We start from the raw sequence: 48,333 nt of genomic DNA, 5'->3' as shown, positions 1-48,333 counted from the left end.
ACCGTTTATGCCGATCGCAAGGTCGAAGCGCAGGCCAGTGATCACCTGACGGTGGGTGTGAATCAGCACGTGAAAATCGGCACCGGGCAGTTCATCGACGCCGGTCAGGAAATCCACCTCAGCAGCGGCATGAAAGTGGTGATGGAAGCCGGCGCAGAGCTGACGCTGATCGGCGGGGGGAGCTTCATCAAGATCGACAGCGGCGGCGTGACCATGAGCGGGCCGGTGATCAACATCAACTCTGGGGGTGGACCGGGAAGCGGCACGGGCGCGGCACCGTTGTTGCCGGGGCCGTTGAAGCAGGCGGATGCGGATAAGGCTGGGCAGGTGTTGGTGCCGGCGCAGCGGCAGGCGTTGATGCGAGGAACTCCGCGTTGTGAAATTTGTGAAAAAGCCGCCGCTGAAGCTGCGAAGGAAGCCGCAAAGTGAGTAATGCATCCAACGCCAACTTCCTGTTGATCGACGGCGTATTGCGTCCCAACGCAATCGCCAGTCTGTATCAGCTCGGCGAACCGTTAGAAATTGAACCGTTGTACGTGGGAACTCGCTGGACTGAACTGAACGATTTAGGGCCCATCTTGGTCAAGCCACAATGTGGCTCCTCAATTCTCCAAGACTGGCAGCAAAACCATCTGTCTCATTTGGACTCCTGCTCATTGTTCAGTCGAGCCTCACTCAGTGACGTCGCAGATCATCTTCGACACTTTATCTGCCCACCAGATGTGAACGGCAACAGCGGCCTGCTACGTTTTGCAGACCCTATAGTCACGTACCACTGGCTCTCCAGCTACGGGTCCGAACATCTCAGTCACATATTGGGGCCGATCGAAACGATATGGGTGAAGACGCCGATCCATACTTGGCAGCCTGAGAGCGCCTCACCAATTGAATCGTTCGCATGCCCACTGTCAAAAGAAACTCGTGACAAAAATTTTGCCCTGCTTGGAGAACAACAACTCACAGCACTTGAACTTGCATATAGGTGGCAGTTCAAAGAGCGCCTATATGCGTGGTTGGAGACCCGGAATCGCGCAACCTTTTCCCTGTTGAACAGCAATCAAACGGAATGGTGGCTTGAGCATGTTTTAGAAAGTGGCACTGCCTGGGGACTGGTCAGTGAGCGAGGATTGGTAACATGGGCAGAAACCTGCGTTGATTGGGGACGAGACTTCGCCGAACGCCTTGATAGCCCGTACCAGGAATGGTTGACCCAGAACCCCGAAAATGGGCGCCTCGCACCCGAATTACGTATCGAAGCACTGGATGATTATCGCCACCAAAGGCTGGAAGCAAAGGACACTGCAAATGGCTGACAAAAACGGAACACTCCAACAACAGCGCAATGCGTCCTTCCCGACGACTCCGGCCAAAGCCACCGGCGGCTGCCCTCTGAACGGTCCCGATGTAGCAATCGTTCCGATGCGTTATGCGTTGGATCGCTCCCGGTACGATGAGAACCCAGCAAAGCTTAAGCCATTAATGAAGTCTGGCAAGTGGGCTGTACTACCTGCACTGAAAACACGTAACTACACTTTGCGCCAGCTATACGACGGTTATGTCTACGTTTACGACGAAACCGCGAAAACCTTTCACGAATACGAGTTATCCGCCAGTCGCGGTGTATTAACTCGGGTACAACTGAGTGACGCTGACACCGGTAACGACGAGCGTAAAGCCTCCGGAGAAAGCAAAAGCCATCTGATATATCCGCGTAAGAGCAAGCTGCATATTGCCTACTCTCCGGTTCAGTGGACCTGGCGTGTATGCGAGCATATGAGATCAAATCCTGGCAGCCGTAAACAGTGGATGAAAGCCCTCGACCTGTCGAGCTATTGCATCAGCATGTCAGCGGCTGAAACCTTACCTCTGGTGTCGATTGCTGACGCAGTTGCCGATGTTGATAAGGGAGCAGTAATTTCCGATAAACGACTTGCTGACTCAGCCATTCCACCCTACGCGACCGAAGGCAAATCAAACGGCAAACCGATTTTCAGCACATTGGCAGCTGACACTTATTGGACAGGTAGTGTACCTGACAAAGAAAGTGCTCTTGCCATTGTTCTTGATGACCCAATAGCCATTTTGAATGACATCGGCATGCAATTAGCTGCCGATCAAGCCGCTTATGAGGGCTGGAAGCAAAAACACGAACATAAAATACAGATTGCTCAAACAGTGGAGGCGTTGTGCGGTGCAAGCATCGCCTCGGACAAACTGCCAGCAACTATCCGTGGGAACGCGTCGAAAACACGGGAGTTCCAGCGGGATTTGGATGCTTATTATGCTCAAAGAGAGCATGAGAATACTCAATCCGTTCTTAGCGCAATGGGTGGCACTAACACGGCAATCACATTGCCGGGAAGCTTCAAGTCCATTGAAATGGCGGATGCAATCAAATCAAAATATGGTCAGTCCCCAACGGAATCCGACTATCAGGTTTGGTCTGATCGAAGTAAATGGCGCCGCGAAATTGATCTTGATGGAGCCCATGCTTATATCCAGACCTATCAAGGCGATGGTGAAGTTCTGCTTAAAAACATTCATAACACCCAGAATGATTTTCAAGCCTTGGCCAAATACGTAGGCACTGACCCTCTAAGATTGTTTATCGATACTACGAACACGAAACAGCTTTTATACCTCCAGGAGACAGTGGCTAACCTCCTCTCAATATACTGTCAAGACGCAAACTCGAGTATTTGGCTTGCCAAAGAAGACGCTAATGCAGAAAGTCTCTTCGGCACTGTTCGGTATGGTTTCTCACCTGCTCTGAAAGACGCTTTGGATACTCAAGCCAATCTTTTGCTTAATGGCATGGGTGACATGACCACACTTGCAACGAGAGTTGGTGAATTTAACAGTGTACTGAATCAGGAGGGGTTCGCTGAAAAGCCCTGGATGCAGGCATTGAAAAAGCCTGTTCAAGACACGTTCAAAGCTTTGCGTGAACTAGCGAGCAAAGAAGGTAAAGCAACTGCAGAATCCATTCTGATAGCACTGATCCCATCGGATAGTCGAATGGCCTTGGGGAAAAACCAGAACATCAGCGCTCTCATTAGAAACCTATTGATCGGCCAAGTTTTAATTAACTCGCCAGATCGCCCAGCGATTGATGTAAAAGTTTCTGAAAAGCTCAAGACCTGGAAAAACGAATGGGTCTTGCTGAACAAAAAAATTGCTGACACCCGTAAACAGTGGATCTATCCGGACCGACCTGGAAAACGAAAGAATCTCGCTCGCGTACTGCAGCAGCAGGAAGCAAAGCTGCAAATGCATGAATTGAACATGCCAGGAATACTCGACTACCAAAACAACAAGTACGCGGAACTGCTAAGAGAAGAAATCAAGAAATTTGCCTCATCCCGAGCAGACGTCGTGAAAAACTGGCAAGCAAAAGCCAAAGCCTGGAGCGAAAAATGGGGATTGAATGCAGGAGCAATAGTTTGGGGCGTAGTGATGCTGAATTTTATAAATACCGCCCTCACTTACCGCGACCTTACAAAAGACGGCCAGTTCAGTAAAAAAGATGTCGCCAAAATAAGCTATGGATTGGGATACAGCTTCAACTTGTTGATGGCGGTTTTCGTCGAAACTCCTTGGAAAACGATAAAAAATGCAGCCCCGGTTTTAATTGACGAAGTGGAAGTCGGAATATTAAGCAGATCAGCAGCGTTCTGGACGGCAGAAGGCAAGACCGCGTGGGCAGCGACTGTCCGAGCTTTCAGCCGAAGAATGGTCGCAATGGGGGCATTTGCGGTCATTTCCACAATTCTTGAGATATGGGATATCCAAGACGATTATGGAAACGCGAGAAGTTCCGAGGAAAAGGCCGCAATGTGGGTGAAAGGCTTGGCCGTATTTGGAATGGGAATCGCAGGCATTGCACAGTTACTTACAGGAGTAACACTTGCAGGCGACATGGTTGTATTAATCATGAATCCTTGGTTTGCAGTTGCGATGCTGGTACTCGGCGCTGTCTATTTGGCAGCGACGCTGGCACTTAATTATTTCAAATCGGACGGTGTGGGCTGGTGGTTGCGAAAATGTTGTTGGTCGCACTCAAAAGAGTTGCAGTACCAGTCTACTCTTGAAGGCCAAGCGGAGGAAAAGCGTGCTCTACTGGAAATTCAACTAAGCCCACAGATTTACGTTAAGAGCACTTTCGATACCAAGCGCGTATTCAGAGGAAGATTTGGTTATCAAAACGAAGAAATACTGAATGGAGCTTGGGTACATCTTCGATTGCCAAGTGCAGTACGCGGTCAACTAATCCAATTTAATGTGATCGATAGCAAACGTATTCTACCCCTGCTACCTGTTAGAAAAATGGATGATCCTGTACAAGATCCGTTTCTGGACAAAGGGCAATTTACGAGCACCAGTGCGTTTGGCACAGACACAAACTCACCATACACTGCGGATGTACGCGCTGCGCGCTTTCCGCCAATGCCTGCCTCCGGCCAAGACATCGTCTGGCGGACATGGATCCCGGTTGACAAAAGTGCTGACTTTATTGAATTGCAAATTTGGTATCCTACAAACGTTTTAGCAGCTGGCGTTGAAGACCAAGGTTACCTCTACCAATTAGAGCTTGACAAAGCAGGAAACACATCCGTCGACGGACTGAGCATTACAGAACTTCAAGTAAAATCTGTTAGTCGCACAGGCGCGATGATCCTGGCCGTAGCGGAATAATACGAACATGACAAAACCCAGTGACAACTCATTCAACCAGATTTCATGCAGAGCCTTTGAAGAAGAATCAAGTGCACATGAACGCGTCCTTATGGAATGGTCGACAAAAACAATAAAATCTCCACCTAAGGAAATCATGAAAGCACAGCTCTGGCTCTTTGCTGGCGCGACGCTAATGAACACTTTTGTAACGGCCATCACTTGGAGTAACCTGCCACAATATACGCTTGGACTTTTGTCGGCGTATATATTTTCGTACGCACTGACCATCTATTTCATATTTATATTACGCCAAAAAACAGTATTCAATTACTCAATCACCGAGAACCATGGAAAAGTCGAACATTATCGGCACTACCCAGAATCTTCCGGAACCATTTTCAAAAGCCTCGCTATTTTTATAATATTATTTTTCTCAGGCGTTGCGATTTATACAGGTTCCTTGGCCTTTATGATCGGCCCGGCAGCTATGGCTCTTGGAGCGGCAAAATCCCTTCTCGGCTGGAAAAACAAAATAACCAATTCGCGCAGCTCCCCTTGGGCGGAATATAATTTTGTAACTATAGATCGGTCTAGACTCATGATAATCACCCATAGAACCAACCAATCGGTGGGATTCGAAGTACGCTTTCAAGAAACGGCTACATTCGATCGTTACTTGAGCACTTTAAAAGCAGTACTACCAAGCAGCGCCATATACACAGAAAAGAATTGGCAATGGTAATTATTGAAAAATTTATAATCACACCGACTACTTATCTAAATATAAAACAATAAAGGTGACGGATTTATTTTCATTCATAACTTTTTTCTGCAGACAAATAGATCCGTCCCCTTTGCTTTGATTTTATCGGTGGTGAACGTGGCGTTGCATTTACTCTGAGCGACAACTCCGGTGTGATTGCCTTACGGGACGATACAACAACAGAACTGGATCGTGTGCCAAGCTATCCGCTCGCTGAGGGCAAGCCCGGCGCAATTTACTTGCAACCGAAGGACAAAGCATGAGTACACCACCAGCAGGCACCACGAAAAAACGGATATTTTCGCAAAACGATTACTTATCACCACTACCGATTCCCACGGGGGAGAAACCCCAAGACGTACTCAATACAATCTGGCGCAAGAACGAAAGTTTTCTCGACATCGGCAACTATAGCGTTGGATCGGCGGTAATGGCCATGTGGCCAGCACTCATCTTGTTTTTGTCTTTGGCTTTCGTATTTAGAAATATATCACCCGACCTCAGTGTTTTTATTCTGATTGGCGGAGGCATCATCATTGGAATTCCTTCCATATTTGTAGTTCAAGGTTTATTGCGCGATGTGCCTTTACCGATTCGCTTCAACCGCCAGCGCCGTGAGGTGTGCGTCCCGCGAGAGGGCGGCGAATACTGGATCGTCCCGTGGGAAAGCGTAACCGCAGCGGCAACGCAACAATCCTCAGTAAGCCAGGCAGGCAAAGCCACCATGGGTTTGCTGATCATTGGTTTTGAGAACCCTGATCCGCAGGCAAAAGAAGAAAACAAACATTTTTCGCTCGGTTTCAACTGTGGCGGCGGTACGACGGCTATGGCGTTGTGGGAGTGCACCCGCAGCTATATGGAAATCGGGCCGGACGCTGTGCCTGATAGCCGAGTGGGCATTGCACCCTATGAAGAAACACAGATCGGTTCAATCATTACCGATTTGCGCAAGGGAGATCTTCTGAGTGCTTTATGGGGAATATTCTGCATCACGATTCTGGGAACCTATCTCGCAGAGAAACTGCAGGATTTGAAGCTGTCGCATCCGCCCGAACTCACCTACCCCGCCATCGTCGAATGGTCCAAACCATTGCCGCCCGAGCAGTGGGCCAAGCGCTCACCAGAGTTGGAGGCGGCCATCGCCAAACGAGACGCGGAGCTGGAGCGCAACGAACAAGCCGCATAACTGCTCAGCAGCAAGCAAGCAAGTTGACTGGATGAAGGTCTGTAACGGCGTACAACCGATGCATGGAATTCGGTTATTTGAAAACAATGGACAACGCATGAGCACGCCACCGGCAGGCACCACAAATAAATGGATATTTTCGCGAAATGACTACTTAGCACCACTGCCAATTCCCACCGGGGAAAAGCCCTCTGACGTGCTCAATACCATTTGGCGCAAAAATGACGCATTTCTAGATATAGGTAGCTACAGCATCGGTTCAGCAGTGATGGTGATCTGGCCGATGGTGCTGTTATTTGCACTGTTAAGTTACATCACGCCCGATCCTCTCATATGGGGTGGAGGGCTAATCTTTGTGGGAATCCCTATCTTGCTAGTGATTCAAGGACTGTTCCTTGACGTGCCCTTGCCAATTCGCTTCAACCGCCAGCGCCGTGAGGTATGTATCCCGCAAGAAGGCGGAAAATACTGGATAGTCCCGTGGGAAAGCGTAACAGCAGCGGCAACCCAGCACTCGTCGGTGAGCCAAGCCGGTAAAGCCACCATGGGCCTGTTGGTTATTGGTTTTGAGAACCCTGATCCGCAGGAAAGCGAGGACAACAGACATTTTTCACTCAGTTTCAATTGTGGCGGTGGCACCACTGCCATGGCGTTGTGGGAGTGCATTCGTAGCTATATGGAGATCGGACCGGACGCTGTGCCTGATAGCCGAGTGGGCATTGCACCCTATGAAGAAACACAGATCGGTTCCATCATTACCGATTTGCGCAAGGGAGATATTTTGACTGCTTTATGGGGGATATTCTGCATCACGATTCTGGGAACCTATCTCGCAGAGAAACTGCAGGATTTGAAGCTGTCGCATCCGCCCGAACTCACCTACCCAGCCATCGTCGAATGGTCCAAACCGTTGCCCCCCGAGCAGTGGGCCAAACGCTCACCAGAGTTGGAGGCAGCAATCGCCAAACGAGAAGCGGAACTGAAGACCAGCGCACAAGCAGCATGACTGATGGAGGCGTCCAAACCACCGACGCCCCCGCCACCCCACAAGTTTTTAGGTCAACGCCTGCCGCACCTGCTTCTCCAGCTCTGCTTTCAACCCCGGCTCGAGCTTCAACTGCCGCGCCAGTTCATCCAGATAGCTCTTCTCCATGAAGTTCTCTTCATCCACCAGCATCACGCTCGCCACGTACATCTCGGCCGCCATTTCCGGCGTACTCGCTGCACGGGCGACGTCGGTTGGGTCGAGGGGTTTGTTGAGTTCTGCGTGCAGCCAGTTCTTGAGTTCTGCGTCGTTGTCGAGTTTGGTGAATTCGCCTTCGATCAGTTGACGTTCGCGGTCGTCGATGTGGCCGTCGGCTTTGGCGGCGGCGACCAGTGCCTTGAGGATGGCCTGGCTGTGTTGTTCGACTTGCGCGGGTGGCAAGCGGTCGAGGGTCTGTGGTTCTGACTGCGGGGTCTTGCCCTGTTGGGCGTTCCAGTTGCCGTAGGCTTTGTAGGCGATGACGCCCAGCGCGGCGAGGCCGCCGTAGATCGCGACTTTGCCGCCGACCTTGCGTACTTTCTTGTTGCCGAGCAGCAGGCCCATGGCTCCGGCTGCCAATGCGCCGCCACCGGCGCCGGAGAGCAGGCCACCCAAGCCGCCGCTGCCGGCAGACCCGCCAAGCAAGCCGCCGAGCCCACCGGCAGAGGATTTGTTCTGAGAGCCGCCAGTCTTGTTCTGCAACATGTCCTGGCCGGACTTGAGCAGTTGATCGAGCAATCCACGGGTGTTCATGTTCCGCCTCCAAACAGGGGTAATCCGGATCAATAAGGCCGTCAGACTAGTTCGAAAGTGCCGCACACCTCAGGGCGAGTGTGCTTCCAGATGTTGCTAGAGCTGCACTTACTCGCACAACCGCAAATCGATCACTGGCGGCTGTGATGCTCAAGCACTGATGCTCGCGGGAGGGGGTGGTCAATTTGATTTCGACGTGCTTTTCGGCCAGATTACCCGTCGCGTCGAAAGGCACCGAATTCAAACTTTCAAGGAAGTCACACATGCAGATCAGCCAGGGCCAACGGTTGCCGTTATCAAAGATCCTTCAGGGACGCGCACTGACGCTCTCGATCAGGATCGACGCCGCGCAAGTGATCGACTTCGTCTGCTTCGGCGTCGATGCGCAAGGCAAGCTCTCGGATGACCGCTACATGGTCTTTTTCAATCAGCCGAGCACGCCTTGCGCCAGTATCAGAATCGCCGATGGCGGTCGGTTCGTGATCAACCTGGATTCGCTTCCAGCGTCTATCGACCGTTTGGTGTTTACCGCCTCGATCGATGGCGCTGGCGCCATGAAAGACATTCGCGCCAGCAGCTTCGAAGTCATCAGCCCGACCGGCGAGTCGGTTGCCAGTTGCGCATTCTCGGGTGCTGACTTTACCGGCGAAAAAGCGATCATGGTCGCCGATCTTTATCGCAAGGACGGTGAGTGGCGCCTCGCGGCCAACCTTCAGGGCTATGCCGAGGGACTGGATGCGCTGGTCAAGCACTTCGGCGGCGAGGTTGCCGAGGAAGCGTCACCCATACCGGCGAAAGTCTCTCTGGAGAAACGTGTTGGCGACGCCGCGCCGAAATTGGTCAGCCTGGCGAAGAAAGCTCAAGTCAGCCTCGAAAAAGCCAATCTCACTGAAACCAAGGCCCGCGTGGTGCTGGTGCTCGACGCAACCGGTTCCATGAACGGCCAGTATTCCCGTGGCCGGGTACAGGAAGTGCTCGACCGGGTGATCCCGCTTGCCGTTTCGTTCGATGAAGATGGCGAACTGGATTGCTGGGCATTCGCCGAGAAACCACTGCAACTCTCCCCCGTCACACTCCGCAACTATGAGCGCTTCATCGACACCGACAGCCAGGGCTGGAAAAAGTGGAATGTCGGCGGTCGCTTCAACGATGAACCGCGAGTCATTGAAAAGGTGTTGGCGTCGTTCCAGCAGTCCAATGACCAGACGCCGATGTTTGTGATCTTCATCAGTGACGGCGGCGTATCGAAAAACCGCGAGATCACCAAGCTGATGGTGGACGCGGCCAACCTGGGGATTTTCTGGCAGTTCGTCGGCATTGGCGGCTCCAACTACGGCGTCCTGGAAAAGCTCGACACCCTGACCGGACGCGTGGTCGACAACTGTGGCTTCTTCGCGCTGGATGACTTGCACGACATCAGCGAAGAACAGCTCTACGACAAGTTGATGGCTGAGTTCCCGTCCTGGCTCAAGGAAGCCAAGTCGAAAAACATCATTCGCTGACCCGCGAAACGCTCGAAGCACATCGCGAACGCGGTGTGCTGCACTTTATCCATGGAATAGGGATCTCAATTGAATCAGTCACTCAAGCCCGGCGAAAACACCACCCTGAACAGCGCGCAGGGGCGTGTCGTGGTCACTCACGCGGCAGGCGCCAATCTGGATGTCAACCTGACCGCGTTTCTGCTGACTGACACTGGCAGGGTGCTGGACGACAGCGGCATGGTGTTCTTCAACGTTCCTGAACATCCGTCCGGCGCGGCTACGTTTACCGCGCCGGTCGTTCAGGGCAGCGTGATCAGTCACAGCATCAGTTTCGATCTGGCGCGCCTGCCCGCCAACATCACCAAAGTCGCCATCACCCTGACGCAGGACGGCAGTGCTGGCGGGTTCGAGGTGGTCAAGGAGCTGCGAGCCACAGTGATTGCCGGTGCTCAGGTGCTGGAATTGGCACCCGAGCCGTTCTCCAAAGAGACCGGGATCATCGTGCTCGATCTGTACGTGCGCAATGACCAGTTCAAAGCGCGCTCGGTATGGCAAGGTTTCGCTTCGGGCTTGGCTGGTCTGTGTGGGTTGTACGGAGTTGAAGTCGAAGAACAAGCGCCACCTCCGCCACCAGCCAAACCCGTCAGCATGCAGAAGTCGCTGATCACCCTCGACAAGGTCGGCAGCAGCCACAAGGTCTCGCTGGAAAAAGGCCCGTCTGCGCCGAAAGTCATTCGTGTCAGCGCCACTTGGGTGGATAACGGTGACGACTGCGACAACGACGACCTCGATTTGCGCATCGGCATCCTGCGCCCGGACGGGCGGATGTCGATCATCCAGGCACCGGACAAGCGCGGCGAGTTTGACCTCGACCCTTACGTGTTCCATACCGGCGATGTGGTCAGCGCCAGTGCCAACGAACCGGCGGTGGAAACCGTCGACATCAATCCGGCGATCTCGCAACTGATGGGCGGCAAAGTGGCGCTGGTGTGCAGCGTGTACTCAGCGGTCGACAACGGTGCGGTTTCAGTGGCTTCCCTGAAACCGAAAATGCGCATGGAGTACGGCAACCAGATCGTCGAGTGCGCATTCGAGTTTCCCCTGGGTCGTGATGATGACGATGATGACTTCAGCGACATGATCTACACCTACGTCATCGGTCTGATTGAAATCGACCAGGATCACATCGTACTCAGCCCGTCCGGCGCCACCTCCGAATCTTGCAGCGAAGCCACGCCGTGGCTGTCCCGCAATGGCGACAAACTCAAGCTGACGATGGACGGCCCGGAAGTGTTCAAAGGCGAGCCACTGCAAAACAGCGGTTCGAAACGCTACGTCTGATCGTTGTCGCCGATCAGTTATCTGCAAGCAAAAAAAAGCCCCCGGCAAACGCAGGGGGCTCTCGCAACCCTTGCGGGTTAGCCGATGTTCACGCCGTGTTCTTTAGCCAATGGCGCCAAGCCGCCAGCGAAGCCCTGGGCGATCGCTTTGAACTTGAACTCCTCACCGTTGCGATACAGCTCGCCGAAGATCATCGCGGTTTCGGTCGAAGCGTCTTCGCTCAGGTCGAAGCGTGCCAGCTCTTTGCCGTCAGCTTTGTTCAGGACGCGGATGTAGGCATTTTGCACCTGACCGAAGCTCTGCTTGCGTGATTCAGCCTCGTGGATGGTCACAGCGAACACCAGCGCCTTCACTGCTGGCGCCAGGCCGGTCAGTTTGACGGTGACTTGTTCGTCGTCGCCTTCGCCTGCGCCCGACTTGTTGTCGCCCATGTGCTCGACCGAGCCATCAGCAGACTTCTTGTTGTTGTAAAAAATGAAGCTGTTGTCGTCGAGCACTTTGCGGTTTTCCCCAACGACGAAAACCGAAGCGTCGAGGTCGAATTCGGCACCGTCGGTGACGCGTGCGTCCCAGCCCAGGCCAACGATGACTTCAGTCAGGCCTGGAGCTTCTTTGGACAGGCTGACATTGCCACCCTTGCTCAGTGATACCGCCATGTTCAGATTCCTCTTGGTTGTGTGAGTCAGGCCCTGAATCCAGGGCCTTGCAAATCAATTGGCAAAATGCCGGATCTTAGAAGTTCAGACCGAAAGAATTAGCGACAGCCTTCAGGCCGCCAGCATAACCCTGGCCCACAGCGCGGAATTTCCACTCGCCGTTGTTGCGATACAGCTCGGCAAACATCATAGCTGTTTCGGTGGAAGCGTCTTCAGCCAGGTCATAGCGTACGACTTCAGCACCAGATTTTTCGTTCACGACACGAATGAACGATCCGCCGACCTGGCCAAAGCTCTGCTTGCGGGCTTCGGCGTCATGGATGGTCACGACAAACACGACTTTTTCGACGTCGGCCGGGACACGGCTCAGGTCAACCTTCAGTACTTCGTCGTCGCCGTCGCCAGCGCCGGTACGGTTGTCACCGGTGTGCTCAACCGAACCGTCGGCGCTCTTCAACTGGTTGTAGAAGATGAAGTCTGCGTCGCTGCGAACCTTGCCGCTTGCGCCTACCAGAAACGCGCTGGCGTCCAGGTCAAACTCGGCACCGTCGGTAGCGCGCGGGTCCCAGCCCAGGCCAACCAGAATTTTGGTCAGGCTAGGGTCGGTTTTGCTCAGAGACAGGTTGCCACCTTTTTGAAGTGTCAAAGCCATCGGTACATCTCCTTGTGGTTGATGCTGCTACTCAATTGTTTTCGGTTTGGGTTTCTTCCTGACCCGGGAAGATCAGGCTCGCCACTACGCCGATTGCCAGGACAACCATAACAATCAACAGGCTGGTGTTGGCGTCAATGGTGTAGCCGTGGTGGAACATGTGGTCGGTGGCGTTCAGGCCAAGTTTGACTGCGATGAAGAACAACAGCGCAATGACCGATTTTTCCAGATGCACCAGGTAGCGTTTCAGCGCTTCGAGCACGAAGTACATGGTCCGCAGGCCAAGAATCGCGAACAGCATGGCCGAGTAAACGATCAGCGGTTCACGGCTGACCGCGATCACTGCCGGCACCGAGTCGAACGCGAAGAGGATATCCGACACTTCCGCGACCACCAGGCACAGGAACAGCGGCGTGGCGAACAACGTGCCTTTGGCCGCCAGGGTCATGCCCTGGTTTTCCGGTTTCTGCAGCTCACCTTCGAGCACCTTGCGGGTCACGAAGAAGTTATGGCCGTGCAGTTTTGGCCACACCGGGAACAGCTTCTGTGCGAAGCGATACGCCATGTGCTTGGAGTAGTCTTCTTCCTCGTCATCGTCCCCACCGGCGCGCAACATCATCACGGCCGTCCAGGCAACGATCACCGCGAAGACAATTTCCACCCACGGACCGAAAGCCAGCAGGCCGGTGCCGATCGCCACGAACACGCCACGGAATACGATGGCGCCGATGATGCCCCAGTACAGAACGCGGTGACGCAGGCCATCCGGCACTTTGAACCAGGCAAAGATCGCCATGAAGACAAACAGGTTGTCGACACTCAGGACTTTTTCCAGCGCATAACCGGTGACGAACAGGCTGGCCACTTCAGCGCCGTGCTGCACGTACAGGAAACCTGCGAACGCCAGCGAAATCGCGATCCAGAAGATCGACCAGATCGAGGCCTTCATCAGCGAAATGGGCTTGTCTCCACGGTGCGTGACCATGTCCAGCAGCAGGGCGCCAACCGCCAGCCCTACAAACACCGCCATGGTCAGCGGGGGAAATCCGATTTGCGTTTCCACAGGTACCGCTCCTTAAAGATCGAAGTCAGCCGGGTTCAGACCCAGCTCGGCGCAGATCAAACGGCACGCCGCTTTTTCTTTGTCATCGAATGAGCCGTCCGATGCGCCAATGGAGCAGGCAACGCGAACCAGCAGGCGCGCAGCACCCGGGTCGTTCTTGATCTTGCCGATGACTTTCAGTGCTTCGGCCTGACCGATCTGGAAGTCGAACTCGAACTTCTCGCAATGCGTAGAGAAGGACTTGATCACATCAGCCGTATTGAACACTTTCAATTCAGGCGAGATGTTGATGAAGCCGATCATCTTCTGCTTTTCAGCCGAAGAAATATCGCCGTCCGCCGCAGCGACGATGGCGCAACTGGCCGTCATCGCTTCCATGAACTTCTGGTTCTTGAATTTACCCACTTCAGTTGTCAGTTTGTCGCGAGCCGCTGCCGCGTTTTCTTTAAGCCATGCAAGCATTTGCAAATCTCCTCAAGGGGCGGGGCCGAAAAGCCCCGCCATCCGTATTATTTCGAACCGGCGCGCCAGTTCATGCCCCAGCCGTAAGCCTTGTCGACTGCCGCATGCCCACGATGGAAGTCGACGCGGCGTGAAACCTTCACCGCACCGTCAACGTTCTCGAGCATGGCAATCGCACACATGCCTTCGCGGCCACCTTCTTCATTGAGGCGTACCTCGATGTCCGGCTGGCCGGGAATGTAGATGGTCACAATGCCGTCAGTCTCTTTCCAGTTCGGCGCGCCTTCGTAGATGAAGGCGAAGATCAGGATGCGTTTGACCTCGCCCCACTTCGCGCCGTTGATGTGCATCCATTCCCCGCCGGCCACCGAGCCGGTGCGGTCATCGCCCTTGAGCTGGATGTAAGGCCGGCCGCTGAGGCTGCCAAAGCAGTTGCCCAAGGCTTGCACCACACCTTTGTCGCCGTCTTGCAGTTCGAACAGGCAGCCAACGTCCAGGTCAACGGATTTGTTGCGGCTGAAGAAGCCGCCACCGCTGCCCTTGTTCCAGTTCAGGTTGACCTTGATCTCGCCGAAACCGCCGGCGGTTTTCTCCAGGCTGATCGACGAGCGAGTCTTGTCGAGCGTGATCTTGCTCAGACTGATCGTCGATTTCGCTGCCGGAGGTGCCGGTGCAGGTGTTGGCGCTGCCTGAACTGGCGCAGGCGTCGGCGCAGTGGCCGGAGCCGCTACTTCAACACCGAAATGCTTGGCCAAGGGTTCCAGACCACCGTTGAAACCTTGCGCAACGCAGCGGAATTTCCACTCACCCTGGCGACGATAAAACTCGCCAAGAATCAACGCGGTTTCCTTCATGCCGGTAGTCGGTAATTGGGCTTCGATGCCGCCCGAGACAGCCACGGACAATTGCGAGACGCGCTCGAAACTGGCCTTGTTCTCGTGGATCGTCGCCGACAGCGCAACCTTTTCGACCGCAGCTTCAAGCCGGCTCAGATCGACGGTGAACACCGCGCGCCCGGCTGCCGCCTCGGTCATCTGCAACACGCCACCGAGCACGCTGGTCTGGCCGTAGAAGCACATGTCGCCATCGCCACGGACTTTGCCCGAAGCGTTCAGAACGAACGCCGACACATCAATGTCGACGCCCGGAATCGGCGTGTAGTTGATATCAACGCGAAGCTGGCCGCTGGCAACCGGCGCATTACCACCAGGCACGAGAGTGGCCATCAGCGCAGCGCCTGTACGGCCAGATTGACCAGGTCGTCAGCGGTGCGCCCGCGGGTGGTTTCGCCGATGGCTTTGAAGTCCCAATCGGAACCTTTGCGCGACAGGCTCGCCATCACGATGCCGGTGTGACCGCCCTTCTCGGACAGGTTGAAACGGGCCAATTCCGATTTTTTGTCGGCGTTGACGACGCGGCAGTAGGCTTTTTCGACTTTTTCGAAGGTCTGCCCGGTGAAGCTGTTCACGGTGAAAATCAGATGCTCGACGCTGGCTGGCAGACGCGACAGATCAACGTGGATGGTTTCGTCATCGCCATCGCCTTCACCGGTACGGTTGTCGCCGGAGTGCTGGATCGAGCCGTCCTGCGACTTCAACTGACGGAACCAGACCAGGTCGATTACTTGCAGGCTGCTATCGAGCAGGATGCACGAAGCGTCGAGGTCGACTTCCCCGCCGCCGCCCATCAATTTGCCGAGAAAGCCTGCTTTCACCGGGTCCCAACCGAGGCCAAGGCTGATGCGGGTCAACGCGCTGCCGGCCGTTTTTTCCAGAGAAATACTTTGCTGTTTGCTCAGGGTAAGTGCCATCGTTACGCTCCTTGTTGATCGTCAGTGTTCACGTCGCGATCAGGTTTGACCGCGCTTTTTGCTGTCCGCAGACGTCCACGACGCCATGCAGGATGAAAGTGTCGCCAGTGCGCGTCTTGCGCCGCAGCAAGCAATTCGTGATCGCCACGGGTGTCGCCCCAGGCTTTGAGCCGGTATTCGGTCAGCGGCCCGTAGACCTCCTCCAACCGCAGAACCTTGTTCTCGCAACGGCAGTTGTTGCCGGAGATACGTCCGGTCAACTTGCCGTCGATCACTTCGAGTTCGGTACCAATCAGCTTGATCCCCAGGCGATCGGCGAAGGGTTGCAGCACCAGTGCCGGCGAGGCCGAGCACAAGGTGACTTGCGAACCTGCGGCGATCTCGCTGGCAATCGCCATCAAGCCTGTCGGGCGCATCAGCTTGGTCCAGAATGCCTCGCAGTACTTCGCCGCTCGCTGGCTCACCCACTCCGGGTCAACGCCGCTGAGAAAACGGCTGATCAACTGCGCCTTGAGTTCGTCGCGGCTCATGCGGCGCGCGAGGAATCGAATGCTCGGCAGCGCAAGCGTCAGCACCCGTCGGGCGAACTCGCGTTTGCCGAATGCAAACTTCAGGAACGGTACGAAGCTGTCATGGCGGGTCAGGGTGCCGTCGAAGTCAAAGACGCAGAGCACTTTTTTCCCCGGCCGGTCAGGCCCGGTATTTGGCTGGGTCATCGAATGGCCTCGGCTAGTCGGATGGGTGTTTCACCGTGGGCAGCATCGGGTTGGCGCACGCCATGCCACTCGGCGCGTTCGAGGATTTTCATCGCCCACTGGTAATGGGTCGCCGGCTCGCACATCACATCGTTATGTTTGAACACGGCCGGGGCCACGTCGCTGACGATCAACTTTGCACTGTTGAGGTCTTCGAGGCTGACGCGCAGCGCATCCTGAATGATGCTGATCTGGCTCGGGTGAATCGCGGTCTTGCCCACCAGGCCGTGGGCGATGTCCAGTTCGAGCTCTTCACCCAGCAAATTCGGCATGGCGAGTTGTTCGAACACCGGCGCGGTCAGCGCAAAACCTTGCGAGCCCATGACCCCGGCCAACATCGGAATCACGTAGCCCATCGGCGTGCTGTACAGCGTGGTGGCCGGATTGCGCCGCAGACCGAGGCTGCCCATCAGATCGTTGCCGCCGATACGCAGAGCAATGATCCGGTGATTGAGATTGGCCTTGAGCGCCTGGCCCAGTTCGACCATCGCCACCGGATTGAACACGTCGACGGTTTCCAGGGTCGGCATCAGAAACAGCTCGGGACTGGTCACCGCCTGCTCCCAGGCGTCGAGGTTGCGCAGCGTCAGCTTCGGCACCACAAAGCCGTCGACGTGTTTCATCAACGGCCAGTCATTGAGCACCGCCGCCATTGCCGAATCGCGCGGACGCACAAATAGCACCGGGCCTTCGGCAGGCCGCCCGCCGCGCTCGTCGATTGTCGATAACAGGCGATGCAGGTTGCTCAGTGCGGTGCTGACATCGATGTCGGCAACCGCATCTTCGAGGCATACCACCAGGGAGCGCAGTTCCGGCAGTTTGGTGGCGAACACCACATCCAGCAGATCGGCGCGCGTGGCCGGCATATACAGCGTGGCGCCCAGGGCATACGGAGAAAGCTTCTTCATCAGCTCGCACTCCGGATGATGGTCACGGCTCGGTACGGGCCGAGTGCGGCGCCGACTTCTTCAACGCAGACGCCAGCGCCTTCGGTGAGGTGCAAAAGCAATTGCACGTCGCTGTCATTGCGATCCCGCACCAGCACATGATCCGGCACCCGGCGCAGTACCGCGCGAGTCGCCTCGGCGATGCCCGGTTTGACCCGGTTCAGATTGCTGATATCGAAACGTGCGGCGAGCGACTCCACGACTTGCGTGGCGGCGGCTTGCAGTTCGCTGCGCTCGGTGGCCGTCCACGGCTTGGCTGGATGCACCGGGCCAAGCGCTTCGCGCTGCTGGTCGATGTGTTCGATGAAGTCACGGGTCACATCGTGCTCGGTCAGGTGGTCATAGACCACGCAGCCATGCAGTCCGCCATTCGCCGGCCAGATCGAGCGGGAAACCAGTCCCGAGACGGTGGCGCCCAAGATGCCCGACGGGATGACCCAGTCTTCTGCCGAGGCCGACAGCCAGGCGCGGCCGCACGGGTCGGCCAGCACCACCAGCCGCGGTTCTTGAGGGAATCGCGCGTCACCCTTGAGGCTGTGCTGGATTTCACCGGAGATCGCGCCTTTGCCGGTCCAGCCGTCAACGAACACGATGTTGTCTGCGCCGTGGGCCTGAATGATTGCTTCCAGCGCCACGATGTCGATGCCGCGATCACGCACAATGCTGATCCCGTAATGATGAGCCTCGCGGCCCATGTCGATCAGCGCCCGGCGCAGCAGCACGCCCAGCGGCAGGCCGGCGCGAACGAAGGACACCAGAACAATCGAGGGACCGGTGCAAGCCTCATTCAATGCCAGCGCCAGCGCCTGAACGTCGCTGGCCATGCGCACGCCGTTTTGCGCGAGCGCGCGCTGGTACAGCGCCTTGTGCACATCCGTCGGCGCGCTCTCGAAGCTGATCATCTCCGAATAGTGCTTCTGCTTCGTCTGAATCAGCCGCTCTTTCTCTGCGACGTCGGTGACTTCCATCTGCACCGGCTGGAGCAGAAAGTGCACGTCGTCCTGCAAATAGCTGCCGCTACCGACAGTCTTGAGCTCAGCGATAGCCTCAGTCATTGAGCGCATGCCCCACAAACTGCGCCAGTTGGCTACGCGATGGAGTTGCCCACATATGGCAGGCATCCATGAAGCCGAGGTCGGTAATACTGTCGCCAAAACCCAGCACCGGTCGTTCACCGTTGATTTCACGGTCACGGCGCAACAGTTCTTCAACGGCCACGCGCTTCGACAGACCGGCAGGCAGGAAGGCCAGATTGTTGCTGTTGCCGTGGATGTGCATCCCCTCCAGCAAGCCGCGCGCCTGGACTTCAGCCAGTACGGTTTGCAGGACTTCGTCGTTGGATTCGTTGTGCTTGGTCACCACGTAGTGGCGCAGATTTTCTTCTTCAACCACCCATCCGCGCAGCGAAATGCCCAGCTCTTTACCAATGGCCAGGGTCGCGGCGCTCAGATCCGGCAGACGGCTCTGGAAGTCGGCCAGAATGACAGTCATGTGCGCCTGCCATTGCTCATCGATCTTGCCGTCGGCGCCGAGAATCACTCCGCCGTGGGAGCAGACAGCGCCCTTGTCGAAAGGCAGTTTGACCCGACTGAACGCTTCGACGCTGCGCGCAGTCACGGGCACCACGTCAGTCGAGGACAACAACCATTCCACCAGGGTCTTCTGCACCGGGTTCATGTAACCATTCGGTTGGCCTTCGATGTCGAAGGTCGCTGGATGGCGTGGCGTGCCTTCGGGCATTTTGCGCGCGGTCTGAAACAGCGTGTCGTCGAGGTCGACCAAGGCCAGCGGGCGATTACTGAGCATCGACAATCACCTCGGCATTCAGGGCGGCAACCAGTTCGGCAGGGACTGCCTGCGCCGGAGTTTCCGAGCAGATCAGCACGCGATCAAACTCGCCCGGGCGCACGTTGTAGAGAAAGTTGGGAATGCCCAGTCCGTAGTTGTCCGAGAACGACAATGCGTGACCGATGGCATGACCCAGCGCGATCGGCGAACGGCTGGTCGAGCTGAAGTGCACATCGGCGCCGGCACGTTCCAGACGTTCGGCGAGCAGGAACGGACGCCAGACAAACTCGCTGGTGCCGACTACCAGCACCCGCTCACCAGCCTTGATCTGCAGATCGGGGGCCAAGGTGTCTTCCACCTTGCGCACGCCGAGCCGGCCCCAATCGTTGTGTGCCGACAACGGCCACTCACCGGCGGCGACGGTGCCGACGGCCGGCATCTCCGGCAACGGCGCTTCGAGGTCTTCATGGAAGTCGTACGAGCCTTGCAGCAACGACACTTGATGCGCAGATTCGCCAATCGTGTCGCGCACCGCGTTCCGCGACCAGTCGGTCAGCACGCAGGTCACGACACGCTCGACCTGGGTCAGACCCGAGTCAACCAAGGCGCGGTGCAGATTGATGAAGGTCTTGCCGGTGGAGGCTTCGTCGTCGACCAGCACCAGTGAGCGCGCATTCAGCATCATTTCGCGCACATCGGGATCGACCGGCAAATGGATCAAATGGGCGCTGGCGTGGCTGTGCTCTTCTTCAAAACGAGTGAACAGTTCAGTGCCAGTGGGGTGCCGCGTGCTGACCATGTACACCGTATCGGGGCGGGTCGCACTGAACGCGCGATGCACGCCTGCACCGAGGCCGACTGCGGTCTCGGCCATGCCGATCACCAACACCGGGCCGGGCAGATCCGCTGGAATCTGCGCCGCGAGGCTTGCGAAACTTGTATTCATTGCAGAGGGGCGCACCGGGATATGGCGGCCCAGCACTTTGGACACGAACAGAAACGCACGCTTGGGATTACGGCGCTCGGCAAAGCCGAACAAGGCGTTCGGAGCGATGAGCGAATCATCTACTTTGACATCGAGTCGCCCGCGCATCAGTTGCGCGCTGAGCGTTTGTGTAACTGCGTTACTTTCCATGAGCAAATTCCTAAATCAGCGCCGGATGTTCAACCGCACGCCGGTACCAAATGTTTCAAATCAAGAGAAGTCAGAAATTCCGCGCTTCGACACGCCACATTGAAGCCTGGGCTTCACGCGCCAGTTCCGCTGTTGTGAAAGTCTTGCCGACAGGTGTCTTGCTGGCCTCGACGCGGCAAGCGCCAAGGAATGAGAGGAGCAGTGGCGCCTTGACCGCAAAATTCATGTTTTGCGCATCCGGCAGGCTTGAGGTCACCAGACCGACCACCGCTCCTGAAGAGTCAAACAGTGGGCTGCCACTGGAGCCGGGTTGAATCGGGGCAGTGAACTGCAGCAGGCTCGAATCGTTGTGCAGCCCAAACAGACCTGACACTCCGCCTTGCGTCACTTGCACGCCGCCCCCGGCAAAACCGGCGAGGGGAAAGCCCAACGCCACGACATTATCGCCGAGATCGCAGCCAAAGCCTTCCTTGAACGCCACCGGCTTCAGCGGCGGACAGTCCAGCACCCGCAGCAAAGCGATGTCGTTGCGCCGATCGACCACCACGGGTTCGACACGGTAACGCCCCTCGAAGGAGGAAATGTGAATTTCCTGCATGTCTTCGATGACGTGCGCGCAAGTCAAAACGTGATTGTTCGAGACGGCAAATCCGGTGCCGGTAGCACTGCTGCGGCCGGACTCGGAGGGGCTCGAGCGTCCCTTCGGATGAGCATCGTTGATTTCGAGGCCGATTCGCCGGCCGAAAGCCGCCAGACCATAGGCGGATCCTTCAGCCAGAGCGCGGAATTTCCATTGCTGATTGCGCGTGTAAAACTCGCCGATGATGATTGCCGATTCGCCGTTGTCGCGCAGATCGAGGCTGTAGTCGAGCTGGCCATCAACCTGAAAACGCAGGGTTTTGAGGTCGCTGACCGGGCCTGCCGCCGAGAAGGTGTAGACGATGATCAGCACGCGATCGCTGCCTGCCGGCAGTTCAGCGAGGTTCAACGCACAACCGACGTTTTCCTGATCGCCTTTCCATTCCATCCAGCCATGGGAGGTCTGGAACAGGGCGGGATCACCTGTCGGGCGGCGTTTCTCGTCCACCGGTAATATAGCGACTGCTGCATAGTCCCCGAAGGCCGAGGACTTGCCGCACTCCAGAGTCCATTGACTCCGTGCGCTCGATATTGCGGCATTTGCGCCAGGCGCCAGCACCATCATTCCCTGATCTCTCCTTGACTGCTAACGACTTGCTGCCTCATGTGCAGCGCGGCAAATTGTATCAAAAATCAATATCGCTTTAATATCAGGATGCCACAGCCGCCACAGTCACGCCTTTTACCCGGACATTCGGTCGCCAGACGGTCGCAGGCTCCGGCAAGCCCAGGCGTCGAGCCGCGAAAATGCCCGGCAGGTTGGTCCCGGTCGCCCGCGTGTAACCGATGCCACCGGAGTAGCGCGGGTTGATTTCCAGCAGGTGCGGCTGACCATCGGCGTCATCACGAGTCTGCACATTGACGATTCCGTCACAACCGAAATGCTCGGCAGCCTTGAGTGCCAACTCGACTGCGGCGCCCTCGCGCTCGAAGGTCTGATGCACACCCGCCTTTCGACGGCTGACGAACGCTACGGGACGGCCGCCTTCGCAGACCATGTCCACCGAACACTCACTGCCTGCCATATACGGCATCATCAGCATCGGTGCCGGAGCTTCGGCTTCGCAGTAAGCACGCATGTACGTTTCAAAATTGGCTTCACGGGCATCCGGATTGGCAAAACAGCGGAACGGATCGGTATCTGCCTTGAATCGCCAGAAACCCTGACCATAGATACCGACCGCAGGTTTGACACAGACCTCACCGCTGGCGGAGAGGGTTTTATAAGCGGCGAACATTTCTTCGGCGTTCACCGCAGTGATTGCCGGCACACAAGCCAGGCCAACGCGTTCCGCTTCAGCGGTGAATCGGCTCTTGTCATCGACCATGTCGAAGGTCGCCATGGACGTGCCGCCCGTCACCAGTTCAAGACCCGCCTGCGCGAAGCGCGCCCGTTCGATCTCGAAGACATGGCCGACGCGGCCGGCCAGAATCACTTTGATGTTGTGCTCTACTGCGGTGGCGATAACCCAGTCGATACGCTCTTCGTTATCGGTCGGCTCCATGAAACTGACGTCGGCAAGCGACGTGATTTCAGGGCGATCCTGACGATGAGAGGCAAAGATTTTTACATCCGCCGGGAGTGCCTCGCGCGCGCCGATAATGACGTCACGCTGACTCGATTGCCCTTCTAGAAACCAGATCATTTGATACTCGCTGATTGATGCGCCCGCGCAATAGTAACTGGATGAATATCAACTGACGGCAGATTCGCGTCATCGGGCCGCAAGATCAGTGCACTAAGGCTTTGTGAAACGGTTCGGTTGTGGAGTTTCTGCACAGGGCTTCGCATCAAGTGGGCTGCTATCTCTTGATATTCTGGTGGCGAGCCAAACGGAGCGTCCACCAGCAATACATTTCTGCATGTGAAAATTCGCCGCCACTCCCCGCCGAGGCAACGCTCGTCCGCCCGGAACGCAAACCAAAAAAGGGGGGCAGACTCAATGTCTGCCCCCCTTTTTGCGTCACACCATCAGAACCGCGAAACACTCCGCATCGCATCCACCAGATACCTCATCGCGATCCGGTCGCTCTCCGACAACTCGCGATAGCGTTCAACCAGTTTCCGCTCTTCAGAATTCAGTCGCTTCCTGCGCCGGCCACCCAGGCACGGAAAAATTCCCAACATTTCGGTGATGCATTGCACTTTTGCCATGGACGATGTCCTTTTCAAATACTTCAGAATTTTTCGAAAACCGCATCGCCCTGCTCCTTTAAGCAGCGATTTGAGCCCTGCCGGTTGAAAGGGTTGTGACCGGCGATGCCTATAGAATAGAAAGTTAATCGGCGCTGAAAAGCAGTTTTTAGAGTAATTATTCGAAAAAAGCAGAAATGCCCTATAAATCAGAAAAGCCTGTCGGATAAATTAACCGTAATGTCTTGTTTCATTGAGACGCTGGCACCTGCAATTAACGAATTTTGCAATCGGCGCGAACGGTTTAAGCTATCGGGCATCTGTTAATAGTCCGTTGCGTTTGGCCGAAGGCATGTCCGAACCGTAAATTCTGATCCAGCACGTGCCAGGAACGGCGCGGGATTGCTCACGACAGGTTGTACTTATGCATCGCAGGAATTTGCTCAAAGCATCCATGGCCATTGCGGCTTACACCGGTCTGTCCGCGTCCGGACTGCTCGCCGCTCGCGCCTGGGCTGCCAATGGTGGCGCCGCCGACGGCGAAGCACAGGCGTTCGATTTCGACGCACTCAAGCGTCAGGCGAAGCAACTCGCGGGCAGCGCCTATCAGGACACCAAGCAAGTCCTGCCGCCGACGCTGGCGACCATGACTCCGCAGAACTTCAACGCGATCCGCTACGACGGTGAACATTCGTTGTGGAAGGAGAACAAGGGTCAGCTGGATGTGCAGTTCTTCCACGTCGGCATGGGGTTCCGCCAGCCGGTGCGCATGTACAGCGTCGATCCGAAAACGCGGATGGCGCGCGAAGTGCATTTCCGCCCTCAGCTATTCAACTATGAGAACACCTCGGTCGATACCCAGCAGCTCAAGGGTGACTTGGGTTTTGCCGGGTTCAAGTTGTTCAAGGCGCCGGAGCTGGATCGCCACGACGTAGTCTCGTTCCTCGGCGCCAGCTACTTTCGCGCCGTCGATGCCTCTGGCCAATATGGCCTGTCGGCACGCGGTCTGGCAGTCGACACCTACGCCAAGAAGCGCGAAGAATTCCCTGACTTCACCAAGTTCTGGTTCGAGACACCGGATCAGAACGCCACACGCTTCGTGGTCTATGCCCTGCTCGACTCGCCGAGCGCCACCGGTGCCTACCGCTTCGACATCGATTGCCAGGCCGAGCGCGTGGTGATGGACATCGACGCGCACATCAACGCGCGTACTGCCATTGAACAACTGGGCATCGCGCCGATGACCAGCATGTTCAGCTGTGGCAACCACGAACGGCGCATGTGCGACACCATTCACCCGCAGATCCACGACTCGGATCGTCTGGCCATGTGGCGCGGCAACGGCGAATGGATCTGCCGCCCGCTGAACAACCCGGCGACCCTGCAGTTCAACGCCTTCGCCGACACCAACCCGAAAGGTTTTGGCCTTGTGCAGAACGACCACGAGTTCGCCAACTATCAGGACACGGTCGACTGGTACAGCAAGCGCCCGAGCCTGTGGGTAGAACCGACCACCGAATGGGGCGAAGGCTCGATCGATCTGCTGGAAATTCCTACCACCGGCGAAACCCTCGACAACATCGTCGCGTTCTGGACACCGAAGAAACCGGTGGCGGCCGGCGATTCGCTGAATTACGGCTACAAGCTCTACTGGAGCGCCCTGCCGCCGGTCAGTACACCACTGGCTCGGGTGCAGGCTACTCGCTCCGGCATGGGCGGCTTCACTGAAGGCTGGGCACCGGGGGAGCATTACCCGAAAGTCTGGGCTCGCCGTTTTGCCGTGGACTTCACTGGCGGCGGTCTGGAGCGTCTGCCACAGGGCACCGGGATTGAGCCGGTAGTCACCTGCTCGAACGGCAAGGTGCAGGACTTCAGCGTGCTGGTACTGGATGACATCAAGGGTTACCGGATTCTGTTCGACTGGTACCCGACCAGCGACAGCGTCGAGCCGGTAGAGCTGCGGTTGTTCATCCGCACCAATGACCGCACGTTGAGCGAGACCTGGCTGTATCAGTACTTCCCGCCAGCGCCAGACAAGCGCAAATACCCGTAACAACAAAAAGCCCCGACCATCACTGGTCGGGGCTTTTGCTTTCTAGCGGATGATTCAGTCGCGCAGATCAGACTCATGGATCGGTTGATCGCGATGCGTCGCACGCTGGTATTGCGCCGGCCAGATCGCTTTGCGTCCACCCAGATCATCATCGGCATGCAGCGGCCAGTACGGATCGCGCAGCAACTCACGGGCGAGGAAGATGATGTCAGCCTGACAAGTGCGCAGAATGTGCTCGGCCTGCGCCGGTTCGGTAATCATGCCCACAGTGCCGGTGGCAATGCCTGACTCCTTGCGCACACGTTCGGCGAAACGCGTTTGATAGCCCGGGCCGACCGGAATCTCGGCATTCGCAGCAGTCCCGCCCGACGACACGTCGATCAGATCCACGCCCAGCGCTTTCAAGCGTCGCGCCAGCTCCACGGTTTCGTCCGGATTCCAGCCGTCCTCGACCCAGTCGGTGGCCGACACGCGGACGAACACCGGCAATTCTTCCGGCCACACTGCCCGCACTGCTTCGGTGACTTGCAGCACCAGACGGATGCGGTTTTCAAACGAACCACCGTATTGATCGCGGCGTTGATTGCTCAATGGGGAAAGGAACTGATGCAGCAGATAACCATGCGCAGCGTGCACTTCGACCACGGAGAAACCGGCAGTCAAAGAACGTTTTGCGGCGTCGACAAAAGCCTGAATAACGTCGGAGATCTGCTCTTCATCCAGGGCTTTCGGTTGTGTGTGCTGCGGATCAAAAGCAATCGGCGAAGGCCCGACCGGGGTCCAGCCGCCATCATCCGGTTTGACGCTGCCATGCTTGCCGAGCCATGGCCGATGGGTGCTGGCCTTGCGCCCGGCATGCGCCAGTTGAATACCGGCGACGGCGCCTTGGGCGGTGATGAAACGCGTGATGCGTTGCAGTGGTGCGATCTGTTCGTCGTTCCACAGGCCAAGGTCTTCGGCGGTAATCCGTCCATCGGCGGTGATCGCCGTTGCCTCGGTAAAGACCAGTCCGGCGCCGCCAATCGCACGGCTACCGAGGTGCACCAGATGCCAATCGTTGGCCAGGCCATCGACGCTGGAGTATTGGCACATCGGCGACACGGCGATGCGGTTGGGTAAGGTCAGTTGGCGCAGGGTATAGGGTTCAAGCAGCAGACTCATGGGGCACCTCTCAAATCAGTGGGCAGGCTCCAGGGTTCTGTTTGAAAAGTCGACGAGTGACAGGAAAGAGTGCAGCACCCGCCCCCGCGGGCAAAAAATTCGACAAGACGTCACAAGGCCAATCAAGCAGTGCTTAGAGCCTAGTCGACAACCGGGGATCTCGGGGGGTTCCAGATGTTTCTGTGTGCGCCACCGAACCTGTGGCGAGGGAGCTTGCTCCCGCGGGGCTGCGAAGCGGCCCCAATATCGGCGCTCGGACGAATCGGGAGTCCTTCGGCCTCCAGCGGGAGCAAGCTCCCTCGCCACAAAAGCACTTTGCGCTTAGCGCGGTTCGATATGGGCAATCATCAACTGCACGGTTTCATTGCCGCGAAACTCGTTCAGATCGAGCTTGTAAGCCAATTCAACCCATTTGATCGTTGGATTCGGCCAGATTTCACGGTCGATACCAAACGCGATCCCATCCAGCTTCACCGAGCCACATTCGGTTTTCAGCACCACTTTCAGATGCCGCTCACCGACCACCCGTTGCTCGACCAACTGGAATACGCCGTGGAACAGCGGCTCCGGGAAGTGCTGACCCCAAGGCCCGGCATTGCGCAGCGCACGCGCCAGTTCAAGGTGAAATTCTTCGACCGCCAGGGTGCCGTCCGACAGCAGGCGCCCGGTCAGATCTTCTTCGCGAAGCTGCCTACGCACTTCGGCGTCGAAGGCCTGCGCAAACAGCGGAAAATTCTCCTGCGGCAACGTCAGACCCGCCGCCATCGCGTGACCACCGTACTTGGCGATCAGGTCCGGATGCTGCGCGGCGACCACGCTCAACGCATCGCGAATATGAAAACCCTGCACCGAACGTCCCGAGCCTTTGAGCAAGCCGTCGCCGGCATCGGCAAAGGCAATGGTCGGACGGAAATAGCGCTCTTTCATGCGCGACGCGAGGATACCGATCACACCTTGGTGCCACTCCGGATCGAACAGGCACAGCCCGAACGGCATCGACTCGACCGGCAAGTCCTTGAGCTGGGCCAGCGCTTCACGCTGCATGCCCTGCTCGATGGATTTGCGATCCTGGTTCATGCCGTCCAGTTGCGCGGCCATTTCCCGCGCCAGCGCGGCATCGGAAGTCAGTAGGCATTCGATGCCCAGACTCATGTCGTCCAGCCGCCCTGCCGCGTTGAGGCGCGGGCCGACAATGAACCCCAGATCGGTCGAGGTGATGCGCGAAGCTTCACGCTTGGCCACTTCAAGAATCGCCTTGATTCCCGGCCGCGCACGCCCGGCGCGAATTCGCTCAAGGCCCTGATGCACCAGAATCCGGTTGTTGGCGTCCAGCGGCACCACGTCGGCAACGCTGCCCAGCGCGACCAGATCCAGCAACTCACCGATGTTCGGCTGCGGCTGGCTGTCGTACCAGCCGAGGCTGCGCAGGCGGGCGCGCAACGCCATCAACACATAGAAAATCACCCCGACCCCGGCCAGCGATTTGCTCGGAAACTCGCAGCCAGGCTGGTTCGGGTTGACCAGCGCATCGGCCAGCGGCAGTTCGTCGCCGGGCAAATGGTGGTCGGTGATCAATACTTTCAGGCCATGACGTTTCGCCGCTGCCACACCATCGACGCTAGAGATGCCGTTGTCGACGGTGATCAGCAATTGGGGCTCGCGGGCCAGCGCAACCTCCACAATTTCCGGGGTCAGGCCATAGCCAAACTCAAAGCGATTGGGCACCAGATAATCGACATGCGCCGCGCCCAGCAGGCGCAGGCCGAGCACACCGACGGTGCTGGCGGTAGCGCCATCAGCGTCGAAGTCACCGACGATCAAGATGCGCTGACGCTGCTCCAGCGCGGTTACCAGCAGATCCACCGCCGCATCGATACCCTTGAGCTGGGTGAACGGGATCAATTGCTTGAGGCTTTTGTCCAGTTCCGCTTCGGACTGCACGCCCCGCGCCGCGTACAAGCGAGTCAGCAATGGCGGCAGGTCGCCGAGAAACGGCAATGTGGCAGGCAACGGACGAGGATCAATACGCATGGGGCGACAGAGGCTTCTCTTGAATACGTGGGATAAATCGGCGGTGCTGCGGACTCAGCGCTCGCCTTGCAGCCAGTTGAGCTGGACTTCGTGCTGACCACGGTCGTCGGTGACGAAAATCGTTCCTTCGCTGATCATCACGTCCCACTTGATAACGCGGGGCATGTCCTTGGCCAGGGTTTCCAGCACTTCCTGCGGCACGGATGCAATGTTGACGTTCTTCAGATTCTTGATCGCCGGAATCACCTTGGTTTCCCACACGCGCAGGCTGCCGTAAGCCAACAGGCTGGTGCGTTCGGTGCGACGCGAGCACCAGGTCAGGCGATCAGAATCAGGCTGGCCGACTTCGATCCAGTGCAGAACGCGGTCGTCCAGGCTCTTTTCCCACAGCGCAGGTTCATCCACGTCCGACAGACCACGACCGAAAGACAGTTGCTCGTTGTACCAGAGCGCGTAGGCCAACAGGCGCACAGTCATGCGTTCTTCGGTCTCCGAAGGGTGACGGGCGATGGTCTGCTTGACGCTCTCGTAGACGCTGCGGTCGAGGTCGGTGAGGTTCAGTTCGAATTTATAGGTGGTGGACGGCTGGGCCATGAACGGGCTTCTAGATACGGAGAAAGTCGGCAAGTCTAACCGATGCCGTAGGCAATCAACCAATTGATGGCGATCATCCTTGCACGACTGACAGCCGGCTATGTTAAAACTCTGTATCCGCTCAGCCTTGTCCTACAGGATCTCGCATGCCGTTCGCCAACAAACCGCTCAGCGGTCTGAAAGTCATTGAATTGGGCACCTTGATTGCCGGCCCGTTTGCTTCGCGCATCTGCGGCGAATTCGGCGCCGAAGTGATCAAGATCGAATCGCCGGACGGCGGCGACCCGCTGCGCAAATGGCGCAAGTTGTATGAAGGCACCTCGTTGTGGTGGTTTGTTCAGGCGCGCAACAAGAAGTCGCTGACCCTCAACCTCAAGCACCCGGATGGGCTGGCGATCCTCAAACAATTGCTCGCCGACGCCGACATCCTGATCGAGAACTTTCGCCCCGGCGTGCTGGAAAAACTCGGCCTGAGCTGGGAAACCCTCCACGCGCTGAATCCGAAACTGGTCATGGTGCGGCTATCCGGTTTCGGCCAGACCGGGCCGATGAAGGATCAACCGGGGTTCGGCGCCGTCGGCGAATCCATGGGCGGCCTGCGCTACATCACGGGCTTCGAAGATCGCCCGCCGGTGCGCACCGGGATTTCCATCGGCGATTCGATTGCGGCGTTGTGGGGCGTGATTGGTGCGTTGATGGCGCTGCGTCATCGCGAGGTCAACGGTGGTCTTGGCCAGGTGGTTGACGTGGCATTGTACGAAGCGATCTTCGCCATGATGGAAAGCATGGTTCCGGAGTTCGATGTGTTCGGTTTTATCCGCGAGCGTACGGGCAACATCATGCCGGGCATTACGCCGTCGTCGATTCACACCAGTGCCGACGGCAAGCATGTGCAGATCGGCGCCAACGGTGATGCGATCTTCAAACGCTTCATGCTGATCATCGGCCGCGAAGATCTGGCCAATGATCCGACGCTGGCCAGCAACGATGGACGTGATCTGCGCCGCGACGAGTTGTACGGGGTGATCGATCGCTGGGTCAATTCGCTGCCGCTGCAAAACGTGCTGGACCTGCTGAATCAAGCCGAAGTGCCGGCCAGCCGGATCTTCAGCGCCGAGGACATGTTCAGCGATCCGCAGTATCTGGCCCGGGAAATGCTTTTACAGGCCAAGCTGCCGGACGGCAAACCCTTCAAGATGCCGGGAATCGTGCCGAAACTCTCTGATACACCCGGCACCTCCGAATGGGTCGGACCGCAATTGGGTGAGCACAACGCGCAGGTACTTCACGATCTTGGCTACGACGAACAGCAGATCGCCAAATTGCGCCAAGACGGAGCCATTTAAGCTGACCTCCCCGCAGCCATCGGCCAACAACCGCGCTCACCACTGGTGGACGTGGCGCTTGTTCGGCCTGCTTTTCCTGTTGACGCTACCGAGTTGGGCGCAGGCGAAACCGACCTTGATCTGGTTGTTGCGCGACCTGCCGCCATTGACGATTTTCGAAGGCCCGAAAAAAGGTCAGGGCGTAATCGATCAATTGATGCCGATGCTGATTGCCGGCATGCCGCAGTACGAACACAGCCTGATGCGGGTCAATCGCGCCCGCGGTCTGCAAATGCTCCACGAAGCCTCTTTCACTTGCGACCCGTCGCTGATGTACAGCCAAGAACGCGCACAATGGATTGCCTTCTCGATTCCGGCGTTTCGCGCCGTCACCAATGGCGTGGTGATTCGCAAGAAGGACAGCGCTGTGCTCAGTCCTTTTCTGGTTGATGGAGAAGTGAATCTCGCGGCATATCTAGCTGATGGCGAGAAAAAAATCGGAGTGGTCGCCGAGCGCAGTTACGGAGAGGTCATCGACAATTTGCTACGCCAGGCACCGGCTGATGCGCTGACCAGGCATTACGGCAATGATGCGCTGAGCAACTTGCTGTCCATGCAACGCCTCGGCCGCTTGCAAATGGTTCTGGGGTACTGGTCGGAAATCCGCTATCAGGCGCATCAGGCAGAAATCGCCGAAAACGAGCTGGAATTCTTTCCGATTCGCGGCACGGCCAAATATCAGTCGGGACATGTCGGTTGTTCCGACACTGCCCAGGGCCGGCAGGCGATCAATGAGATCAATCAACTGCTGCGCACCCTGCCCCATGAACATCTGAATCAGCTTTACGCCGACTGGCTCGACCCCAAGATGCGCGCGGATTATCTGGAGCAGGCGCGGATTTTCTTCCAGCAACAAGCCGAACAGTGAAATCCGGGCAAAAAGAAACCCCGAGAAGTGGGGAGACGACTCGGGGTTAAACGTGGCCTATATCAAAGACCCGTAACAGCAAGCGACAAGCACCGGAGCACAATGCTTGATCCTGCTGTTACGAATTCTGACTGACCTTGGTGCAGGAAGGTTCCCACAAAAAACAAATCGCTTTCAGAGCACCGGACGCTTGTCCGCGGCCGCATTACGCAACGCCGCGATCACACAGGGCTCCAGCCGTCCTTCGGCGATCAGCACGTCGCGGTGCAGTCCGTCGACCACATCGGTCAACTGGCGTTTGTCGCTCAACTGCGCCTGGTTGAATTCGCGTTCCACCACGATGGCGCCGCTCCCGTTCTTCAGGGTCACCAGGCATTCGCCTTGCAGACCGCGCGGGGTCAACGTCACCTGATACGGGCTCAGAGCCTCACCGAGCAATAGATTGATACTTTCCATCTCGATCTCCACTCAATAGTCCGAAAACACAGTGCCATGGGCGTGTCCACAGTAAATGACCACCGGCCGGAGAAGAAAGTTCTGCCTGCCTCTGCGTGAAGAGTCACCGGTCTGTCAGAGCATGCATGGTGAACATGACAGAGAAATAACCAATGCTCTCAGACTTCGAGCGGATCTCGGGTGGACGCCAGGTAGTCGTCCAGCAGATCTCTCATCAACACCGCGGAGACCGGAGTGTGCAGGCGCCCGAGAAGGCTGATTCGGTGCTCGCGCAGGAACAGCTCAAGATCCGCGATCAGGCTCTGGGCTACCGGACCCAACAGAATCAACGCCAACGCCTGGTGTTGCGCGCTCAGGTGCTGGATCAGGGCCAATCCGTCACCACCCTTGATCTGTGGATTGCAGATCGCGATATCGACGGTTCCGCGACGTGCCAGCGCGCGTTTGGCCGAGGTCAGCGACGGCGCGGTCAGTACGTTGTAGATACCGATGGCATTGAGCATCTGATGCAACGCCATCAACTGAAACGGGTTGGGTTCAAGAATCAGGATTTTGAGCGAACGCATTGGACGGCCCCTGGAACGACAATTGCGCAATCTCTGCGCACTTGCCAATCACTCTAGGGCAGTCGTCTTCAGCCTCCCATCAGAAAAGTAGCCGCGCCTTATAGGACTTTTCCTATCTTCAATGCGGACATTTGCACCCGCTATCGGCGCGGCGCTGGCTGATGTCTGTCCAGCCGCCAAGTAAACCGCGCAATTTTCCATCAGCGCTGTAAAACGGCACCGTCCACTGGTAGATGTGCCGCGGGCCGCTCTTGAACAGCAACTGACGCTGACTGAAACGGGTTTTGCGCGTGTGCAGCTGCGCCATGAATTCATCATGCAACATCAAGGCTGTGGCTTTGGGCATTGCATCGATCTCAAACAGCATTCGTCCCTGCACTTGTTCCAGGCGAACCGAGAGCGCCTCTTCATAGCTGCGATTGCACATGACCAATCGGCCTTGCAAATCACGCACAAACACCGGATCGGGCATCGCGTCGATCAGTGCGCTCTGGAAAGCCAACTGATCGCCCAGACCCTTTTCCGCCTCGCGGCGGTGCTTTATCTCAGCTGCCAGGCGACGGTTCCACAGCAGAGACAGCAGCCCGAATACCCCAAGCACGCCCATCGCCCAGCATCCCAATTTGATTACCCGCTCCCAGATCGAAGGGGTCGGCACCGGTGAAACACCGTCCAGCCATTTCAGGCGAATGGCGCGCAGTTCGGCCGCAGAAAAAGCCCCCAGCGCCTTGTTGAGAATGCTCAACAGCTCGGGCATGCCCTTGCGCACAGAAAGATGATCGGCCTCCCACTTGCCCTCCACCAGACCACCGACCTTGAGCAGGCCAGAAGGGAACAGCTGCGCCCCGATCTCGTTTTCGATGGTGGCGTAAGCCTCGCCGCTTTCGACCAGTGCCCGAGCCTCGGCGTGAGTCTTCACCGAGAGAATCTGAATCGACGGATAATCGCGGCGGATCGAGTGCTCGAGCGCATGCCTGGCCGGTAGCACCAGCACGCGCTTGGCCAGTTCGCCCAGCGAGTGCACCGCCGGCTCGCCCGCTCGCCAGACAAACACCCAGCCCGCGCCGCCGAACGCATGGCTGAAATCCAGAAACGCCTTGCGCTCATCGTTCACCGCCAGCGTGGTGCTGATATCAGCCTGGCCACTTTGCAGCTGTTCGAGCATGTGATGGGTGGAAAACGACTCTTGATGCACAAACTGCAGCCCGGTCATGGCGCTGATGCGTTTGAGCAGATCGTCATTCAAACCGCTCCACTGACCACGCTCATCCTGAAACAGATACAGCGGATATTGCAGTGAGGCGACCGTAACCCGCGGATTGTCGCGAATCCACTGACGCTCCTGTGCATCCAGTTCAATGGGTTGGATGTTCATCTCCACTTCATCGGCGCGCATCGCCAGTTGCGCTGCCTGCGCCCCCTGCATGAATCCCCACAGGCCCAACAAAAACAACCAGACCAGCGCTGGTTTGACTCCTGAATAAAACCGCATTGCCACTTCCTTCGTGATCGACTCACCCGTCCTTCGTGGGCGAAAACGCGAGCAGTGTGGCATGCAAAAACAACAAAGCCCGTCAGGAGACGGGCTTCAAAATGTGACAGGTTTGCGGGCTTAAAGTGGCTTGCCGCGGTTGCCATGCTGACTGACAAAGGCCTGCACGGCTTTCAGCTCGTTTGGCAGAACGGTGCAGCGCTCTTGTCTCTCAAACAAATCAGAAAGATGTGCAGGTAGTTCGAGAGCTTTTCCTACGCCAGCTTTCTCCACCGCGTCCGGGAATTTGACCGGATGCGCGGTGCCGAGGATCACCATCGGGATATCCAGGCTGCGACGGCATTCGCGCGCAGCCCTGACACCAATAGCGGTGTGCGGATCCAGCACTTCACCGGTCTGCTCGTAAACCTCGGCAATGGTTTCGCAGGTTTGCGCGTCGTCTACTGCCAGCGAATCGAACAACTTGCGCGCTTCGGTCCAGCGTTCCTGCTCGACGCTGAAACCGCCACCCTGCTTGAACGAATCCATCAGCCCGGCAATCGCCGCACCGTTGCGACCATGCAGGTCGAACAGCAGACGTTCGAAGTTCGACGAAACCATGATGTCCATCGACGGCGACAGCGTCGCGTGCAAGGTTTCCTTGACGTACTGATTGCCGCTCATGAAGCGGTGCAGGATGTCATTGCGGTTGGTGGCGACGATCAACTGGTTGATCGGCAGGCCCATGTTGCGCGCCAGGTAGCCGGCGAAAATGTCGCCGAAGTTGCCGGTCGGCACCGAAAACGAAACCGAACGTGCCGGGCCGCCGAGTTGCAGCGATGCGTGGAAGTAATAAACGATCTGGGCCATGATCCGCGCCCAGTTGATCGAATTCACCGCCACCAGACGCGTGCCCTTGAGGAAACTCTGGTCGGCGAAGCTGTTCTTGACCATTTCCTGGCAGTCATCGAAGTTGCCTTCGATGGCGATGTTGTGGATGTTCTCACCAAAAATCGTGGTCATCTGCCGACGCTGCACTTCCGAGACACGGTTGTGCGGGTGCAGGATGAAGATGTCGACGTTTTCGCAGTGCTTGCAGCCTTCGATGGCGGCCGAACCGGTATCACCAGAGGTCGCGCCGACAATCACCACGCGCTCACCGCGCTTTTCCAGCACGTAGTCGAGCAAACGACCGAGCAGTTGCAGGGCGAAGTCCTTGAACGCCAGGGTCGGGCCGTGGAACAGCTCGAGTACCCATTCGTTGCCATTCAGCTGACGCAGCGGTGCAACGGCGCTGTGCGCAAACACGCCGTAGGTTTCTTCAAGAATCTTTTTGAAATCGGCGTCGGGGATGCTGCCGGTGACGAACGGGCGCATAACGCGAAAGGCCAGCTCGTGATACGGCAGGCCGGCCCAGGAAGCGATTTCTTCCTGAGTAAAACGTGGCAGGACTTCCGGGACGTACAGACCGCCGTCGGTAGCGAGACCGGCCAGCAGGACATCTTCGAAATTCAGGGCCGGTGCCTGGCCGCGGGTGCTGATGTAGCGCATGACTGACTCCAATGGACAGTGTCCGTTGTGCCGGGCCTGCGCGCAGGCCCGGTGAACGATATCGACTTAGTTCAGGTGCTCGACGCGGATCCGCACAACCGGACCGACCACGCCGGCCAACGCTTCGAGGGCTGCGATCGCATCGTTGATGTGCTGCTCGAGCACGCGATGGGTCAGCAGGATCATTGGCACCAGGCCGTCGTGTTCTTCGACTTCCTTCTGCATGATCGACTCGATGTTGATACCGCGCTCCGACAGAATGCTTGCCACCTGAGCCAGTACGCCCGGATGGTCCTTGGCCTGAATGCGCAGGTAGTAGGCGCTTTCGCAGGCTTCGATTGGCAGGATCGGATGCGCCGACAGCGAGTCCGGCTGGAAGGCCAGGTGCGGTACGCGGTTTTCCGGGTCGGAGGTCATGGCGCGAACCACGTCCACCAGGTCGGCGATTACCGACGAAGCCGTTGGCTCCATGCCGGCGCCGGCACCGTAGAACAGCGTCGAACCGGCAGCGTCACCGTTGACCATCACTGCGTTCATCACGCCGTTGACGTTGGCGATCAGACGATCGGCCGGGATCAGCGTCGGGTGTACGCGCAACTCGATACCGCTGGCGGTGCTGCGCGCCACGCCGAGGTGCTTGATGCGGTAGCCCAGCGCTTCGGCGTAGTTGACGTCAGCGGTGGTCAGCTTGGTGATGCCTTCGGTGTAAGCCTTGTCGAATTGCAGCGGAATGCCGAACGCGATCGAAGCCAGAATCGTCAGCTTGTGCGCCGCGTCGATGCCTTCAACGTCGAAGGTCGGATCGGCTTCGGCGTAACCCAGCGCTTGCGCCTCGGCCAGCACGTCTTCGAAGGTGCGACCCTTCTCGCGCATCTCGGTGAGGATGAAGTTGCCGGTGCCGTTGATGATGCCGGCGACCCAGTTGATGCGGTTGGCGGACAGGCCTTCACGGATCGCCTTGATCACCGGAATGCCACCGGCCACAGCCGCTTCGAACGCCACGATCACGCCTTTCTCGCGTGCCTTGGCGAAAATTTCATTACCGTGAACGGCAATCAGAGCCTTGTTCGCGGTGACCACATGCTTGCCATTCTCGATGGCCTTGAGTACCAGCTCGCGGGCGACGGTGTAGCCGCCGACCAGCTCTATGACGATGTCGATCTCAGGGTTCGTGGCCACTTCGAAGACATCGTTGGTAATCGCAATACCGGTCGTCTGGAACTGAGGCTTTGGCGTGCGCATGGCAATTTGTGCCACTTCGATTCCACGCCCGGCACGACGAGCAATTTCCTCGGCGTTGCGCTGAAGTACGTTGAAGGTTCCGCCACCGACGGTCCCTAACCCACAGATGCCTACTTTGACCGGTTTCACTGTGAACTCCCCATAAAACGGCCGACGCAAGGCCGGCCGTGAAAACAGCCGCAGGTTCGCGGCTCTCTATTGATGGCCCGGCAAGGTTGCTACCGGACCACGCTCGTCACGGCTGAGCGTGACGATGCGAATTACTTCGCGCCCAGCGCCAGTTTGGCGACTTGTGGCGCAGGCTGGTAGCCCGGAATCACTTGTCCGTCAGCCAAAACGATGGCCGGTGTGCCGTTCACGCCAATCGACTGACCGAGGGCGAACTGCCTGGAAACCGGGTTTTCGCACTTGGCGGCCTTGATTTCCTTGCCATCGACCATTTTGTCCATGGCAGCTTTCTTGTCTTTCGAGCACCACACAGCCTGCAGTTGCTCGTCACCCGGCGAACCCAGGCCCTGGCGCGGGAACGCCACGTAGCGCACTTCGATGCCGCGCTTGTTCAGTTCCGGCACTTCGGCGTGCAGTTTGTGGCAGTACGGGCAAGTGGTGTCGGTGAACACGGTGATGTGCGATTTGGTTTCGCCCACAGCCGGGTAGACCACGGTTTCGGCAACCGGGATTGCGTTGACCAGTTTCGACACGCCCAGACGCTCGGTTTTCTCAGTCAGGTTGACCGGTTTACCGTCCTTGAGCTGAAACATGTTGCCCTGAACGATGTACTGGCCATCGGCGCTGGCATAAAGCACGCGACTGCCTTGGAGTCTGACTTCGTACAGACCCGACAACGGGCTGGCAGAAATGCTTTCTACCGGGACTTCGAGCTGGAGGTTTTCCAGGCTTTTACGGATGGCTTTGTCGGCCGCATCATCGGCGACGGCAAAGGTGCTGACCAACGCAATGGCTGCGGCGGCGAAAATCTGGGTCAGACGCATGTGAACTCCTGAAGGCGGACAAATGGAACAGTCAGAACGCCCGTGCCGGAACACCGGGTCATAACCGCCCATCGTGCAAACCGGCAAAGCCTACCACAGAAGGCTGGCAGGGCCGAATGCGCCGGTTGTAAGACATTTCTGTATCAGCCGCGCGGGTGGTGTTTGGCGTGCAGATCCTGCAACCGCGCCCGGGCGACATGGGTGTAGATCTGCGTGGTTGATAGATCACTGTGACCGAGCAGCATCTGTACCACGCGCAAATCGGCACCGTGGTTGAGCAAATGTGTGGCAAACGCGTGGCGCAAGGAGTGCGGCGACAGCGACTTGCCGATCCCCGCGACCTTGGCCTGATGCTTGATGCGGTGCCAGAAAGTCTGCCGCGTCATCTGTTCCCCGCGCTGGCTGGGAAACATTACATCGCTCGGGCGCCCGCCAAGCAGCTCGGCGCGCCCGTCGCGCAAGTAACGTTCGACCCACACAATCGCTTCCTCGCCCATCGGCACCAGCCGTTCCTTGCTGCCCTTGCCCATCACCCGCAACACGCCCTGGCGCAGGTTGACCTGCTCCAGCGTCAGACTGATCAACTCGGTCACGCGCAAACCGCAGGCATACAGAACCTCGAGCATGGCGCGGTCACGCTGGCCGATGGCTTCGCTCAGATCCGGCGCTTTCAACAAGGCTTCGACATCCGCTTCCGACAGCGATTTGGGCAACGGCCTACCCAACTGAGGCATATCGATGCGCAAGGTCGGATCGACAGCGATCAATTTTTCCCGTAGCAGATAGCGATAAAAGCCACGCACACCGGAGAGAAATCGCGCGGTGGACCGCGGTTTGTAGTTCTGCTCCAGACGCCACGCCAGGTGATCGAGGATCAGCTCACGTCCAGCGTCGGCCAGTTCAAGATTTTTCTCCTGCAACCAGCCGTTGAATAAAGCGAGATCGCTGCGGTAGGCGCCGCGCGTGTTGTCGGACAGGCCCTTTTCCAGCCACAGGGCGTCGAGAAACTGGTCAATCAGCGGATGGTCGATAGCGGGCATCGGAAACTCAGGCAAACCGGCAATTACGGCTACGGAAGATAAATCGCGGGCAACAAAAAAGCAGCCCGTAGGCTGCTTTTTTCTGCATCGGAAGCTGGACTTAAGCCAGTTTTTCCTTGATGCGAGCTGCTTTACCCGACAGATCGCGCAGGTAGTACAGCTTGGCTTTACGTACGTCACCGCGACGTTTGACAGCCATGCTGTCGATTTGCGGCGAGTAGGTCTGGAACGTACGTTCTACGCCAACACCGTTGGAGATTTTACGAACGGTGAATGCACTGTTCACGCCGCGGTTACGCTTGGCGATTACAACGCCTTCGAACGCTTGCAGACGGGAACGGTCGCCTTCCTTCACTTTAACCTGAACGACAATGGTGTCGCCCGGGGCAAAGGTAGGGATTTCTTTGGTCATCTGCTCTGCTTCGAGTGCAAGGATGATTTTGTTAGTCATGCTGTGCTCCTAAGGTAAGTCGTCGGACTTACCATCGATACGTTGTTAACTATCGTCCCGCTCGCGGATGTATTCCTCGAGCAGCTTCTTCTCTTCTCCAGAAAGCGAGCGGCTTTCCAGAAGATCGGCGCGTCGTTCATAGGTCCGACCAAGGGACTGCTGTAAACGCCAACGCCGGATGTGCGCGTGATTGCCACTTAGCAACACGTCGGGAACACGCTGATCCGCATACACCTCAGGTCGGGTGTAGTGCGGGCAATCCAGCAAACCATCCGTAAAGGAATCTTCCTCGGCGGAGTCCGCATGCCCTAAAGCTCCAGGCAGCAGCCGTGTAACCGCATCGATCAGGACCATCGCCGGCAGCTCGCCGCCAGACAGTACATAGTCGCCAATCGACCACTCTTCATCGACATGAGCATCAATAAAACGCTCGTCAATGCCTTCATAGCGGCCGGCAATCAGGATCAACGCATCCTCTTTTGCCAGTTCGCGTACCGCCGACTGATTCAGTTGACGGCCTTGGGGGGACAGGTAAATCACCTTCGCCGCCTCCCCGGCTGCTGCCTTGGCCTGAGCCAGAGCATCTTCCAGGGGTTTGATCTTCATCACCATGCCCGGACCACCGCCAAACGGGCGATCGTCCACAGTGTGATGCCGATCCGTCGTGTAATCCCGCGGATTCCAACAGGTCAGCTGCAAGAGCCCCTGTTTGACCGCTCGACTGGTGATGCCGTAGTCGCCGATGGCGGAAAACATCTCGGGAAACAAACTGATCACTTCTACGCGCAAATTAGCCACGTTTAGAAGTCCGCGTCCCAATCCACCTTCATCTCGCCCGCTGCCAGGTCGATGGCCAACACGCATTGCTCCGTATAGGGCAACAGGCGTTCGCGATCATCCAGGCTGCCAGCGCAAGGCTTGACTACCATGACATCGTTGGAGCCGGTTTCGAGCAAGTGATCGATTTTCCCGAGCAATTGCCCGAGTGTGTCGATGACCTTCAGACCTTCAAGCTGGTACCAGTAGTACTCACCATCGGTCAGATCAGGGAACAGATTGCGCGGCACGCAGATCTCATAACCGGCCAGAAGACGAGCTTCTTCACGATCATCAAGACCCTTGAGCTTTGCGACCAGGAATTTGTCATTCCCGCGTCCGCTGACCAGCTCTACCTGTTTCACATTACCGTCACGTTTGAGCGTCCAGGTTTTGTACTGCAACAGGTTTTCAGTTGGATCAGTAAAGGAATACACCTTCACTTCGCCGCGAACGCCATGAACAGAATAAATTTTGCCGATAACGATCAAATCATCAGCAACAGCTGGCGTCGCGTTCATATTGCTCAGGCCGCAGCCTTAGATGCATCCTTCAACAACTGAGCTACACGCTCAGAAGGTTGTGCACCAACGCTCAGCCAGTAGGCTACGCGCTCTTGGTTCACGGACAGACGAACTTCTTGACCACGAGCAACAGGGTTGAAGAAACCAACCTGTTCCTTGTGCGAACCGTCGCGCGGGTTGCGGCTGTCGGTTACGGTCAAGTGGTAAAACGGGCGCTTTTTGGAGCCGCCAAGGGCAAGACGGATTGTTAGCATGTGAACATCGTTCCTGTAGTCGGTGCTGCAAATCTAAAGGCACAGCGGGCATGGGTGCCCGAAAGGCCGCATATTCTAAGGAATATCCGGACTTTTGCAAATGCCTTTTTCCGGCGCCCTATCGAACGCCATCCGGATTTGCTATAGAGCCGTCGTTTAAAACGGCCGGTCAGCTCCCGCCGAGTGCGGGTTTGCTGTAGATCCCGCTTCCATGCGGGACTGCGCCGGTGCGACGACCGGCGAGTTCTTTTACATCTTTGGCATGCCGCCGCCGGGCAACATTCCGCCCATGCCGCGCATCATTTTGGCCATTCCGCCTTTTGCGGAGAACTTCTTCATCATCTTTTGCATCTGCTTGTGCTGCTTGATCAAGCGACCGATGTCCTGCACTTGGGTGCCGGAACCGATGGCGATCCGGCGTTTGCGCGAACCGCTGATCAGCTCAGGGTCGCGGCGCTCGGCCGGGGTCATCGAGTTGATGATGGCTTCCATCTGCTTGAATTGCTTCTCTGCTGCAGTCTGAGCATTGCCCATTTGCGACAGATTGACGCCGCCGATGCTCGGCAGTTTGTCCATGAGTCCGCCGAGGCCGCCCATGTTCTTCATCTGTTGCAGCTGATCGCGGAAGTCTTCGAGGTCGAAGCCTTTACCTTTCTTCAGCTTTTTGGCCAGTTTGTCGGCCTTGTCTTTATCGAGGGTCGCTTCGGCCTGTTCGATCAGGCTGAGCACGTCGCCCATGCCGAGAATCCGCGAGGCGATCCGCTCCGGGTGGAACGGTTCGAGCGCTTCGCTCTTCTCGCCCATACCGATGAACTTGATCGGCTTGCCGGTGATGGCGCGTACCGACAGTGCGGCACCGCCACGGGCGTCGCCATCGACCTTGGTCAGGATCACACCGGTCAGCGGCAGTGCATCACCGAAGGCCTTGGCCGTGTTGGCGGCGTCCTGACCGGTCATGGCGTCAACCACGAACAGGGTTTCGACCGGGTTGATCGCGGCGTGCAACGCCTTGATCTCGCCCATCATCTCTTCGTCGATGTGCAGGCGACCGGCGGTATCGACGATGACCACATCGATGAATTTGAGTTTTGCTTCTTTAATAGCCGCGTTGGCGATGTCGACCGGCTTCTGGCTCAGGTCGGACGGGAAGAAGGTCACACCAACTTCACCGGCCAGCATTTCCAGCTGTTTGATTGCCGCAGGACGATAAACGTCCGCCGACACAACCATCACCGACTTCTTCTTGCGCTCTTTAAGGAAGCGCGCAAGTTTGCCGGCGGTAGTGGTTTTACCAGCACCCTGCAAACCGGCCATCAGCACGACGGCTGGCGGCACGGCGCTCAGGTTCAAGTCTTCGTTGGCCGCGCCCATCAGGCTTTCGAGTTCGGCCTGGACGATCTTCACGAACGCCTGGCCCGGCGTCAGACTGCGCGACACCTCGGTGCCGACAGCGCGCTCCTTGACCGAATTGACGAAGTCCTTGACCACCGGCAGGGCGACGTCGGCTTCGAGCAACGCCATGCGCACTTCGCGCAGGGTGTCTTTGATATTGTCCTCGGTCAGCTTGGCCTTGCCGGTGACATGGCGCAGCGTCTGCGAGAGACGGTCGGTTAAGTTTTCAAACATTGCGCGATCCTTTCAGGCCCTGTGTAGACCGGGATAATGGCGGCCCAGACCGGAATCAACATGTGCTCGGCGAGCCTGCGGCGTGGGCAGGTCGCGGATTATAGCGAAGACTGCGGCTGGCGGACACCTCGCCGTCAGTTGATGTAGTCTTTCGTGCCGTGGCGGTTCTATGCCAAACTCAACGCCTTTCGGGCTTGCCTAACAGGATTTATGCTCCCCTTGTCACCCAGCTTATTGACCACCCTCGCCGCCGCCCTTCTATACGCCGCTGCGACTCTCTATCAGGGCACCCGCCTGGCCACTGGCGCCAAGGCGAACAAGCGCCTGCTGGTTGCGCTTGGCGTGTTCGCCATCGTGGCCCACAGCGCCAGCCTGCTGACTCACCTGCTGACGCCGATCGGTCTGGGCCTGGACTTTTTCAGCGCCTCAAGCCTGATCGCTGCGGCGGTGATCGCTCTGACCCTGCTGGCCTGCTCGCGCATCCCGGTGGAAAACCTGCTGATTCTGCTGTTCCCGTTGGGTGCAGTGACGGTGTTGCTGGCGCAGTTCGCACCCACCGGCACCGTGCAGATCATCGATGAAGAGCCGGGCATCCTCGCGCATATTCTGTTGTCGATCCTTGCCTACGGCATGTTCACCATCGCGGTGTTCCAGGCGTTGCTGGTGCTGGTGCAGGATCACCAGCTCAAGCACAAACACCCCTCCGGACTGATCAAGAACTTCCCGCCGTTGCAGACCATGGAAAGCCTGCTGTTCGGCTTTCTCTGGGCCGGCTGGGCGTTGTTGTCGCTGTCGCTGATATCCGGCTGGCTGTTCGTCGAGAACCTGTTTGCCCAGCATCTGGTGCACAAGACCCTGCTGGCGTGCCTGGCATGGATCGTGTTCAGCGTGCTGCTGTGGGGCCGCAACCGTCTCGGCTGGCGCGGTCACAAAGCGATTCGCTGGACCCTCGCCGGTTTCTGCCTGCTGATGCTTGCGTATTTCGGCAGCAAACTGGTTCGTGAATACATCCTGCATATCTGACGAGCGAGATTAATGGACGCTTTGCCCATAGGGCCGATGCTCGCAGTATTCGCATTGCTGATTCTCTGGTCAGCACTGTTCACCGCAGTTGAAAGTGCACAGCAGCATTTGCTGGCGCAGCGCACCGCCTCGCGCGCCAGCGACAAACCGCTGGCCAGGTTGAGCTTTCCGCTCGCCAGCCTGATCTTCTGCAACACTCTGTGCCGCGCGCTTGCCGTAATACTGGCGACGCTGCTGGCAATCTTTCTCTGCGAAGAAAATGGCCCGTGGGCAGCCTGCCTCGGTGCTGGCGCGGTGCTATTGGTGTTCGCCGATTACTTCCCGCGCGCCCTCGCCCAGCGGTACCCGGATGCGGTGTTGTCGTTCGGCAACAGCCTGCTCGCGGTGCCGCTGAAAATCGTCTACCCCGCCGCCTGGCTGTTGAATGCTGTCAGTCGTTTGTTGCTCAAGCCGTTCTCGCGCAAGGTCGCAGTGGTGCAGCAGAGCGAAGACGAAGAGCACTCGGATCGCCATGATGACTCTGAGCATCCAGCCAGCCGCCCACACCCGGTATCGGGCATTCATGCGTTGGAAAACATCACAGTCAACGACATTCTGGTGCCCCGCAGTGAAGTCGACGGAATCAATCTCGACGACCCGATCGACGAAATCATCGAACAACTGCGCGGCAACCGCCGCACGCGCCTGCCGGTGTTTCACAGCGACATCAATCAGGTCGAAGCGGTGCTCAACACCCGGCAGATCCGCCACTTGCTGGCGGATGCCAGCCTGACCCGCGAAGCGCTGCTGTCGGCCAGTCACGAGCCGTATTTCGTGCCGGAAAGCACCCCGCTGCAACTGCAATTGCTCAACTTCCACAAGCAGCAACGGCGCTTGGGCATGGTGGTCGATGAATACGGCGAAGTGCTGGGAATCGTCACTCTCGAAGACATTCTCGAAGAAATCGTCGGCGAATTCGAAAGCGAGCACAGCCTCGACAATCCGCACATCAATCCGCAAGACGACGGGCGCATGATCATCGACGGCGCTGCTTCGATCCGCGAGTTGAACAAATGCCTCGGCTGGCACCTGCCGAGCGACGGCCCGAAGACCCTCAACGGGCTGGTGACCGAAGCGCTGGAAACCATTCCGGCCAGTGCGGTGTGCGTGAAGATCGGCCGTTATCGGCTGGAGATTCTCGAGACCGAGGATAACCGGGTGAGCAAGGTTTTGATCTGGCATACCTCGTCTGCTCAGGCACTCGCGCCGACACGCTAGATCGCCCTTGTTTGATCGTTAGGCTCCTTCCTATAATCGCGGTGCTTACCCAAGCGCCGCCGAACCGCGTGTTTACCCTGCACCCGACAGGTTCCGGCAAGTCCATCGAAGATTTCCGCTGCACTGCAACGACTGTTCCTACCGGATACAGCGCTCGCGTCTGATCCCACATCCCTGGGTGCTCGACCATAATAATTCGCTCCAACGGAGCTCATGACTGTCAGGGATCACCGCATGACGACCAGTACCGCTTACAGCGACAACGCGCCTGCCCAACCGACCAACTCCGCGACCCGCGTGGCTACGGCGAGTTTTATCGGCACGGCCATCGAGTTCTACGACTTCTACGTTTACGCCACCGCTGCTGCGCTGGTGATCGGGCCGGTGTTCTTTCCGCAGACGTCCGGCACGGCGCAGATGCTCTCGGCGTTTCTCACTTTCGGCATCGCCTTCCTCGCGCGCCCCTTGGGTTCGGCGCTTTTCGGTCATTTCGGTGACCGCATCGGGCGCAAGTCGACATTGGTCGCTTCGCTGCTGCTGATGGGCGTGTGTACGACGTTGATCGGCGTGTTGCCGGGCTACGCGACCATTGGGGCCTGGGCGCCAATTCTTCTCTGCGTGCTGCGATTCGGCCAAGGGTTGGGACTTGGCGGTGAATGGGGCGGTGCTGCTTTATTGGCTACCGAGAACGCCCCCAAGGGCAAACGCGCATGGTTCGGCATGTTCCCGCAGCTCGGCCCTTCGATTGGCTTCCTCGCTGCCACTGGTCTGTTCCTGACCCTGGCCATGACCTTGGACGACGAACAGTTCCGCAGTTGGGGCTGGCGCATTCCATTCCTGCTCAGCGCAGCCTTGGTCATGGTTGGCCTGTACGTGCGCTTGAAGCTGCATGAAACGCCAGTGTTCGCCAACGCCATCGCTCGTCAGGAACGAGTGAAAGTGCCGTTGGTCGAGCTGTTCACTCAGTATTGGGCCCCGACCCTGCTGGGCGCGGCGGCAATGGTGGTGTGCTATGCGCTGTTCTACATCTCGACGGTGTTTTCCCTGAGTTACGGGGTATCCACGCTGGGCTACAGCCGCGAAACCTTCCTCGGCTTGCTGTGCTTCGCTGTGTTGTTCATGGCGGCCGCCACACCGCTGTCGGCTTGGGCCAGCGACCGCTATGGACGCAAACCGGTACTGATCGTCGGTGGCGTGCTGGCGATTCTGTCGGGGTTTCTGATGGAACCGTTGCTGACTCAGGGATCGACCTGGGGCGTGGCGCTGTTCCTGTGCATCGAGCTGTTTCTGATGGGCGTGACATTTGCCCCGATGGGCGCGCTGCTGCCGGAGTTGTTCCCCACGCACGTGCGTTACACCGGCGCATCAGCGGCCTACAACCTCGGCGGCATTGTCGGAGCCTCGGCGGCGCCGTTCTTTGCGCAGAAACTGGTGGCGATGGGGGGTTTGAGTTACGTCGGCGGGTATGTGTCGGTGGCAGCGGTGCTCAGCCTGATTGCTGTGCTGTGCCTGAAAGAGACGCGGGATAACGACCTGAATCGGGTTGCCTGACAGACCGCCATCGTCGGATCGCCGCCCGGACCAAGCCCGCTCCCACAGGAATTTCTGTTGGTCACAAATTTTGTGTACGACAAAAAAACCTGTGGGAGCGGGCTTGCCCGCGATGGGCGCGCCTCGGTTTACAGCTCTACGACAACAGCCTGCGAAGCACGGGTGGCTTTAGCGCGAGCCAGTTCAATCGACTCATCCCGCGCCAGCGCCACACCCATGCGGCGCTGGCCATTCACTTCCGGCTTGCCAAACAGACGCAGCGCCGTGTCCGGCTCACTCAGGGCGGCTCCAAGATTGGCGAAAGCCGTCTGAGTCGACTGCCCTTCCACCAGAATCACCGCCGAAGCCGATGGGCCGAACTGACGGATCAGCGGCACCGGCAGACCGAGAATCGCCCGCGCATGCAGGGCGAACTGCGACAGATCCTGAGAAATCAAAGTCACCAGACCGGTGTCGTGCGGACGCGGCGAAACTTCGCTGAACCACACCTGATCGCCTTTGATGAACAGCTCGACGCCGAACAGACCGCGGCCACCCAACGCTTCGGTGACCGCTTTGGCAACCCGCTCGGACTCAGCCAACGCCACCGGACTCATGGCCTGTGGCTGCCAGGATTCCTGATAGTCACCCTTCTCCTGACGGTGGCCGACCGGCGCACAGAACGTAGTGCCACCAATGTGGCGTACGGTCAGCAGGGTGATTTCGTAGTCGAAATCGATGAAGCCTTCGATGATCACCCGACCTTTGCCGGCGCGCCCGCCCTCTTGCGCGTAATCCCAGGCTTTCTGCACGTCATCGGTACTGCGCAGCAGGCTCTGACCTTTGCCCGAGGAGCTCATTACCGGTTTGACCACGCACGGGAAACCCAGGTCTGCAACGGCTTTGCTGTAGTCCTCGAAGGTGTCGGCGAAGTGGTACGGTGAGGTTGGCAGGTCCAGCTCTTCCGCGGCCAGACGACGGATGCCTTCGCGGTTCATGGTCAGTTGCGCAGCGCGCGCGGTCGGGATCACGGTGAAGCCTTCAGCTTCCAGTTCGACCAGGGTCGCGGTGGCGATGGCTTCGATTTCCGGCACGATGAAATGCGGTTTCTCGGCTTCGATCACAGCACGCAGGGCGGCGCCGTCGAGCATGTTGATCACATGACTGCGATGCGCGACTTGCATGGCCGGCGCATTGGCGTAACGGTCAACGGCAATCACTTCCACGCCCAGGCGCTGCAGTTCGATTACCACTTCCTTGCCCAACTCACCACAGCCACACAGCAATACGCGGGTCGCGGTCGGCGACAATGGAGTTCCGATACGGGTCATCTGAAGGTCCTCAAGGAAGCGGATCATCGAGGAAAGCGGCGCCATGCGCGCTTTCCAGAGGGAGAAAGCGCGGCATTTTACATGAACTGCAGGGTTTGGCTTCAGCCAGCGACAGCCTGTTTGCGCTCGCGCCAGGCCATGATCAGCCAGACGGCGGTGACGCCGGCAAATTTCGAGACCAGCGCGGTGATGATCACCGGCGGGGTCAGCAAGTCGATCATGCCGAAGAAGATGAAAGTGTCGAGAGGGATGCTCAGTGCCGAACTTATCCACAAGCGATCACGCAGGGGCCGTTTAGTGATGCTGAACACCAGCCAGTCGATGCACTCGGAAACCGCGAAAGCGGTGGCGCTGGCCAAGGCAATAGACGGGTCGGACGTGATGTAAGACAGCACCAATGCCGCCAACATGGCAATGATTGCGCCGTGGCCAAAGCGGGTTTGCACCATGTCGCGCAGCACGAACACCAGACCACCCCAGGCCGACCAAATGATGTCCAGGTGGGGCGCGGTGGAAAAGGCGAAGTTGATCAGCACGACGCTGCTGATGTAGGCGATCAGGAAGAGCATGGAGGTGGCCTTGGAATTTGGCGCACAGGTTACTGGAGAGGTAGATCAAGAGCTACCCCCTCACCCCAGCCCTCTCCCTCAGGGAGAGGGGGAAAGGGAGCCGATCTCCATTGGTTTTAAAATCTGAGTTCGACTCGATAATTCAGGTCGCTGTAGTGCAGTGGTCTAATTTCCCCGGACACCCCGATAGGTGGAAAATGCATCTATCGAGGAGTTATTCATGACCAAAAAACGCAGGGCATTCGACGACAGCTTCAAGCTGCAAGTCGTGAA

The 48,333-nt window shown here is 57.7% G+C and carries 45 protein-coding genes and 1 pseudogene; 14 read left to right on the top strand and 32 right to left on the bottom strand.

Features of this window, described 5'->3' with window-relative positions:
• The 6 genes and pseudogenes from ACP7EE_RS26260 to ACP7EE_RS26235 form a co-directional block, all read left to right on the top strand.
• Window positions 1-429, top strand: a pseudogene (locus ACP7EE_RS26260) (type VI secretion system tip protein VgrG); the annotation flags it as partial.
• Window positions 426-1,313 (top strand): DUF4123 domain-containing protein, encoded by an 888-nt coding sequence (locus tag ACP7EE_RS26255; protein ID WP_426237845.1) that lies wholly within the window; start codon window positions 426-428, stop codon window positions 1,311-1,313. The pseudogene ACP7EE_RS26260 and the gene ACP7EE_RS26255, both read left to right, overlap by 4 nt.
• Complete coding sequence (locus ACP7EE_RS26250; protein ID WP_426237847.1) at window positions 1,306-4,695, top strand: T6SS effector BTH_I2691 family protein; 3,390 nt, start codon at window positions 1,306-1,308, stop codon at window positions 4,693-4,695. The genes ACP7EE_RS26255 and ACP7EE_RS26250 overlap by 8 nt, the downstream gene beginning before the upstream one ends.
• Before the next feature lie 7 nt (window positions 4,696-4,702).
• Window positions 4,703-5,419: a permease gene (locus tag ACP7EE_RS26245; RefSeq protein ID WP_426237843.1), complete on the top strand. Its 717-nt coding sequence runs from the start codon at window positions 4,703-4,705 to the stop codon at window positions 5,417-5,419.
• 280 nt (window positions 5,420-5,699) lie between these two features.
• A complete protein-coding gene (locus tag ACP7EE_RS26240; protein ID WP_426237841.1) occupies window positions 5,700-6,626 on the top strand; it encodes a hypothetical protein in 927 nt (308 codons plus the stop codon).
• 97 nt (window positions 6,627-6,723) lie between these two features.
• On the top strand, window positions 6,724-7,632 hold the full coding sequence (locus tag ACP7EE_RS26235) for a hypothetical protein (protein ID WP_426237839.1): 909 nt from the start codon (window positions 6,724-6,726) through the stop codon (window positions 7,630-7,632).
• Between the two features lie 48 nt (window positions 7,633-7,680).
• Here the strand turns inward: ACP7EE_RS26235 and ACP7EE_RS26230 are convergent, their stop codons facing one another.
• On the bottom strand, window positions 7,681-8,403 hold the full coding sequence (locus tag ACP7EE_RS26230) for a tellurite resistance TerB family protein (RefSeq protein ID WP_426237837.1): 723 nt from the start codon (window positions 8,401-8,403) through the stop codon (window positions 7,681-7,683).
• Between the two features lie 263 nt (window positions 8,404-8,666).
• Between ACP7EE_RS26230 and ACP7EE_RS26225 the strand changes: the two genes are divergently transcribed.
• Together ACP7EE_RS26225 and ACP7EE_RS26220 are read left to right on the top strand one after the other, a co-directional pair.
• Window positions 8,667-9,905 (top strand): VWA domain-containing protein, encoded by a 1,239-nt coding sequence (locus ACP7EE_RS26225; RefSeq protein ID WP_426237835.1) that lies wholly within the window; start codon window positions 8,667-8,669, stop codon window positions 9,903-9,905.
• A 69-nt stretch (window positions 9,906-9,974) separates the two neighbouring features.
• Window positions 9,975-11,228: a TerD family protein gene (locus ACP7EE_RS26220; protein WP_426237833.1), complete on the top strand. Its 1,254-nt coding sequence runs from the start codon at window positions 9,975-9,977 to the stop codon at window positions 11,226-11,228.
• A gap of 77 nt (window positions 11,229-11,305) precedes the next feature.
• On the opposite strand, the gene ACP7EE_RS26215 is transcribed toward ACP7EE_RS26220, so the two are convergent.
• The 14 genes from ACP7EE_RS26215 to ACP7EE_RS26150 form a co-directional block, all read right to left on the bottom strand.
• The gene (locus ACP7EE_RS26215) at window positions 11,306-11,884 is read right to left on the bottom strand and encodes a TerD family protein (RefSeq protein WP_426237831.1); all 579 of its coding nucleotides are present in this window, start codon (window positions 11,882-11,884) and stop codon (window positions 11,306-11,308) included.
• A gap of 76 nt (window positions 11,885-11,960) precedes the next feature.
• Window positions 11,961-12,536 (bottom strand): TerD family protein, encoded by a 576-nt coding sequence (locus tag ACP7EE_RS26210; protein ID WP_426237829.1) that lies wholly within the window; start codon window positions 12,534-12,536, stop codon window positions 11,961-11,963.
• Between the two features lie 31 nt (window positions 12,537-12,567).
• Window positions 12,568-13,566, bottom strand: coding sequence for a TerC/Alx family metal homeostasis membrane protein (locus tag ACP7EE_RS26205; protein ID WP_426202728.1), 999 nt, complete (start codon window positions 13,564-13,566; stop codon window positions 12,568-12,570).
• A gap of 45 nt (window positions 13,567-13,611) precedes the next feature.
• A complete protein-coding gene (locus ACP7EE_RS26200; RefSeq protein WP_420647802.1) occupies window positions 13,612-14,061 on the bottom strand; it encodes a tellurite resistance TerB family protein in 450 nt (149 codons plus the stop codon).
• A 47-nt stretch (window positions 14,062-14,108) separates the two neighbouring features.
• Entirely contained in the window at window positions 14,109-15,287 is a 1,179-nt protein-coding gene (locus ACP7EE_RS26195; RefSeq protein WP_426237827.1) for a TerD family protein, read from the bottom strand.
• Window positions 15,287-15,871, bottom strand: a complete 585-nt coding sequence (locus ACP7EE_RS26190; protein ID WP_420647800.1) for a TerD family protein — start codon at window positions 15,869-15,871, stop codon at window positions 15,287-15,289. The genes ACP7EE_RS26195 and ACP7EE_RS26190 overlap by 1 nt, the downstream gene beginning before the upstream one ends.
• 2 nt (window positions 15,872-15,873) lie before the next feature.
• Window positions 15,874-16,587 (bottom strand): HAD family hydrolase, encoded by a 714-nt coding sequence (locus tag ACP7EE_RS26185; protein WP_420647799.1) that lies wholly within the window; start codon window positions 16,585-16,587, stop codon window positions 15,874-15,876.
• Complete coding sequence (locus ACP7EE_RS26180) at window positions 16,584-17,534, bottom strand: HpcH/HpaI aldolase/citrate lyase family protein (RefSeq protein WP_426202249.1); 951 nt, start codon at window positions 17,532-17,534, stop codon at window positions 16,584-16,586. The genes ACP7EE_RS26185 and ACP7EE_RS26180 overlap by 4 nt, the downstream gene beginning before the upstream one ends.
• Window positions 17,534-18,628, bottom strand: coding sequence for a cysteine protease StiP family protein (locus tag ACP7EE_RS26175; RefSeq protein WP_426237825.1), 1,095 nt, complete (start codon window positions 18,626-18,628; stop codon window positions 17,534-17,536). Before ACP7EE_RS26175 ends, ACP7EE_RS26180 begins: the two co-directional genes overlap by 1 nt.
• Window positions 18,621-19,379: a trehalose phosphatase gene (locus ACP7EE_RS26170; protein WP_426237823.1), complete on the bottom strand. Its 759-nt coding sequence runs from the start codon at window positions 19,377-19,379 to the stop codon at window positions 18,621-18,623. The genes ACP7EE_RS26175 and ACP7EE_RS26170 overlap by 8 nt, the downstream gene beginning before the upstream one ends.
• On the bottom strand, window positions 19,369-20,496 hold the full coding sequence (locus tag ACP7EE_RS26165) for a phosphoribosyltransferase domain-containing protein (RefSeq protein ID WP_426202255.1): 1,128 nt from the start codon (window positions 20,494-20,496) through the stop codon (window positions 19,369-19,371). Before ACP7EE_RS26165 ends, ACP7EE_RS26170 begins: the two co-directional genes overlap by 11 nt.
• A gap of 70 nt (window positions 20,497-20,566) precedes the next feature.
• Window positions 20,567-21,700, bottom strand: coding sequence for a trypsin-like peptidase domain-containing protein (locus ACP7EE_RS26160; protein ID WP_426237821.1), 1,134 nt, complete (start codon window positions 21,698-21,700; stop codon window positions 20,567-20,569).
• An 85-nt stretch (window positions 21,701-21,785) separates the two neighbouring features.
• Entirely contained in the window at window positions 21,786-22,781 is a 996-nt protein-coding gene (locus tag ACP7EE_RS26155; RefSeq protein WP_426237819.1) for an ATP-grasp domain-containing protein, read from the bottom strand.
• 326 nt (window positions 22,782-23,107) lie between these two features.
• Window positions 23,108-23,290 (bottom strand): hypothetical protein, encoded by a 183-nt coding sequence (locus ACP7EE_RS26150; protein WP_420647792.1) that lies wholly within the window; start codon window positions 23,288-23,290, stop codon window positions 23,108-23,110.
• A gap of 403 nt (window positions 23,291-23,693) precedes the next feature.
• Here ACP7EE_RS26150 and ACP7EE_RS26145 point away from each other — a divergent pair, with 403 nt between their 5' ends.
• A complete protein-coding gene (locus ACP7EE_RS26145; RefSeq protein ID WP_420647791.1) occupies window positions 23,694-25,322 on the top strand; it encodes a glucan biosynthesis protein D in 1,629 nt (542 codons plus the stop codon).
• 54 nt (window positions 25,323-25,376) lie between these two features.
• Here ACP7EE_RS26145 and ACP7EE_RS26140 read toward each other — a convergent pair whose 3' ends face one another.
• The 3 genes from ACP7EE_RS26140 to ACP7EE_RS26130 all read right to left on the bottom strand — a co-directional run bounded on the left by ACP7EE_RS26140 (window position 25,377) and on the right by ACP7EE_RS26130 (window position 29,108).
• A complete protein-coding gene (locus ACP7EE_RS26140) occupies window positions 25,377-26,483 on the bottom strand; it encodes an NADH:flavin oxidoreductase/NADH oxidase (protein WP_426237817.1) in 1,107 nt (368 codons plus the stop codon).
• Between the two features lie 321 nt (window positions 26,484-26,804).
• Window positions 26,805-28,514: a single-stranded-DNA-specific exonuclease RecJ gene (gene recJ / locus ACP7EE_RS26135; protein WP_426237815.1), complete on the bottom strand. Its 1,710-nt coding sequence runs from the start codon at window positions 28,512-28,514 to the stop codon at window positions 26,805-26,807.
• Window positions 28,515-28,568: 54 nt separating this feature from the next.
• Entirely contained in the window at window positions 28,569-29,108 is a 540-nt protein-coding gene (locus ACP7EE_RS26130; protein ID WP_420647788.1) for a YaeQ family protein, read from the bottom strand.
• 146 nt (window positions 29,109-29,254) lie between these two features.
• Between ACP7EE_RS26130 and ACP7EE_RS26125 the strand changes: the two genes are divergently transcribed.
• On the top strand, window positions 29,255-30,454 hold the full coding sequence (locus ACP7EE_RS26125; protein WP_426237813.1) for a CaiB/BaiF CoA transferase family protein: 1,200 nt from the start codon (window positions 29,255-29,257) through the stop codon (window positions 30,452-30,454).
• Entirely contained in the window at window positions 30,402-31,361 is a 960-nt protein-coding gene (locus tag ACP7EE_RS26120) for a TIGR02285 family protein (RefSeq protein WP_420647786.1), read from the top strand. The genes ACP7EE_RS26125 and ACP7EE_RS26120 overlap by 53 nt, the downstream gene beginning before the upstream one ends.
• 174 nt (window positions 31,362-31,535) lie before the next feature.
• Here the strand turns inward: ACP7EE_RS26120 and ACP7EE_RS26115 are convergent, their stop codons facing one another.
• The 12 genes from ACP7EE_RS26115 to ffh all read right to left on the bottom strand — a co-directional run bounded on the left by ACP7EE_RS26115 (window position 31,536) and on the right by ffh (window position 42,350).
• Window positions 31,536-31,817 carry a DUF3509 domain-containing protein gene (locus ACP7EE_RS26115; protein WP_420647785.1) on the bottom strand — a complete coding sequence of 94 codons (282 nt, stop codon included), beginning with the start codon at window positions 31,815-31,817 and terminating at the stop codon, window positions 31,536-31,538.
• 158 nt (window positions 31,818-31,975) lie between these two features.
• On the bottom strand, window positions 31,976-32,383 hold the full coding sequence (locus ACP7EE_RS26110; RefSeq protein ID WP_426202270.1) for a response regulator: 408 nt from the start codon (window positions 32,381-32,383) through the stop codon (window positions 31,976-31,978).
• Window positions 32,384-32,501: 118 nt separating this feature from the next.
• The gene (locus ACP7EE_RS26105; protein ID WP_426237811.1) at window positions 32,502-33,875 is read right to left on the bottom strand and encodes a transporter substrate-binding domain-containing protein; all 1,374 of its coding nucleotides are present in this window, start codon (window positions 33,873-33,875) and stop codon (window positions 32,502-32,504) included.
• A 120-nt stretch (window positions 33,876-33,995) separates the two neighbouring features.
• Complete coding sequence (gene thrC / locus ACP7EE_RS26100; protein WP_426237809.1) at window positions 33,996-35,405, bottom strand: threonine synthase; 1,410 nt, start codon at window positions 35,403-35,405, stop codon at window positions 33,996-33,998.
• Window positions 35,406-35,471: 66 nt separating this feature from the next.
• On the bottom strand, window positions 35,472-36,776 hold the full coding sequence (locus ACP7EE_RS26095) for a homoserine dehydrogenase (protein WP_426237807.1): 1,305 nt from the start codon (window positions 36,774-36,776) through the stop codon (window positions 35,472-35,474).
• A 131-nt stretch (window positions 36,777-36,907) separates the two neighbouring features.
• The gene (gene dsbC / locus ACP7EE_RS26090) at window positions 36,908-37,639 is read right to left on the bottom strand and encodes a bifunctional protein-disulfide isomerase/oxidoreductase DsbC (protein WP_426202278.1); all 732 of its coding nucleotides are present in this window, start codon (window positions 37,637-37,639) and stop codon (window positions 36,908-36,910) included.
• A 143-nt stretch (window positions 37,640-37,782) separates the two neighbouring features.
• A complete protein-coding gene (xerD, locus tag ACP7EE_RS26085) occupies window positions 37,783-38,679 on the bottom strand; it encodes a site-specific tyrosine recombinase XerD (RefSeq protein WP_426237805.1) in 897 nt (298 codons plus the stop codon).
• A gap of 100 nt (window positions 38,680-38,779) precedes the next feature.
• A complete protein-coding gene (gene rplS / locus ACP7EE_RS26080) occupies window positions 38,780-39,130 on the bottom strand; it encodes a 50S ribosomal protein L19 (RefSeq protein WP_003175895.1) in 351 nt (116 codons plus the stop codon).
• A 45-nt stretch (window positions 39,131-39,175) separates the two neighbouring features.
• A complete protein-coding gene (trmD, locus tag ACP7EE_RS26075; RefSeq protein WP_426202281.1) occupies window positions 39,176-39,928 on the bottom strand; it encodes a tRNA (guanosine(37)-N1)-methyltransferase TrmD in 753 nt (250 codons plus the stop codon).
• 2 nt (window positions 39,929-39,930) lie between these two features.
• A complete protein-coding gene (rimM, locus tag ACP7EE_RS26070) occupies window positions 39,931-40,467 on the bottom strand; it encodes a ribosome maturation factor RimM (RefSeq protein WP_420647777.1) in 537 nt (178 codons plus the stop codon).
• A gap of 5 nt (window positions 40,468-40,472) precedes the next feature.
• The gene (rpsP, locus tag ACP7EE_RS26065; protein ID WP_010463010.1) at window positions 40,473-40,724 is read right to left on the bottom strand and encodes a 30S ribosomal protein S16; all 252 of its coding nucleotides are present in this window, start codon (window positions 40,722-40,724) and stop codon (window positions 40,473-40,475) included.
• 249 nt (window positions 40,725-40,973) lie between these two features.
• Window positions 40,974-42,350 (bottom strand): signal recognition particle protein, encoded by a 1,377-nt coding sequence (gene ffh / locus ACP7EE_RS26060; RefSeq protein WP_420647776.1) that lies wholly within the window; start codon window positions 42,348-42,350, stop codon window positions 40,974-40,976.
• Between the two features lie 210 nt (window positions 42,351-42,560).
• Here ffh and ACP7EE_RS26055 point away from each other — a divergent pair, with 210 nt between their 5' ends.
• The 3 genes from ACP7EE_RS26055 to ACP7EE_RS26045 all read left to right on the top strand — a co-directional run bounded on the left by ACP7EE_RS26055 (window position 42,561) and on the right by ACP7EE_RS26045 (window position 46,181).
• A complete protein-coding gene (locus ACP7EE_RS26055) occupies window positions 42,561-43,373 on the top strand; it encodes a cytochrome C assembly family protein (RefSeq protein WP_426202284.1) in 813 nt (270 codons plus the stop codon).
• A 12-nt stretch (window positions 43,374-43,385) separates the two neighbouring features.
• Entirely contained in the window at window positions 43,386-44,630 is a 1,245-nt protein-coding gene (locus ACP7EE_RS26050) for a transporter associated domain-containing protein (RefSeq protein ID WP_426237802.1), read from the top strand.
• 234 nt (window positions 44,631-44,864) lie between these two features.
• Window positions 44,865-46,181: an MFS transporter gene (locus ACP7EE_RS26045; RefSeq protein ID WP_426237800.1), complete on the top strand. Its 1,317-nt coding sequence runs from the start codon at window positions 44,865-44,867 to the stop codon at window positions 46,179-46,181.
• 128 nt (window positions 46,182-46,309) lie between these two features.
• On the opposite strand, the gene purT is transcribed toward ACP7EE_RS26045, so the two are convergent.
• Together purT and ACP7EE_RS26035 are read right to left on the bottom strand one after the other, a co-directional pair.
• On the bottom strand, window positions 46,310-47,491 hold the full coding sequence (gene purT, locus ACP7EE_RS26040; protein WP_426237798.1) for a formate-dependent phosphoribosylglycinamide formyltransferase: 1,182 nt from the start codon (window positions 47,489-47,491) through the stop codon (window positions 46,310-46,312).
• 101 nt (window positions 47,492-47,592) lie between these two features.
• Window positions 47,593-48,060 carry a preQ0 transporter gene (locus tag ACP7EE_RS26035; protein WP_426202290.1) on the bottom strand — a complete coding sequence of 156 codons (468 nt, stop codon included), beginning with the start codon at window positions 48,058-48,060 and terminating at the stop codon, window positions 47,593-47,595.
• Window positions 48,061-48,333 lie beyond the last annotated feature (273 nt).

Source organism: Pseudomonas sp. TWP3-2, assembly GCF_049897765.1.
Classification (GTDB): domain Bacteria; phylum Pseudomonadota; class Gammaproteobacteria; order Pseudomonadales; family Pseudomonadaceae; genus Aquipseudomonas.
The sequence above is the reverse complement of the archived record's forward strand: the minus strand, read 5'-3'. Positions and strand labels throughout refer to the sequence as shown.

What these genes read in the sequence shown, in the direction of transcription:
- ACP7EE_RS26160 (WP_426237821.1), bottom strand. Translation starts at nt 21,700, where the DNA reads ATGATGGTGCTGGCGCCTGGCGCAAATGCCGCAATATCGAGCGCACGG.
- ACP7EE_RS26190 (WP_420647800.1), bottom strand. Translation starts at nt 15,871, where the DNA reads ATGGCACTTACCCTGAGCAAACAGCAAAGTATTTCTCTGGAAAAAACG.
- ACP7EE_RS26215 (WP_426237831.1), bottom strand. Translation starts at nt 11,884, where the DNA reads ATGGCGGTATCACTGAGCAAGGGTGGCAATGTCAGCCTGTCCAAAGAA.
- ACP7EE_RS26240 (WP_426237841.1), top strand. Translation starts at nt 5,700, where the DNA reads ATGAGTACACCACCAGCAGGCACCACGAAAAAACGGATATTTTCGCAA.
- ACP7EE_RS26205 (WP_426202728.1), bottom strand. Translation starts at nt 13,566, where the DNA reads ATGGCGGTGTTTGTAGGGCTGGCGGTTGGCGCCCTGCTGCTGGACATG.
- purT (WP_426237798.1), bottom strand. Translation starts at nt 47,491, where the DNA reads ATGACCCGTATCGGAACTCCATTGTCGCCGACCGCGACCCGCGTATTG.
- ACP7EE_RS26180 (WP_426202249.1), bottom strand. Translation starts at nt 17,534, where the DNA reads ATGAAGAAGCTTTCTCCGTATGCCCTGGGCGCCACGCTGTATATGCCG.
- rimM (WP_420647777.1), bottom strand. Translation starts at nt 40,467, where the DNA reads ATGAACGCGACGCCAGCTGTTGCTGATGATTTGATCGTTATCGGCAAA.
- ACP7EE_RS26245 (WP_426237843.1), top strand. Translation starts at nt 4,703, where the DNA reads ATGACAAAACCCAGTGACAACTCATTCAACCAGATTTCATGCAGAGCC.
- ACP7EE_RS26050 (WP_426237802.1), top strand. Translation starts at nt 43,386, where the DNA reads ATGGACGCTTTGCCCATAGGGCCGATGCTCGCAGTATTCGCATTGCTG.
- ACP7EE_RS26225 (WP_426237835.1), top strand. Translation starts at nt 8,667, where the DNA reads ATGCAGATCAGCCAGGGCCAACGGTTGCCGTTATCAAAGATCCTTCAG.
- ACP7EE_RS26200 (WP_420647802.1), bottom strand. Translation starts at nt 14,061, where the DNA reads ATGCTTGCATGGCTTAAAGAAAACGCGGCAGCGGCTCGCGACAAACTG.
- ACP7EE_RS26110 (WP_426202270.1), bottom strand. Translation starts at nt 32,383, where the DNA reads ATGCGTTCGCTCAAAATCCTGATTCTTGAACCCAACCCGTTTCAGTTG.
- ACP7EE_RS26130 (WP_420647788.1), bottom strand. Translation starts at nt 29,108, where the DNA reads ATGGCCCAGCCGTCCACCACCTATAAATTCGAACTGAACCTCACCGAC.
- ACP7EE_RS26170 (WP_426237823.1), bottom strand. Translation starts at nt 19,379, where the DNA reads ATGCTCAGTAATCGCCCGCTGGCCTTGGTCGACCTCGACGACACGCTG.
- ACP7EE_RS26230 (WP_426237837.1), bottom strand. Translation starts at nt 8,403, where the DNA reads ATGAACACCCGTGGATTGCTCGATCAACTGCTCAAGTCCGGCCAGGAC.
- ACP7EE_RS26185 (WP_420647799.1), bottom strand. Translation starts at nt 16,587, where the DNA reads ATGACCCAGCCAAATACCGGGCCTGACCGGCCGGGGAAAAAAGTGCTC.
- ACP7EE_RS26150 (WP_420647792.1), bottom strand. Translation starts at nt 23,290, where the DNA reads ATGGCAAAAGTGCAATGCATCACCGAAATGTTGGGAATTTTTCCGTGC.
- dsbC (WP_426202278.1), bottom strand. Translation starts at nt 37,639, where the DNA reads ATGCGTCTGACCCAGATTTTCGCCGCCGCAGCCATTGCGTTGGTCAGC.
- ACP7EE_RS26140 (WP_426237817.1), bottom strand. Translation starts at nt 26,483, where the DNA reads ATGAGTCTGCTGCTTGAACCCTATACCCTGCGCCAACTGACCTTACCC.
- ACP7EE_RS26165 (WP_426202255.1), bottom strand. Translation starts at nt 20,496, where the DNA reads ATGGAAAGTAACGCAGTTACACAAACGCTCAGCGCGCAACTGATGCGC.
- ACP7EE_RS26055 (WP_426202284.1), top strand. Translation starts at nt 42,561, where the DNA reads ATGCTCCCCTTGTCACCCAGCTTATTGACCACCCTCGCCGCCGCCCTT.
- ACP7EE_RS26210 (WP_426237829.1), bottom strand. Translation starts at nt 12,536, where the DNA reads ATGGCTTTGACACTTCAAAAAGGTGGCAACCTGTCTCTGAGCAAAACC.
- ACP7EE_RS26115 (WP_420647785.1), bottom strand. Translation starts at nt 31,817, where the DNA reads ATGGAAAGTATCAATCTATTGCTCGGTGAGGCTCTGAGCCCGTATCAG.
- ACP7EE_RS26155 (WP_426237819.1), bottom strand. Translation starts at nt 22,781, where the DNA reads ATGATCTGGTTTCTAGAAGGGCAATCGAGTCAGCGTGACGTCATTATC.
- ffh (WP_420647776.1), bottom strand. Translation starts at nt 42,350, where the DNA reads ATGTTTGAAAACTTAACCGACCGTCTCTCGCAGACGCTGCGCCATGTC.
- ACP7EE_RS26145 (WP_420647791.1), top strand. Translation starts at nt 23,694, where the DNA reads ATGCATCGCAGGAATTTGCTCAAAGCATCCATGGCCATTGCGGCTTAC.
- ACP7EE_RS26105 (WP_426237811.1), bottom strand. Translation starts at nt 33,875, where the DNA reads ATGCGGTTTTATTCAGGAGTCAAACCAGCGCTGGTCTGGTTGTTTTTG.
- rplS (WP_003175895.1), bottom strand. Translation starts at nt 39,130, where the DNA reads ATGACTAACAAAATCATCCTTGCACTCGAAGCAGAGCAGATGACCAAA.
- ACP7EE_RS26045 (WP_426237800.1), top strand. Translation starts at nt 44,865, where the DNA reads ATGACGACCAGTACCGCTTACAGCGACAACGCGCCTGCCCAACCGACC.
- thrC (WP_426237809.1), bottom strand. Translation starts at nt 35,405, where the DNA reads ATGCGCTACATCAGCACCCGCGGCCAGGCACCGGCCCTGAATTTCGAA.
- ACP7EE_RS26195 (WP_426237827.1), bottom strand. Translation starts at nt 15,287, where the DNA reads ATGGCCACTCTCGTGCCTGGTGGTAATGCGCCGGTTGCCAGCGGCCAG.
- ACP7EE_RS26035 (WP_426202290.1), bottom strand. Translation starts at nt 48,060, where the DNA reads ATGCTCTTCCTGATCGCCTACATCAGCAGCGTCGTGCTGATCAACTTC.
- ACP7EE_RS26235 (WP_426237839.1), top strand. Translation starts at nt 6,724, where the DNA reads ATGAGCACGCCACCGGCAGGCACCACAAATAAATGGATATTTTCGCGA.
- xerD (WP_426237805.1), bottom strand. Translation starts at nt 38,679, where the DNA reads ATGCCCGCTATCGACCATCCGCTGATTGACCAGTTTCTCGACGCCCTG.
- ACP7EE_RS26250 (WP_426237847.1), top strand. Translation starts at nt 1,306, where the DNA reads ATGGCTGACAAAAACGGAACACTCCAACAACAGCGCAATGCGTCCTTC.
- recJ (WP_426237815.1), bottom strand. Translation starts at nt 28,514, where the DNA reads ATGCGTATTGATCCTCGTCCGTTGCCTGCCACATTGCCGTTTCTCGGC.
- ACP7EE_RS26175 (WP_426237825.1), bottom strand. Translation starts at nt 18,628, where the DNA reads ATGACTGAGGCTATCGCTGAGCTCAAGACTGTCGGTAGCGGCAGCTAT.
- ACP7EE_RS26125 (WP_426237813.1), top strand. Translation starts at nt 29,255, where the DNA reads ATGCCGTTCGCCAACAAACCGCTCAGCGGTCTGAAAGTCATTGAATTG.
- rpsP (WP_010463010.1), bottom strand. Translation starts at nt 40,724, where the DNA reads ATGCTAACAATCCGTCTTGCCCTTGGCGGCTCCAAAAAGCGCCCGTTT.